This is a genomic window from Janthinobacterium sp. RA13 (assembly GCF_000745325.1).
GTDB lineage: Bacteria > Pseudomonadota > Gammaproteobacteria > Burkholderiales > Burkholderiaceae_D > Janthinobacterium > Janthinobacterium rivuli.
Genome location: NZ_JQNP01000001.1, coordinates 1548181 through 1604852, shown reverse-complemented (window position 1 = coordinate 1604852; position 56672 = coordinate 1548181). Strand labels below are relative to the sequence as shown.

At 64.1% G+C, this 56672-nt stretch carries 54 protein-coding genes and 1 riboswitch (2 of these 55 only partly in view); of the genes, 34 read left to right on the top strand and 20 right to left on the bottom strand.

What is annotated here, in order from left to right; genetic code table 11:
• From FG13_RS06925 to FG13_RS06880, 10 genes are all read left to right on the top strand, one after another.
• A protein-coding gene (locus FG13_RS06925) for a LacI family DNA-binding transcriptional regulator (RefSeq protein ID WP_051958680.1) crosses the window boundary here: on the top strand, positions 1–753 show its 3' portion. The gene continues 297 nt to the left of window position 1, outside the view; 753 of the gene's 1050 nt are visible here — the last part of the coding sequence; the start codon falls outside the window, past its left edge; its stop codon occupies positions 751–753.
• 197 nt (positions 754–950) lie between these two features.
• Entirely contained in the window at positions 951–1757 is an 807-nt protein-coding gene (locus tag FG13_RS06920) for a transporter substrate-binding domain-containing protein (protein ID WP_035819610.1), read from the top strand.
• Between the two features lie 90 nt (positions 1758–1847).
• Complete coding sequence (locus FG13_RS06915; RefSeq protein WP_035819608.1) at positions 1848–2540, top strand: amino acid ABC transporter permease; 693 nt, start codon at positions 1848–1850, stop codon at positions 2538–2540.
• 1 nt (position 2541) lies between these two features.
• Complete coding sequence (locus tag FG13_RS06910; protein WP_035819606.1) at positions 2542–3192, top strand: amino acid ABC transporter permease; 651 nt, start codon at positions 2542–2544, stop codon at positions 3190–3192.
• Positions 3179–3913, top strand: coding sequence for an amino acid ABC transporter ATP-binding protein (locus tag FG13_RS06905; protein ID WP_035819604.1), 735 nt, complete (start codon positions 3179–3181; stop codon positions 3911–3913). The genes FG13_RS06910 and FG13_RS06905 overlap by 14 nt, the downstream gene beginning before the upstream one ends.
• Positions 3910–4656, top strand: coding sequence for a sugar phosphate isomerase/epimerase family protein (locus FG13_RS06900; RefSeq protein ID WP_035819602.1), 747 nt, complete (start codon positions 3910–3912; stop codon positions 4654–4656). Before FG13_RS06905 ends, FG13_RS06900 begins: the two co-directional genes overlap by 4 nt.
• On the top strand, positions 4653–5594 hold the full coding sequence (locus FG13_RS06895) for a sugar kinase (RefSeq protein ID WP_035819600.1): 942 nt from the start codon (positions 4653–4655) through the stop codon (positions 5592–5594). Before FG13_RS06900 ends, FG13_RS06895 begins: the two co-directional genes overlap by 4 nt.
• 25 nt (positions 5595–5619) lie before the next feature.
• Positions 5620–6579, top strand: a complete 960-nt coding sequence (locus FG13_RS06890) for a 2-hydroxyacid dehydrogenase (protein WP_035819598.1) — start codon at positions 5620–5622, stop codon at positions 6577–6579.
• Positions 6580–6614: 35 nt separating this feature from the next.
• A complete protein-coding gene (locus tag FG13_RS06885; RefSeq protein ID WP_035819596.1) occupies positions 6615–7637 on the top strand; it encodes a porin in 1023 nt (340 codons plus the stop codon).
• Between the two features lie 12 nt (positions 7638–7649).
• Positions 7650–8651 (top strand): Gfo/Idh/MocA family protein, encoded by a 1002-nt coding sequence (locus FG13_RS06880; protein WP_035819594.1) that lies wholly within the window; start codon positions 7650–7652, stop codon positions 8649–8651.
• Positions 8652–8721: 70 nt separating this feature from the next.
• Here the strand turns inward: FG13_RS06880 and lysS are convergent, their stop codons facing one another.
• From lysS to FG13_RS30625, 4 genes are all read right to left on the bottom strand, one after another.
• The gene (lysS, locus tag FG13_RS06875; RefSeq protein ID WP_035819592.1) at positions 8722–10251 is read right to left on the bottom strand and encodes a lysine--tRNA ligase; all 1530 of its coding nucleotides are present in this window, start codon (positions 10249–10251) and stop codon (positions 8722–8724) included.
• Between the two features lie 18 nt (positions 10252–10269).
• Positions 10270–10971 carry an HAD family hydrolase gene (locus FG13_RS06870; protein WP_035819590.1) on the bottom strand — a complete coding sequence of 234 codons (702 nt, stop codon included), beginning with the start codon at positions 10969–10971 and terminating at the stop codon, positions 10270–10272.
• A 2-nt stretch (positions 10972–10973) separates the two neighbouring features.
• Positions 10974–12078, bottom strand: a protein-coding gene (prfB, locus tag FG13_RS06865) for a peptide chain release factor 2 (RefSeq protein ID WP_138829122.1) whose coding sequence is annotated in 2 segments (ribosomal slippage) — positions 10974–11996 and positions 11998–12078 — 1104 coding nt in all. Because the reading frame shifts where the segments join, the coding sequence is not laid out codon by codon here.
• Positions 11995–12282, bottom strand: a complete 288-nt coding sequence (locus FG13_RS30625; RefSeq protein WP_200880419.1) for a hypothetical protein — start codon at positions 12280–12282, stop codon at positions 11995–11997. The genes prfB and FG13_RS30625 overlap by 84 nt, the downstream gene beginning before the upstream one ends.
• On the opposite strand from FG13_RS30625, the gene FG13_RS06850 reads away from it, so the two are divergent.
• Positions 12281–14314 (top strand): bifunctional 2',3'-cyclic-nucleotide 2'-phosphodiesterase/3'-nucleotidase, encoded by a 2034-nt coding sequence (locus tag FG13_RS06850; protein WP_035827527.1) that lies wholly within the window; start codon positions 12281–12283, stop codon positions 14312–14314. The genes FG13_RS30625 and FG13_RS06850 overlap by 2 nt on opposite strands.
• Positions 14311–14802, top strand: coding sequence for a tetratricopeptide repeat protein (locus tag FG13_RS06845; protein ID WP_051958675.1), 492 nt, complete (start codon positions 14311–14313; stop codon positions 14800–14802). The genes FG13_RS06850 and FG13_RS06845 overlap by 4 nt, the downstream gene beginning before the upstream one ends.
• Here FG13_RS06845 and FG13_RS06840 read toward each other — a convergent pair.
• On the bottom strand, positions 14756–15226 hold the full coding sequence (locus tag FG13_RS06840; RefSeq protein WP_035819586.1) for a hypothetical protein: 471 nt from the start codon (positions 15224–15226) through the stop codon (positions 14756–14758). The two genes, FG13_RS06845 and FG13_RS06840, sit on opposite strands and share 47 nt — an antisense overlap.
• 9 nt (positions 15227–15235) lie before the next feature.
• Positions 15236–16120 (bottom strand): hypothetical protein, encoded by an 885-nt coding sequence (locus FG13_RS06835; RefSeq protein ID WP_152598704.1) that lies wholly within the window; start codon positions 16118–16120, stop codon positions 15236–15238.
• 380 nt (positions 16121–16500) lie between these two features.
• Between FG13_RS06835 and FG13_RS06830 the strand changes: the two genes are divergently transcribed.
• The 6 genes from FG13_RS06830 to FG13_RS06805 all read left to right on the top strand — a co-directional run bounded on the left by FG13_RS06830 (position 16501) and on the right by FG13_RS06805 (position 25635).
• On the top strand, positions 16501–17658 hold the full coding sequence (locus FG13_RS06830; protein WP_035819582.1) for an ABC transporter substrate-binding protein: 1158 nt from the start codon (positions 16501–16503) through the stop codon (positions 17656–17658).
• Between the two features lie 85 nt (positions 17659–17743).
• Positions 17744–18634 carry a branched-chain amino acid ABC transporter permease gene (locus FG13_RS06825; RefSeq protein ID WP_035819581.1) on the top strand — a complete coding sequence of 297 codons (891 nt, stop codon included), beginning with the start codon at positions 17744–17746 and terminating at the stop codon, positions 18632–18634.
• A gap of 7 nt (positions 18635–18641) precedes the next feature.
• Positions 18642–20585 carry a branched-chain amino acid ABC transporter ATP-binding protein/permease gene (locus tag FG13_RS06820; RefSeq protein ID WP_035819579.1) on the top strand — a complete coding sequence of 648 codons (1944 nt, stop codon included), beginning with the start codon at positions 18642–18644 and terminating at the stop codon, positions 20583–20585.
• Between the two features lie 10 nt (positions 20586–20595).
• Positions 20596–21318, top strand: a complete 723-nt coding sequence (locus tag FG13_RS06815) for an ABC transporter ATP-binding protein (RefSeq protein ID WP_035819577.1) — start codon at positions 20596–20598, stop codon at positions 21316–21318.
• 97 nt (positions 21319–21415) lie between these two features.
• Entirely contained in the window at positions 21416–23434 is a 2019-nt protein-coding gene (locus FG13_RS06810; RefSeq protein WP_035819575.1) for a DKNYY domain-containing protein, read from the top strand.
• 71 nt (positions 23435–23505) lie between these two features.
• A complete protein-coding gene (locus FG13_RS06805) occupies positions 23506–25635 on the top strand; it encodes a TonB-dependent receptor plug domain-containing protein (RefSeq protein WP_152598703.1) in 2130 nt (709 codons plus the stop codon).
• A 3-nt stretch (positions 25636–25638) separates the two neighbouring features.
• On the opposite strand, the gene FG13_RS06800 is transcribed toward FG13_RS06805, so the two are convergent.
• The 7 genes from FG13_RS06800 to FG13_RS06770 form a co-directional block, all read right to left on the bottom strand.
• Entirely contained in the window at positions 25639–25959 is a 321-nt protein-coding gene (locus tag FG13_RS06800) for a DUF2288 domain-containing protein (RefSeq protein WP_035819573.1), read from the bottom strand.
• 41 nt (positions 25960–26000) lie between these two features.
• Positions 26001–26708: an RES family NAD+ phosphorylase gene (locus FG13_RS06795; protein WP_035819571.1), complete on the bottom strand. Its 708-nt coding sequence runs from the start codon at positions 26706–26708 to the stop codon at positions 26001–26003.
• 2 nt (positions 26709–26710) lie between these two features.
• Positions 26711–27148 (bottom strand): MbcA/ParS/Xre antitoxin family protein, encoded by a 438-nt coding sequence (locus FG13_RS06790; RefSeq protein ID WP_035819569.1) that lies wholly within the window; start codon positions 27146–27148, stop codon positions 26711–26713.
• 141 nt (positions 27149–27289) lie between these two features.
• The gene (locus tag FG13_RS06785) at positions 27290–29917 is read right to left on the bottom strand and encodes a S53 family peptidase (RefSeq protein ID WP_035827521.1); all 2628 of its coding nucleotides are present in this window, start codon (positions 29915–29917) and stop codon (positions 27290–27292) included.
• An 85-nt stretch (positions 29918–30002) separates the two neighbouring features.
• Positions 30003–30089, bottom strand: a riboswitch (cyclic di-GMP riboswitch).
• A 275-nt stretch (positions 30090–30364) separates the two neighbouring features.
• Positions 30365–30778: a fosfomycin resistance glutathione transferase gene (fos, locus tag FG13_RS06780; RefSeq protein WP_035827519.1), complete on the bottom strand. Its 414-nt coding sequence runs from the start codon at positions 30776–30778 to the stop codon at positions 30365–30367.
• A gap of 20 nt (positions 30779–30798) precedes the next feature.
• Complete coding sequence (gene recJ, locus FG13_RS06775) at positions 30799–32499, bottom strand: single-stranded-DNA-specific exonuclease RecJ (RefSeq protein ID WP_035819567.1); 1701 nt, start codon at positions 32497–32499, stop codon at positions 30799–30801.
• Positions 32496–33548 carry a hypothetical protein gene (locus FG13_RS06770; protein WP_035819565.1) on the bottom strand — a complete coding sequence of 351 codons (1053 nt, stop codon included), beginning with the start codon at positions 33546–33548 and terminating at the stop codon, positions 32496–32498. Before FG13_RS06770 ends, recJ begins: the two co-directional genes overlap by 4 nt.
• Positions 33549–33708: 160 nt before the next feature.
• Between FG13_RS06770 and FG13_RS06765 the strand changes: the two genes are divergently transcribed.
• From FG13_RS06765 to FG13_RS06735, 7 genes are all read left to right on the top strand, one after another.
• Positions 33709–34986 carry a lipoprotein-releasing ABC transporter permease subunit gene (locus tag FG13_RS06765; RefSeq protein WP_035827518.1) on the top strand — a complete coding sequence of 426 codons (1278 nt, stop codon included), beginning with the start codon at positions 33709–33711 and terminating at the stop codon, positions 34984–34986.
• A gap of 65 nt (positions 34987–35051) precedes the next feature.
• Entirely contained in the window at positions 35052–36317 is a 1266-nt protein-coding gene (locus FG13_RS06760) for a lipoprotein-releasing ABC transporter permease subunit (protein WP_035819563.1), read from the top strand.
• A 16-nt stretch (positions 36318–36333) separates the two neighbouring features.
• The gene (gene lolD / locus FG13_RS06755) at positions 36334–37059 is read left to right on the top strand and encodes a lipoprotein-releasing ABC transporter ATP-binding protein LolD (RefSeq protein ID WP_035819561.1); all 726 of its coding nucleotides are present in this window, start codon (positions 36334–36336) and stop codon (positions 37057–37059) included.
• 9 nt (positions 37060–37068) lie between these two features.
• Positions 37069–37866 (top strand): TatD family hydrolase, encoded by a 798-nt coding sequence (locus FG13_RS06750; protein WP_035819559.1) that lies wholly within the window; start codon positions 37069–37071, stop codon positions 37864–37866.
• A gap of 7 nt (positions 37867–37873) precedes the next feature.
• Positions 37874–39106, top strand: a complete 1233-nt coding sequence (locus FG13_RS06745; RefSeq protein WP_035819557.1) for a PQQ-dependent sugar dehydrogenase — start codon at positions 37874–37876, stop codon at positions 39104–39106.
• Positions 39107–39303: 197 nt separating this feature from the next.
• On the top strand, positions 39304–39690 hold the full coding sequence (locus FG13_RS28800; protein WP_152598702.1) for a Rap1a/Tai family immunity protein: 387 nt from the start codon (positions 39304–39306) through the stop codon (positions 39688–39690).
• Between the two features lies 1 nt (position 39691).
• Entirely contained in the window at positions 39692–40165 is a 474-nt protein-coding gene (locus FG13_RS06735; protein ID WP_035819555.1) for a T6SS effector amidase Tae4 family protein, read from the top strand.
• A gap of 3 nt (positions 40166–40168) precedes the next feature.
• On the opposite strand, the gene FG13_RS06730 is transcribed toward FG13_RS06735, so the two are convergent.
• Both FG13_RS06730 and FG13_RS06725 read right to left on the bottom strand, forming a co-directional pair.
• A complete protein-coding gene (locus tag FG13_RS06730; protein WP_035819553.1) occupies positions 40169–42157 on the bottom strand; it encodes a helicase-related protein in 1989 nt (662 codons plus the stop codon).
• 85 nt (positions 42158–42242) lie between these two features.
• Positions 42243–43076, bottom strand: a complete 834-nt coding sequence (locus tag FG13_RS06725) for a class I SAM-dependent methyltransferase (RefSeq protein ID WP_035819551.1) — start codon at positions 43074–43076, stop codon at positions 42243–42245.
• A gap of 204 nt (positions 43077–43280) precedes the next feature.
• Here FG13_RS06725 and FG13_RS06720 point away from each other — a divergent pair, with 204 nt between their 5' ends.
• Both FG13_RS06720 and FG13_RS06715 read left to right on the top strand, forming a co-directional pair.
• Positions 43281–45716: a DNA internalization-related competence protein ComEC/Rec2 gene (locus FG13_RS06720; protein WP_035819549.1), complete on the top strand. Its 2436-nt coding sequence runs from the start codon at positions 43281–43283 to the stop codon at positions 45714–45716.
• A gap of 45 nt (positions 45717–45761) precedes the next feature.
• On the top strand, positions 45762–46283 hold the full coding sequence (locus FG13_RS06715) for an N-acetyltransferase (protein WP_035819548.1): 522 nt from the start codon (positions 45762–45764) through the stop codon (positions 46281–46283).
• 3 nt (positions 46284–46286) lie between these two features.
• Here the strand turns inward: FG13_RS06715 and FG13_RS06710 are convergent, their stop codons facing one another.
• The gene (locus FG13_RS06710; RefSeq protein ID WP_035819547.1) at positions 46287–47210 is read right to left on the bottom strand and encodes a LysR family transcriptional regulator; all 924 of its coding nucleotides are present in this window, start codon (positions 47208–47210) and stop codon (positions 46287–46289) included.
• A 150-nt stretch (positions 47211–47360) separates the two neighbouring features.
• Here FG13_RS06710 and FG13_RS06705 point away from each other — a divergent pair, with 150 nt between their 5' ends.
• The 5 genes from FG13_RS06705 to FG13_RS06685 all read left to right on the top strand — a co-directional run bounded on the left by FG13_RS06705 (position 47361) and on the right by FG13_RS06685 (position 50878).
• Positions 47361–48122, top strand: coding sequence for a sulfite exporter TauE/SafE family protein (locus tag FG13_RS06705; protein ID WP_035819546.1), 762 nt, complete (start codon positions 47361–47363; stop codon positions 48120–48122).
• Positions 48123–48154: 32 nt separating this feature from the next.
• A complete protein-coding gene (locus FG13_RS06700; protein WP_051958671.1) occupies positions 48155–48850 on the top strand; it encodes an HAD family hydrolase in 696 nt (231 codons plus the stop codon).
• Between the two features lie 58 nt (positions 48851–48908).
• The gene (locus FG13_RS06695) at positions 48909–49709 is read left to right on the top strand and encodes an alpha/beta fold hydrolase (protein WP_035819545.1); all 801 of its coding nucleotides are present in this window, start codon (positions 48909–48911) and stop codon (positions 49707–49709) included.
• A 133-nt stretch (positions 49710–49842) separates the two neighbouring features.
• The gene (gene dcd, locus FG13_RS06690; protein ID WP_035819543.1) at positions 49843–50412 is read left to right on the top strand and encodes a dCTP deaminase; all 570 of its coding nucleotides are present in this window, start codon (positions 49843–49845) and stop codon (positions 50410–50412) included.
• 121 nt (positions 50413–50533) lie between these two features.
• Positions 50534–50878: a FlxA-like family protein gene (locus FG13_RS06685; RefSeq protein ID WP_051958669.1), complete on the top strand. Its 345-nt coding sequence runs from the start codon at positions 50534–50536 to the stop codon at positions 50876–50878.
• 41 nt (positions 50879–50919) lie between these two features.
• Here the strand turns inward: FG13_RS06685 and FG13_RS06680 are convergent, their stop codons facing one another.
• Both FG13_RS06680 and FG13_RS06675 read right to left on the bottom strand, forming a co-directional pair.
• Entirely contained in the window at positions 50920–52419 is a 1500-nt protein-coding gene (locus tag FG13_RS06680) for a sensor histidine kinase (RefSeq protein ID WP_035819541.1), read from the bottom strand.
• Between the two features lie 2 nt (positions 52420–52421).
• Positions 52422–53111, bottom strand: a complete 690-nt coding sequence (locus tag FG13_RS06675) for a response regulator transcription factor (protein WP_035819539.1) — start codon at positions 53109–53111, stop codon at positions 52422–52424.
• A 193-nt stretch (positions 53112–53304) separates the two neighbouring features.
• Here FG13_RS06675 and FG13_RS06670 point away from each other — a divergent pair, with 193 nt between their 5' ends.
• A complete protein-coding gene (locus tag FG13_RS06670; protein WP_051958667.1) occupies positions 53305–53733 on the top strand; it encodes a Spy/CpxP family protein refolding chaperone in 429 nt (142 codons plus the stop codon).
• A 131-nt stretch (positions 53734–53864) separates the two neighbouring features.
• Complete coding sequence (locus tag FG13_RS06665) at positions 53865–54701, top strand: dioxygenase family protein (protein WP_035819537.1); 837 nt, start codon at positions 53865–53867, stop codon at positions 54699–54701.
• Here FG13_RS06665 and FG13_RS06660 read toward each other — a convergent pair.
• Together FG13_RS06660 and FG13_RS06655 are read right to left on the bottom strand one after the other, a co-directional pair.
• Complete coding sequence (locus FG13_RS06660; RefSeq protein ID WP_035819536.1) at positions 54698–56143, bottom strand: DUF1501 domain-containing protein; 1446 nt, start codon at positions 56141–56143, stop codon at positions 54698–54700. The genes FG13_RS06665 and FG13_RS06660 overlap by 4 nt on opposite strands.
• Before the next feature lie 9 nt (positions 56144–56152).
• Positions 56153–56672, bottom strand: the 3' end of a protein-coding gene (locus tag FG13_RS06655) for a DUF1800 domain-containing protein (RefSeq protein ID WP_035819533.1). The gene runs 1283 nt beyond the window's last position; the window shows 520 of its 1803 coding nt (coding positions 1284–1803); its start codon lies beyond the right edge, outside the window; its stop codon occupies positions 56153–56155.

Below are 56672 nucleotides of genomic sequence, written 5' to 3'. Positions count from 1 at the left end.
GAGGCGGCTTGCCAGCAGCATGGCTATACCTTGATTCTGTGTAATACCGGCAATGACGAACAGCGCGAACGCCAGTCGCTGGCCGCGCTGCGCTCGTACAGCGTGGAAGGGCTGATCGTCAACACGCAGGGGCGCAATATCGAGTCGTCCGACTTGCAGCAGGCGGGCATGCCCATCGTGCTGGTCGACCGCCGCATCGAGGGCGCCGATTTCGACCTGGTGGGGCTGGACAATGTGCAGGCGGGCCGCCTGGCTACCGCGCATCTGATCGAACAGGGTTTCGACGCCATCGCCTTCGTCGCGCCGCCATTGACGGGCGTCAGCTCGCGCCTGATGCGCGCCGACGGTTTCCAGTCCGTGATGGCCGAGCATCCGGGCTGCGTGGGCGAAGTGCTGGCGGTGGACCTGGACGACCGCCCCTCCATCGACGCGCAGGTGCGGCAATGCCTGGCGCAGTGGCGCGGCCGCCGCGTGGCGCTGCTGGCCTCGAACGGCATGGTGGCGCTGGAACTGGCGCTGATGCTGCAACGCCTGGCGTTACGCATGCCGCAGGACGTGGGCTTGCTGGGTTTTGACGAATTGCCGTGGTCGCCGCTGGCAGGCCTGAGCACGATCGAGCAGCAGACCTATGAAATCGGCTTTTCGGCGATGACGTGCATGCTGTCGCGCCTGCAGGGCGAGCAATGCCCGCCGCGCGAAGTGCTGTTGCCAGGCAAGCTGATCGTGCGCAACTCCACCCGGGGCGGAGACTGACGGGGAAGAGGGCCTTGCCCTTTTTTTTGGAAAGGTTATGGAACCGGTTTCATAGATTGTATTCACACTGGAAAGGGGCGTGGGTAGTCAAGCGTAGTAAAGGTGGAAAACGGCAAGAGACGAAATAAATCGTCCATTTGACAATATTCCCGGAAGTGCCTCGACGAGGCCGGTACCGGGATCACAGGAGACTGAGCATGAAGATGACGACACTGTTTTACGCGAAATTCGTGGCCTGCGCGCTGGCAGCAACATGCGCCCTGGGCGCGGCGGCCGACGCCGGCGCCCAGACGCTTGGCGACCTGATCAAGAAAGGCAAGCTGACCATCGGCGTCGTCAGCGGCACGCCGCCGTTTGGCAGCATCGACGCCAAGGGCGCGCCCGTCGGCTATGACGTCGACGTCGCCAACCTGATCGGCAAATACCTGAACCTGCCCGTCGACATCGTGCCTCTGACGGCGCCGTCGCGCGTGCCGTCGCTGGAATCGGGCAAGGTCGACTTCCTCGTGGCCACCCTGGCGCCCACGCCGGAACGGGCCAAGACCCTGATGTTCACCATGCCTTACAGCGCGTTCGAGCTGGCCATCGTCGCGCCGGTCGGCGGCAAATTCAAGGCCCTGGCCGACCTGAAGGGCAAGAAGGTGGGCGTGACGCGCGGCACCACGAACGACACGGCGCTGAGCCGCATGGCGCCGGCCGGCACGGCCATCGTGCGTTTCGAGGATGACGCCACCGTCACCCAGGCCTTGCTCAGCAAGCAGGTCGATGCCGTCTCGATTCCCAGCACGATGGCGCTCGACATCATCAAGACGCGCGGCGCGGGCAAGATCGAGGTCCGCTTCGCCTACTCGCTGCAACCGAACTCGATGGCCGTGCGCCGCGGCGACTTCGAGCTGCACCAGTGGCTCAACAACTTCATCTACTACGTCAAGCTGAACGGCGAACTCGACGCCATCGCGCGCAAGTGGAGCGGCGCGCCGCTGCCGGCGCTGCCGACCTTCTGATGCCGCCACCCGCACAGCGATAGTGCTTGTCCGCACGGCGCGTCGCCACGGTGGCGCGGCCGGGGACGCGCACGTAGAAAGGAGTTGAGTATGCCGTATGAATTTCATTTTGAACTCGTCATGCAATCGCTGGACCGCCTGCTGTGGGGCGCGGCGCTGACGATACGCCTGAGCGCCTTATCGATGGTGCTGGGGCTGGCGGTGGGCGTCTGCGCCGCCGTCATCCTGAAGAATGGTCCCGCCTATGCCCGCGCGGCGGTGCGCGCCTATGTCGAGGTGATCCGCAGCACGCCATTCCTGGTGCAGCTGTTCATCATCTACTTCGGATTGCCGTCGCTGGGCCTGCAGCTTGACGCCAACGGCGCCGCGCTCGTCGCCATGACGGTCAACCTCGGTGCTTATGCTGCCGAGATCGTGCGGGCCGGCATCGGCGCCGTGCATCCGTCGCAGCTGGAAGCGGCGCAGGCCCTGGGCATGACGCGCTGGCAGGTGATGCGCCACGTGGTGCTGCTGCCGGCGCTGGAAAAAGTCTATCCGGCGCTGGCCAGCCAGTTCACCTTGATGATGCTGGCATCGAGCGTCGTGTCGGCCATTTCCGCCGAAGAGCTGACGGCCGCGGCCCACCTGCTCGACTCGGAAACCTTCCGCAGCTTCGAGATCTACATCGTCGTGATGGTGCTGTACATCCTGCTGGCCCTGCTGTTCCGCTTCAGCTTCTGGGTGCTGGGCCAGATCGTCTTCAAACGCCGCCGCCGTCTGGGCGCGGTGCGCATGGGAGCATGACATGATCAGTGACTTTTCCTGGGATAACCTGCAATTTCTGCTCGAGGCCACGCGCTGGACCATCGGCCTGTCGCTGATCGTCTTCGTCACGGGCGGCATCGCCGGCTTCGCGGTGGCGCTGCTGCGCACGGCGCGCAGCCCGGTACTGCGTAGCATCAGCGCCCTGTACATCCAGCTGGTCCAGGGCACGCCCGTGCTGATCGTGCTGTTTCTGACCTATTACGGCCTGGCGCTGTTCGGCTACAAGCTGTCGCCGCTCATCGCGGCCGGCGCGGCGATGACGATCTTTGCCAGCGCCTACCTGGGCGAGATCTGGCGCGGCTGCATCGAAGGCGTGCAGCGGCAGCAGTGGGAGGCGTCGGCCGCGCTGGCGCTGAACCGCTATCAGCAGCTGCGCTACGTCATCCTGCCGCAGGCGCTGCGCCATTCGCTGCCGCCGACGGTGGGTTTCATGGTGCAGATCATCAAGAACACTTCGATTACCTCGATCATCGGCGTGGTGGAACTGACGCGGGCAGGGCAACTGGTCAGCAATGCGACCTTCCTGCCTTTCATCGTCTTCCCCATCGTCGCCCTGATCTACTTCGCGATGTGCTATCCGCTGTCGCGCTACAGCCATTCACTGGAAAGGAAATTCCATGCCCATCGTTGACATCGACAATATCAGCAAGAGCTTCGGCGCCAATCACGTGCTCAAGGGCGTGTCGTTCGCCGTCGAGCGGGGCCAGGTGATCGCCGTGATCGGCCGCAGCGGCTCGGGAAAAAGCACCATGCTGCGCTGTATCAATGGCCTGGAAACCATCGACAGCGGCAGCATCGTCGTGGCCGGCCACACGCTGACGGCGCGCCAGGAACACCTGCTCGACTTGCGCAAGGACGTCGGCATGGTCTTCCAGAGCTACAACCTGTTCCCCCACCTGACCGTGGAAGAAAACGTCATGCTGGCGCCGCGCATCGTCAAGAAGGTGCCCGACGCCCAGGGGCGCGCCACGGCGCTGCGCGTGCTCAAGCAGGTGGGCCTGGACCACAAGCGCGAAGCCTATCCCGAGCAGCTGTCGGGCGGCCAGCAGCAGCGCGTGGCCATTGCCCGTTCGCTGGCGATGGAGCCGCAAGTGATGCTGTTCGACGAAGTGACGTCGGCGCTCGATCCGGAACTGACGCAGGAAGTGCTGAAGGTGATGGAAGAGCTGGCGCAGGCGGGCATGACGATGCTCCTGGTGACGCACGAGATGGAGTTCGCGCGGCGCATGGCCGACGTCACCGTCTTCATGCACCAGGGATTGGTGTGGGAGAGCGGGCCGTCGGAAGCCTTCTTCAGCAACCCGCAAACGCCCGAAGCGCGCCAGTTTGTCGGCGCGGGAGCGATCAAGTGAGCCCCGTCCTGGTGGCGGCGTCGGCCTACGGCGCAAGCAGGGTAAGGCAGCTGGGGCAAAGCCATTTCATCGACGTGGTGGCCGATGCGGGCGGCGCCGGCATCGAGATCCGCCGCGAACTGTTCACCTCCGACTTGCCGGACCTGGCGCGCATGGGCGCGGCGGTGGCCGCGCGCGGCCTGTACTGCGTGTATTCCACGCCCATCGAATTGTGGGATGCGGACGGACGGTTGCAACACGAACTGCTGCGGCAGATGCTGGACGAGGCGGCGCGCCTCGGCGCGCGCTACCTGAAGGTGTCGCTGGGCCATTACCCGGCCGCGCCGGACTTGCCGGCCTTGAAGGCCCAGCTGGAGGCAGCATCCGTGGCGCTGCTGGTGGAAAACGACCAGACGGCCCACGGCGGCAAGCTCGCGACGATGGCGCGCTTCCTGGCGGCGGCGCGCGACATCGGGCTGCCCGTGGGGCTGACCTTCGATATCGGCAACTGGCGCTGGGTGGGCGAGGATGCGCAGCAGGCGGCGCGCCTGCTGGCGCCGTACGTGCGCTACGTGCACTGCAAGGCGGTTCTTGACGACGGGGGGCGCTTGTCCGCGTGTGCCGTTTCCGACACCGATCCATCCTGGCGCGCCGTCTTCGCGCACTTTGCGCCGGGCGTGCAGCGGGCCATCGAGTTCCCGCTCGAGGGCGCCGACCTGGTGGCCGAAACGGGCCGCTACATTCAAATTCTGGAGGCCGCATGATGAAGCTTGATGTCGTCACCTACGGCGAGGCGATGGCGATGTTCGTTGCCGAGCAAACGGGAGACCTGGCGGCCGTGGCGCACTTTACGCGCCGCCTGGCCGGCGCCGAGACGAATGTCGCCATCGGCCTGGCGCGCCTGGGCTTGAAAGTCGGCTGGCTGAGCCGGGTCGGCGACGACTCGTTCGGCCGCTTCATCCGCGCCAGCGTGCAGGCCGAAGGTGTCGATTGCAGCCGGGTCGTCGCCGTCGCCAGCCAGTCCAGCGGCTTCCTGCTCAAGGAGAAGGCCGAGAACGGCGCCGATCCGCTGGTCGAATACTTCCGCAAGGGTTCCGCCGCCAGCCGGCTGGCGCCCGAGCACTTCGACCCCGCCTATTTCCTGTCCGCGCGCCATTTGCACGCCACGGGCGTGGCCGCGGCGCTGTCCGCCACCAGCCTGGCGTTCGCCGGCCAGGCGCTCGACTTCATGCGCGCCAACGGCCGCAGCGTGTCGTTCGATCCGAACCTGCGGCCCTCGCTGTGGCCGTCCCAGGCCGTCATGGTCGAGCAGATCAACCGCCTGGCCGCCAAGGCGGACTGGGTGCTGCCCGGCCTGGGGGAAGGAAAAATTCTCACTGGCCACGATCTGCCGCACGACGTCGCCGGCTTTTATTTGCAGCAGGGCGCGCGCCTGGTGGTCGTCAAGCTGGGCGCCGAGGGCGCCTATTACCGCACGGCCGATGGCGACAGCGGCATGGTGGCGGGCGAGCGCGTGGCCAAGGTGGTCGACACGGTCGGCGCCGGAGACGGCTTCGCGGTCGGCCTGGTCAGCGCCTTGCTGGAAGGCTTGCCGCTGGCGCAGGCGGTAGGACGCGGCAACCGGGTCGGCGCCTTCGCCATCCAGGTGGCCGGCGACATGGAAGGCTTGCCGACCCGCGCCCAGCTCGACGCGCTGGGCTAATCTCGAACCGAACAGGGGAAAACTCGTGAAAAAACATGTGCTTGTCTATAAAAAACTGGCCGAGCCGCTGCTGGCGCGCCTGCGCGCCGAATGCGAGGTGACGTACTTCGAGTCTATCGATGCGGGCAACCGCGCCGCGTTCGCGGCCGCCATCCGCAGCGCGCACGGTTTACTGGGCGCCAGCGTGCGCCTGGACCGCGAACTGCTGGACCCGGCCGCCAACCTGCACATCATTTCCACCATTTCGGTGGGCGTCGACCAGTTCGACGTCGATTACCTGCGCGAACGGGGCATCCTGCTGGCCAATACGCCGGACGTGCTGACGGAAACGACGGCCGACACGATCTTCGCGCTGATCCTCGCCAGCGCGCGGCGCGTCGTCGAACTGGCCGAATTCGTCAAGGCCGGACGCTGGACGCGCAGCGTGGGCGAAAGCCAGTACGGCGTCAACGTGCATGGCAAGACCATCGGCATGCTGGGCATGGGCCGCATCGGCCGCGCCGTCGCCCGCCGTGCCGCGCTGGGTTTCGGCATGCAGGTGCTGTACGTGAACGGCGAGGCGGTGCCCGAGGTGGAGGCGGCGCTGGGCGCGCGCCAGGTGGCGCTCGACGATTTGCTGGCCGGCTCCGATTTCGTCTGCGTGGTGCTGCCGCTGACGGCGCAGACGGAACGCATGATGGGCCGGCGCGAATTCGCGCTGATGCGCCCCGGCGCCATCTTCATCAACGGCTCGCGCGGGCGCATCGTCGACGAGGCGGCGCTGATCGAGGCGCTGCAGCAGGGCGCCATCCACGGTGCCGGTCTCGACGTGTTCGAGCGCGAACCGCTGGCGCCGGACAATCCGCTGCCGCACATGGCCAACGTGGTGGCGTTGCCGCACATCGGCTCGGCCACGCATGAAACGCGCTATGCCATGGCGCAGCAGGCCGTGGACAACCTGCTGGCCGGCTTGCGCGGCGAGCGTCCGCGCCACCTGGTCAGCTAGAAACAGTATCCATAAAAAGACAGACAGGGAAAGAAATGAAGAACAAGGTAGCAAGGGCAATGATCATCGGCGCGGGTGCTTGCGGCGGCCTGTGTAGCGCGCAGTCGAACGTGACCATGTATGGCATCGCGGACCTGGGCGTGGTATCCGAGAACGGTGGCCCAGGGGGCAGGGTGCTCAAGGTGACGAGCGGCATCGCCAACGGTTCGCGGCTCGGTTTCAAGGGCAGTGAAGACCTGGGCGGCGGCATGACGGCGATCTTTACGATGGATGCTGGCATCCTGGCCGACACGGGCGCTTCGGCCCAGGGCGGCTTGCTGTTCGGACGCCAGGCCTTCGTCGGCCTGGCCGGCGCGGCGGGCACCTTGCGTCTGGGGCGCCAGTACACCTTCATCGACAGCAGCCTGGGGGCGCTGGACCCGTTTTACCTGGGTTTTGCGGGCAGGATGAGCAATGTCTTCACGGCCGGTTACATCAGCCGGGTCGATAACAGCATCACCTACAGCTCGCCCGTGCGCGGGGGACTCTCCGGCGAACTGGCGTACGGCTTCGGCGAAGTGCCGGGCGACGCGTCGGCCAAACGCTACGCGGGCGCGGCGGCCACCTATGCCAGCGGGCCGCTGTATGTGCGCATGGCGCACCAGGATGCGAATACGTTGTCGGCCGCGCAGGTGGCGGGCAGGGCGCGCAACACGGTGCTGGGCGCCACCTGGGACTTTGGCGTCGTCAAGGCGCATGGCGCCATCGCCGTCAGCAAGAGCACGGCTGGCGCCGCCACCACGGTCGACAGCGCGGACCTGATGCTGGGCGCCACCGTGCCGGTGGGCCCACACAGAGTCCTGTTCTCGTACGTGCGGCGCGACGACCGGCGCGCCGCCAACGGCGACGCTTCCCAGATCGGCATCGGCTACACCTACGCGCTGTCGAAACGCAGCACCTTGTATGCGGCCTATGCGCATATCGATAACCGCAACGGCGCCGCCTATGTGGTGGGTAACGCCACCGACAACGGTACCGGCAACCAGGCCTGGAACCTCGGCCTGCGCCACACTTTTTAAGGGGAGAATCGAATGAAGAAAATCGGATGGATTTTGGTCGGCGCCAGCACCGTGGCGCGCGAATGGATGGTCGACGCAATCGGCCAGCAGGGCGACGCCGAAGTGCTGGCCGTGGTCAGCCGGGACGCCGCGCGCGGCGCCGCCTTTGCCGAACAATTCGGCATCGCCGCCAGCTACACGGACCTCGATGCGGCGCTCGCGCACCCGGGCGCGGACGCCGTGTACATCAGCACCACCAACGAGTGGCACATGGCGCAGACCTTGCAGGCGGCGCGCGCGGGCAAGCACGTGCTGTGCGAAAAGCCGCTGGCGCTGAACCTGGGCGACGCCCGCCGCATGGTCGACGGCTGCGCCGAAGCGGGCGTGGTGCTGGGGATTAACCACCACCTGCGCAACGCGGCCAGCCACGGCAAGGTGCGCGAGCTGATACGCGCCGGCGAGATCGGCCAGCCCCTGTATGGCCGCGTGCTGCACGCGAACAACCTGCCGCAGCACCTGCGCGGCTGGCGCCTGGACGCGCCGGAATCGGGTGGCGTCACGCTCGACATGTTCGTGCACGACGTCGATACCTTGCGCTTCCTGCTCGACGCGGAACCGCGCCACGTCACGGCCTGCGCCACCAGCGGCGGCATGACGGTGGCCGGGCTGGAAGAGGGTCTGATGGCCGTCATCGAGTTCGACAACGGCACGCTGGTGCAGGTGCATGACGCGTTCAACGCGCCGCATTCGCTGTCCGGCGTGGAAATCATCGGCACGAAGGGCACCATCTTCGCCACCGGCGTGATGACGCAGCGCCCCGTCGGCACCATCAGCCTGACGCGCGACGGCGGCAGCATCGACGTCCCCGTCGAGCATGAAAACCTGTACGTGCGCTCGGTGCACGCCTTCCAGCGCGCCATGCGCGGCGAAGGGCAGCCGGCCGCCACTGGCGACGACGGCATGCGCGCGCTGGCCACGGCATTGGCGGCGCAGCAGGCCAGCCGCAGCCACCAGCGCGTGACCCTGGCCGGCTGATACGGCCGCAGATGTAAAAAAGCCGCCTGATCGCAAAATCAGGCGGCTTTTTATCGGCTTGCGTCCGTGATTAGTCTTCGCGGCGGAGGTGAGGGAACAGCAGGACGTCGCGGATGTTCGGCGAATCCGTGATGATCATCATCAGGCGGTCGATGCCGATGCCGCAGCCACCGGCTGGCGGCATGCCGTATTCCAGCGCGCGGATGTAGTCGGCGTCGTAGAACATCGCCTCTTCATCGCCGGCGTCCTTGGCGGCCACTTGCGCCAGGAAGCGGGCCGACTGGTCTTCCGCATCGTTCAACTCGGAGAAGCCGTTGGCGATTTCGCGGCCCACCATGAACAATTCAAAACGTTCGGTGATGCCGGCCACCGTGTCGGAAGCGCGCGCCAGTGGCGACACTTCGACCGGGTAGTCGATGATGTAGGTCGGTTCCCACAGCTGCGCTTCAGCCGTCTCTTCGAACAGCGCCAGTTGCAGCGCGCCCAGGCCGGCCGTGGCGAACGGCTTGACGCCGAACTTCTTCAGCTCTTCCTTGATGAAGTCCGCATCGTTCAACTGCTCCGGCGTGTAGCCCGGCGCGTACTTGTTGATCGCTTCGACGATGGTCAGGCGGTGGAACGGTTTTGCCAGGTCCAGTTCGCGGCCGCCGTAGGTCAGGGTGGCGGTGCCGTGCGCGTCGATGGCGGCCTGGCGGATGACGGCTTCCGTGAAATCCATCAGCCATTTGTAGTCGGTGTAGGCCGCGTAGAATTCCATCATCGTGAATTCCGGATTGTGACGGATCGACACGCCTTCATTGCGGAAGTTGCGGTTGATCTCGAACACGCGATCGAAGCCGCCCACCACCAGGCGCTTCAGGTACAGCTCGGGCGCGATACGCAGATACATTTCCATGTCTAGCGCATTGTGGTGCGTGACGAATGGCTTGGCCGCCGCGCCACCGGGGATCGTGTGCAGCATCGGCGTTTCCACTTCCATGAATTCGTTCTTTTCCATGAAGCGGCGGATCGACGAGATGGCGGCGGTACGCGCCTTGAAGGTGCGGCGCGTCTCTTCGTTCATGATCAGGTCGACGTAGCGCTGGCGGTACTTCGTTTCCTGGTCGGCCAGGCCGTGGAATTTGTCCGGCAGCGGGCGCAGCGACTTGGTGATCAAACGCAGTTCGGTGACCTTGATGGTCAGTTCGTCCGTCTTGGTCTTGAACAAGGTGCCTTGCACGCCCAGGATATCGCCCAGGTCATAGTGGTGCAGCGCGGCCATGGCCGCTTCGCCGGTGAGATCAAGCGTGGCGTAGATCTGGATGCGGCCATCGGCTTTCGGGCCGGAAGCGTCTTGCAGGGTGGCGAAAGCGGCTTTCTTGCCGGCTTCGCGCTTGAGCATCATGCGGCCGGCCAGCACCACGGTGACAGGTTCGGCTTCCAGCTCTTCGCGCGTCTTGCTGCCGTATTGCGCGTGCAGATCGGCCGCCTTGTGCTCGGGGCGGAAATCGTTCGGGAAGGCGATGCCTTGTTCGCGCAGTGCTGCCAGCTTGACGCGGCGCTCGGCGATGATCTTGTTTTCATCGGGGGCGGCGGCTTGTTCTTGGATATCCGTAGTCATGGTGTTCTTCGTTGGTGATTATTGATGATGTGGCGCCAGCGCTGGCGCCACGCTGGCAAACAGTGCGTCGACGTCGAGTGCGGAGAAATCCGGCGCGATGGCAATGACGTTGTCGAAGGCGGCAAACGCTTCGGCAGGCAGGGTGGTGGTGAGCACCACGACGCGCATGCCGGCACGGCGCGCCGCTTCCACGCCCAGGGGCGCGTCTTCAAAGACGATGCAGTTGTGCGGCAGCGCGCCGGCCAGCAGCGCGCCTTTCAGGAAAACGTCCGGGTGCGGCTTGCCCCGTTCCACGTCGGCGGCGCCGACGATGGCATCGAAGCGGTGGCGCAGATCCAGGCCATCGAGCGTGAACGCGATGTTCTCGGCCGGCGCGGCCGTGCCCACCACCAGCCCCACGCCAGCCTGGCGCGCGCTGGCGATCAGCTGGTCGAAGCCAAGCACTGTCGCCAGGTGCGGGCCATACAGTTCGCGGTAGACGACTTCCTTTTCAGCCAGCAGGGTGACGTGGTCGGCATCCTCGCCCAGGTACTTGGCGATGATTTCGTGTCCCTGCCGTCCCGCCGTGTCGCGGAAAAAGGCGTCCGCATCCAGCGCATGGCCGTGACGTTCAAAGAACGCCAGCCACGATGTCGTGTGGAAGGCCATGTTGTCGACGATCGTGCCATCCATGTCGAACAGGAAGGCGCGCTTTGCCAATGCCGGAGCGGATGCGTTCATCCTTATACGCCTTGCTTGAGCGAGGCGGAAATGAACTCGTCGATGTCGCCATCGAGCACGCCCTTGGTATTGCCCGTCTCGAAACCGGTGCGCAAGTCCTTGATGCGGGACTGGTCCAGCACGTAGGAGCGGATCTGGTGACCCCAGCCCACGTCCGTCTTCGAGTCTTCCAGCTTTTGCTGTTCGCTCATGCGCTTGCGCAGTTCATGTTCGTACAGTTTCGCTTTCAGCATTTCCATCGCTTCGGCGCGGTTGCGGTGCTGCGAACGGTCGTTCTGGCACTGCACCACGATGCCGGTCGGCGCGTGGGTCATGCGGACGGCGGAGTCGGTTTTGTTGATGTGCTGACCACCGGCGCCCGATGCGCGGTAGGTGTCGACGCGGATATCGGCCGGGTTGACGTCGATCTCGATCGAATCGTCGACTTCCGGATACACGAACAGCGACGTAAACGAGGTGTGGCGGCCGTTGGCCGAGTCGAACGGCGACTTGCGCACCAGGCGGTGCACGCCCGTTTCCGTGCGCAGAAAGCCGTAGGCGTGATCGCCCTCGACCTTCAGGGTGGCCGTCTTGATGCCGGCGACTTCGCCGTCGGACTGTTCGAGGATTTCGACCTTGAAGCCCTTGCGTTCGCAATAGCGCAGGTACTGGCGCAGCAGCATCGAAGCCCAGTCCTGGGCTTCCGTACCGCCGGCGCCGGCCTGGATGTCGATGAAGCAGTTGTTCGGGTCCATCGGATTGTTGAACATCCTGCGGAATTCCATGCTTTCGATGACCTTGCGGATTTCCTGCACGTCCTGCTCGATCGCTTCGAGCGTATCGTCGTCGCCTTCTTCGCGGGCCATGTCGAACAGGTCGCGGGTGTCGCGCAGGTCGGCATCGGCCTTGGCCAGGGTGAAGACGATGGCTTCCAGCGCCTTCTTCTCTTTACCAAGGTCCTGGGCGCGCTTGGGATCGTTCCAGACGGTGGGGTCTTCCAGCTCTTCGTTGACTTGCTCTAGTTTCTCCGACTTGACAGTGAAGTCAAAGATACCTCCGAAGTTCGGCTTCGCGGACCGTCAGGTCGTTCAGCAGGGCGGAGATGATATTGATGCGTTCGGCTTCCATAATGTTCTGGTCTTCTATGGTGAAATCAAACCCTGAATTATACGCGAGCGCGGCGCGTTTCTGATGCCGGCGGCGCCGAATCGATGCCGCACGGGGCAATAAAATGACGATTTCGCTGTATTTGCGACAATATTTTTGCCTTGAAGATGGCTGGCGTGCTGCGTATGATGCTGGCGATATTGTCTTTCCACAGGAATACATCATGCTTCAATCTCCCCGTCTTGCCCTGTTACCGCTGCTGCTGGCCGGCTGCGGCGCCTTGCCTCCCGCCGCCACCGGACCGGTCCACCCGCTGGCCTCCGCGCCGGCCGGCAGCAGCGCCACCCTGGCCCTGCTCGAGACGACGGACTTGCACGCGAATGTGCTCAGTTATGATTACTACAAGCTGCAGGCGGAGCCGTCGATCGGCCTGGAACGTACGGCGGCCCTGATCGCCCAGGCACGCGCGCAGTATCCGAACAACCTTTTGCTCGACAATGGCGACACCATCCAGGGCACGGCGCTGGCCGACTACCAGGCATTGGTAAAACCGCTGGCCTGCGACCAGACCCTGGCCATCTACAAGGCGATGAATTTGCTGAAAGTCGATGGCGGCGGCATCGGCAACCATGAATTCAACTACGGCCTGGCGTTTCTGAGCCAGGTGACGGGCAACCGTTTTGACGTCGACAGCGTCGACGCCAGCAAGCCGCGCTGCGCCGGCCCCGCGTTCCCGCAAGTGCTGGCCAACGTCTACAGCGTGAAGAGCGGCAAGCCGCTGTTCGCGCCATACCACATCATAGCCAAGCAGATCACGGCCACCGGCCCCGATGGCAAGGCAATCACCTCCACCGTGAAGGTCGGCATCATCAGCTTTGCGCCGCCGACCATCATGGCCTGGGACAAGCGCTGGCTGGAAGGGCGCATCTACACGCAGGGCGTGCGCGAGACGGCGGAAAAATTCATCCCCGAGATGCGCGCCAAGGGCGCCGAACTGGTGGTGGCGATCTCGCACGGCGGCTTAGATGACAGCCCGTATTCGCCGAGCATGGAAAACGGTAATTACTACCTGTCGCAAGTGCCTGGTGTGGACGCCATGCTGATCGGCCACTCGCACCAGTTGTTCCCGAACGCGGCCAGCACGGTGCCGCAGTTTAATTTGCCCGGCGTCGACAAGGCCAAGGGCTTGGTCAATGGCGTGCCCACCGTGATGGCCAATTTGTGGGGCAAGCACCTGGGCGTGATCGGTTTGCGCCTGCGCCACGACGGCAAGCAGTGGGTGGTCGACAACAGCGCCACGACGGTGGAAGCGCGCGGCATCCAGAATGCGGACAAGAGTTACGTCCAGCCCGATCCTGCCATCGCCAGACTGGTGGCCGAGGAGCACGCGGCGACGATTGCCTACGTGCAGACGCCCGTGGGCGCGACGGACTTCCGCATGTCGACGTATTTCGCCGACGTGGGCGACGTGAGCGCCATCGAGGTGGTGAACCAGGCGCAGGCGGGCTACCTGGCCGCCTACGTGAAGGCAAACCTGCCGCAGTTTGCGCACTTGCCCGTGCTGTCGATGTCGTCGCCGTTCAAGAGCGGTTCGGCCGGCGTGTCCGACTACACGGATGTCAAGGCGGGCAATGTGGCGCTCAATAACGCGGCCGATCTGTATTTGTATCCGAACGCGCTGTACGGCGTGAAGATGAATGGCGCGGACCTGAAAGCCTGGCTGGAGCAGTCGGCGCAGCGCTTCAACACCATCGACCCGAACAAGGCCGAAGCGCAGGAACTGGTCAACACGGCCCACCCGAGCTACAACTTCGACGCGATCACGAGCGCCGACGTGCGCTACCAGATCGACGTCACGCAAAAGCCCGGCCAGCGCATCAAGGGCTTGACGTACAAGGGGAAACCGGTAGACGCCAGCCAGGAATTTTTGATCGCGACGAATAACTACCGCGCCAGCGGCGGCGGCAACTTCCCTGGCCTCGACGGCAGCAAGACGGTGGTGGCCTCGCCCGACAACAACCGCGAACTCCTGATCACCTACGTGACCAAGGAAAAGAACCTGACGCGCGCGAAAAACGGCTCGGCGCGCAGCTGGCGCTTTGCCAGAGTGGCCACGAAAGGGCCCGTGGTCTTCCATTCGGCGCCGAACGTGATCGACCTGGCCAAAGCGGCCGGCATCGACAACGTCACGCAGCTGAAGCTTGACGATGGCGCGGGCAAGGGCTTTGCGCTGTACCAGCTCGATCTGTCGAAATGATGCTGGCCAACTTGCTGCTGGCCGCCGCGCTGGCTTCGCCCGTGGCAGCGGCGGCGCCCGATGTCACGTCCCGGGCCAAGGTCCTGATGCGCGCGGGAGAAGCGTCCCAGCCGCAGGCGCGCGCCCTGTTCGAACAGGCTGCGGGGCAGGGCAGCGGTCCGGCCGCGTATTACCTGGGCTTGATGTTCAAGAATGGCATGGGCGGCCCGCAGGATGGCGCCGCCGCGCTGCGCTGGCTGGAACTGGCCGCGCAACGGGGCGTGGCGCCGGCCATGTTCATCGTGGCGAACATGCTGCTGGAGAGCGACGAAGCCAGGGCGCGTTACTGGCTTGACGCTGCCTGCGAGCGGGAGCACCCTGAGGCCTTGATGCAAAAAGCCATCGCCACGAAAGAAGGGGCAATGGGCTATGCGCGCAGCGATGCGCAGTCAACGCTGCTGATCAGGATGGCTGAGCATGCGATGGGGCACCGGGGACAGGAGCCTTGATGCCGTCGTTTTTCGATTCCTCCCTGGCCTTGAGCAATGCCTGAAGGTCTTTCGTTGCATCCACCACACCCAGCACGTCTTTTGACAGCAAGGTCGCTGCAACACTGACGACAGCGGCAGCGACGTCAATCGCATGCTTGACGTCTTTTATTTTTTCCAGCGCCGCATTGGCGATATCGATTGCCTGGTCGGCCTGCCTGGCGGCCTCTTGTGCGCCATCTGCGATCATGTCGATGCCGTGCGCCTGGAAACTGGCCACCAGTTCATTGAGGTGGTCTTCGAGCTCTTTCAGTTCCTCTTTTTGCTGAGGGCTCAGTGTCCTGCGCCCCTTGATCCTCCACGCCAGCAGCAAGGTGGAAATCTCGGACAGGTTATTGGCGATTTCGAATGCTTTCAAGGTGGCCTGTTTGTTGATCGTTGCCATAATGTCCTCCTACCAAGTTGCAGGTGCAAGGAAGGCCACCTGGAGTTTCAGTTCATCGACGCGCAGGGAGAAATCCTTCAATTGCTGTTGCAGTTGCGCGCTGTCGTCGCGCGATTTGCGAAGGCTGTCGAGGCTTTCCTGGAAGGCCTTGACGGCCCTGGCATAGCTATCAGGAATTTTCGCGCGTTCGCCCAGTTGCTTCTCGTCACGATACAGCCGGACCCTGACGTAATTCGTTGCCAGCGGCTCGGCACGTGCCGTTTCATGCAGGGCCATGTGCAAGACGCTGCTGTCGCGCCGTTCGATCGCGATCCTGTCGCGGTACGCCGCCTGCACATAGGTATTGAGCGCATTGGTGATGATGCCGATTGCCTCTTGCTGGGCGAGTAGTTCATTGATGGCTGATTTCTGTATGTTCTGCGTCAGCAAACGGCTCAGTTGTTCGCTCAGTTTCATGACGATGCTTACCTGCCCCGGGTCGAGCAGCGGCGTACCGCTGCCGGGAACAGGAATGCTGCCCAGAGCGTCGCCGAGGCCGGAAAACTGATCGTGGTAGTCGGCCACCTTGCTGTCGCTCAGATCTTGCAGGGCTTGCGCGTAGCGCGCCAGGACACTGTTCAGCAGCAGTATTTTCTGATTCGAATTGGCGATTTTGTCACAGCCGCGCCTGGCCTGCTGCTCGGCGGCTGCAGGGTCGAAGCCATCGGTGGAAATCAGGTTCCTGCGCAGCTCATTGTTCATGCAGCTATCCACGGTGGCGTTGGCGATGGGTGGGAAGGCGGCGGTCATTTGCTGGCCCGTCTGCGCAAAGCTGTCGACGGATTTGAAGCTGGCGCAACCGCTGAGCATACTGAGCAGTAGTGCAGCGAGGGAAACGGTGAACGATCTTGTCATTGGTAGCGCCATAATGCCTCCGGGCAGGTGGTGGTGCAGGAGAGGCCCATGCGGATGCCGGGGCACATCTCACCTTAGCAGTCGACGAGGGTTCGGCTTTGCGGTAGATCAAGCAGGCGAGGTGGTGCGTGCTTCAGCGGAAATTGGCACCCGCCTTTCTCCTCGGCGGTCAAGTCATTTCGGTTTTGCTGCATAATTTCCTTACAAAATACTGACAAGATTTCGGCGGAAATGTTGTTTTTTCTATGTTGCGACGCGTCATATGTAGTTGTTGCTGGTGCATGTTTACTCACCTACAATGATTTATCGATGGGGCGGTTATCCAGCGTACGACTATAAAAATAAGTGGCATTAAAAACGTTGTATCAGAGGAGATGACAATGAATTTGAAACAGAAATTGCTCGTGGCAAGTTTGGTTTTGGGTTTCTCGCAGGCGGCGGTCGCAGCCGACCCCATCAAGATCGGCGTGTCCGGACCGTTCACGGGCGGTTCCGCGCCGATGGGCGTGTCGATGCGCGACGGCGTCAAGCTGGCCGTCGCGGAAATCAATGCCAAGGGTGGCGTGCTGGGCCGCTCCCTGCTGCTGATCGAGCGCGACGACGAAGCGAAGAATGAACGCGGCGTGCAGATCGCCCAGGAGCTGATCAACAAGGAAAAGGTCGCCGCCACCGTCGGCTACATCAACACGGGCGTGGCCCTCGCGTCGCAGCGCTTCTACCAGGAAGCGAAAATTCCTGTCATGAACAATGTGGCGACGGGTTCCATCGTCACCAAGCAATTCGCCGACCAGCCGGAAAACTACGTCTTCCGCAATGCGGCCAATGACACCATCCAGTCCGGCATGATCGTGCATGAGGCGATCGAGAACCGCAAGTTCAAGAAAGTGGCGATCCTGGCCGACTCCACCAACTATGGCCAGCTGGGCCGCGAAGACCTGGAAAAGGCGCTCGACAAGAAGGGCATCAAGCCCGTCGTCGTGGAAAAATACAACATCAAGGACGTCGACATGACGGCCCAGCTGCTGAAAGCCAAGCAGGCGGGCGCGGAAGTCGTGCTGACCTACGGCATCGGCCCGGAACTGGCGCAGATCGCCAACGGCATGGAAAAACTGGGCTGGAAAGTGCCGCTGATCGGCAGCTGGACCCTGGCCATGGGTAACTTCATCGACAACGCGGGCAAGAACGGCAATGGCACGCGCATGCCGCAAACATTCATCCAGGATGCCAGCACGCCGAAGCGCAAGGCCTTCATCGACGCCTACGTGGCCGCCTACAAGCCATCGGGCGGACGCATGCCATCGGCCGTCTCGGCCGCGCAAGGCTACGATTCCATCTACCTGCTGGCCGCGGCCATCACGCAGGCGGGCGGCACGGATGGCCCGAAAGTGCGCGCCGCGCTGGAAAACCTGAACGAGAAGGTGGAAGGCGCCGTCACCACGTATAACAAGCCATTCAGCAAAACCAACCATGAGGCGATCACGGCCGACCTGACGGTCTTCGGTGAGGTCAAGGACGGCAAAGTCGTCCTCGCGAAATAAGCCTGGCAGACAGTCGCCGCGCAGTGGCCAGCCTTGAGGAATCAGGACTGGCCATTTTTTCATCGTTCGTCTTCCGGGGAATACCATGGAAATCTTCCTGCAGCTCGTCTTCAGCGGCGTCGCGCTGGGCATGATCTATGCCGTCATCGCTTTCGGCTACCAGCTGACCTTTGCCACTTCCGGCACCCTCAATTTCGGCCAGGGCGAATCCCTGATGCTGGGCGCGCTCGTGGGCCTTTCCCTGGTGGGCACCATTCACGGCGGTCCGTACATGAGCTATCTGCTGATGATCCCCATCGTCATCGTCTTCGGCGCCCTGCAGGGCGTGTTCGTCGAATGGATAGGCGTGCGGCCCGCCATCAAGATCAAGTCCGAATTCGGCTGGATCATGTCGACCATCGCGCTGGCCATCATTTTTAAAAATGTGGCGGAAAATATCTGGGGCAAGGACGACCTGATGTTCCCGTCGCCGCTGTCTGCCGCGCCGTTTCAGGTGTTTGGCGCCAATGTGCAGCAGATGCAGGTGGCCGTCATCGTCGGTGCGCTGGCCATCATGCTGGCCGTCGAAGTGTTCAACCGCAAATCGATCTACGGCAAGGCCGTCGTGGCGACAGCCAACGACCGCGACGCGGCCGGTCTGATGGGCATCAATACGGGCATGGTCATCACGTTTTCCTACGCGCTGTCGTCGGCCACGGCCGCCTTTGCGGGTGTGTTGGTGGCGCCGCTGACACTGACGGGGGCCACTATGGGTGCCTCGCTGGGCTTGAAAGCCTTTGCGGTGGCCATCATCGGCGGCCTGACGTCGGGCGTGGGCGCCATCGTCGGCGGGCTGATACTCGGCATCGCGGAAACGACCACCGGCTATTACATCTCCACCGGCTACAAGGAAGTGCCAGGTCTGCTGCTGTTGCTGCTGGTGCTGGCCATCAAGCCGTCCGGCCTGTTCGGCAAAGCCGCGATCAAGAAAGTCTGAGGACGACATGAACAAGAAAATCACCATGCTGGCGCTGAGCGCGGCGGGACTGGCCGCGCTTGCGCTGTTCCCCATCGTCATTCCGAACCCGTATTACATCCACCTGGCCGAGACCATCCTGATCTACGCCATCCTGCTGTTCGGCCTCGATATCGTCGTCGGCTACACGGGGCAGGTGTCGCTGGGCCACGCGGGCCTGTTCGGCATCGGCTCCTACGTCACGGGCGTGCTGGTGTTCAAGCTGGGCCTGTCGTTCTGGCTGGCCATCCCCGCCAGCATCCTGGGCGCGGCCGTGTTTGGCGCCATCCTGGCCTTGCCGGCCCTGCGCGTGACGGGCCCCTACCTGGCCATGGTGACCCTGGCCTTCGGCACCATCGTGCAAATCCTGATCAATGAAATGAGCTTCCTGACGGAAGGGCCGATGGGCATCAAGATCCACAAGCCCGTCCTGTTCGGCCACAAACTGACGGAAGTGGAGTACTACTACATGGTCGCCGCGCTGCTGGTGATCTCGCTGGTGGTGGTGCACCGCATCCTGAAGTCGAACTTGGGCCGCGCGTTCGAAGCCTTGCGCGACAGCCCCATCGCCTCGGACTGCATGGGCGTGTCCGTGTACCGCTATAAAGTCTATGCCTTCGTCATCAGCGCCGGTTTCGCGGGCCTGGCCGGCAGCCTGTACGCGTATTCGGAAGAGTATATTTCGCCCAATACCTACAACTTCGAGCTGACGATCCTGTTCCTGCTGGCCGTCATCATGGGCGGGCGCAAGACGCGTTCCGGCGCGCTGATCGGCGCCATGATCGTCGTCATGCTGCCCAGCCTCTTGTCGGACATCGAATTGTTCCGCAAGATCGCCGTGGCCGCCGCCGTGCTGGGTGTGATCGGCTCCGCCTTCATGCTGGCGAAGAAACGCTCCACCGTGCGCGGCGTGCTCGTGCCCCTGGTGGCCACCATCGGCCTGGCCGCGTATTCGTACAAGCTGGAAAACATGGTCGACTGGCGTCTGACCATCTTCGGTTTGATGACCCTGTTCGTCGTGTACTACCTGCAGGACGGCATCGTCGGCTTTTTGATGAGCTTTATCGGCAAGGGCCGGCGCCATGTGCAAGCCGTCGCTTCGCACGGCGTGGCGCCGTTCGACCACGCCCAGGGTGGGCAGCAGGGCGCGACCCTGCTGCGCGTGGAGCAGGCCCTGATGCAGTTCGGCGGCCTGAAGGCGCTGAACCAGGTGGACTTGAACGTCACGCAAGGCTCCGTGCACGGCTTGATCGGGCCGAATGGCTCGGGCAAGAGCACGATGATGAACGTGCTCACGGGGATCTACAAGCCGACGGCGGGCAAGGTGGAATTTGCCGGCGCCGTGATCTCCGGCCGCACGCCGTCCGAGATCGCGCTGGGCGGCGTGGCGCGCACCTTCCAGAACGTGCAGCTGTTCGGCGAGATGACGGCGACGGAAAACGTGCTGGTGGGCTTGCACAATACCTTCAAGTCGAATGTGCTGGACGTGATGCTGCACACCCCGCGTTACAAGCGCGAAGAGGCGGCCGCGCGCGAGCGGGCCGCCAGCATCCTCGAATTCGTCGGCCTGGCGGACCTGGCCAACGAAGAGGCGCGCAATCTGCCGTATGGCAAGCAGCGGCTGCTGGAAATCGGCCGCGCGCTGGGCCTCAACCCGCGTTTGCTGCTGCTCGACGAGCCGGCGGCGGGCCTGACGGCGCCCGACATCAAGGAACTGATGGCCATCATCCGCAAGATCCGCGAGCATGGCATCACCATCATCCTGATCGAGCACCACATGGACGTGGTGATGGCCTTGTCGGACGTGGTGACGGTGCTGGACTTCGGCCAGAAGATCGCCGAGGGCGCACCCGCGCTGATCCAGAGCGACCCGAAAGTGATCGAAGCCTACCTGGGCGGCAGCGCCGAAACCCTGGCGCCAGCGGCGCACTGAGAGGAAGACCATGCTGACCATTAGCAATCTGCACGCCGCCTACGGCAAAGTCGAAGTCCTGCACGGCATTTCGCTCGACGTCCCGAAAGGCAAGCTGGTGACCCTGATCGGCTCGAACGGCGCCGGCAAGACCACCACCATGCGCGCCATTTCCGGCATGCTGAAACCGAAATCCGGCACCGTCACCCTGGGAGGCAAGGACGTCACGGGCCTCGATTCGCACCGCATCGCCCGCGCCGGCCTGGCCCATTCGCCGGAAGGCAGGAGGGTGTTTGCCTCGATGTCGGTGACGGACAACCTGCTGCTGGGCGCCTTCCCCCGCTTTACGCGGGCGCGCCCGAAAGGCGACATCAAGGGCGACCTGGACAAGGCCCTGGAGCTGTTCCCCCGCCTGAAGGAGCGGCGCGACCAGCTGGCCGGAACGCTCTCGGGCGGCGAGCAGCAAATGCTGGCCATGGCCCGCGCCGTGATGCTGAACCCGGAAGTGATCCTGCTGGACGAACCGTCGATGGGTCTGGCGCCGATATTGGTGGAGGAGGTCTTCCGCATCATCACGCGCTTGAAGGCCGAAGGCGTGACCATGCTGCTGGTCGAGCAGTTCGCCGCCGCCGCCCTGAACGTGGCCGATTACGGCTACGTGCTGGAAAACGGCAGCATTTCCGTGCATGGGCCGGCGGAAAGCCTGAAAAATGATCCGAAGGTGATCGCGGCGTATCTGGGCGGCGGGCATTAATGCGGCAATGATGCGGCAATGGGATCCCTGCGCCTGCAGGGCGCGATTTTTCTTGCAAAAGGCTTATGCTGCCGAATTATTATCTTGAAATGCAACGATGACGACGCCAGAGGTGGATGCTGCGCAGTGGGAGTCCCTTGACCTTGAATGGCACGGGGACTTCGCGTTTATGGACGGGGCGTTACTCGGGGACGATAGTGCACGCGAGGCATACATCATGCTCGCGCTTGCAGGAAAGCTGCCCTCCGAGATCGCTCAAGAGGCAAGTTCCTGGCGTTTTCCGTCGTCGCCATTGCATGCTCGGCAAGTGGTCTGGCGACATCGAACCCATCCGGGTTTGTTGCGCGATAGTCAGCGTGATTACTACCTGCTGCCGCATTACCTTGCGCGATATGGCTACCATGCGGTGCAGGCTTTGCCGTTTCGTTTCAATGGCACCCTGGAAGACCTCGGCTACCACTACTGGCGTGACCAGTCCTGCGCCTATTGGTTTGGCGATTATTCGGTCACTGTCATGGTTGATGTAAAGCACCAGGCGCTTGCTTTGCTCGGGCCGGCGCCAGCTTTTGTATCCGCCGATTGCGCGCTGTTCAGCGATGGCGTGAATGTCTTTCTGTCTGGAAAGGTGACCGCGAGCGCGCACGACCGTATCCGTTACACCAATCACCCGGATTACCGGGTGATCAACGGGCAGGTCTACAGAGGATACAAGCGACTGCACCAGAAGGATGGCACACCTTTGCCCATCGCCCATCCTGACGGCTTTCGCATGCTTGCGCAGCGATGGGGGACGGATGGCGAGTCGATCATCGTGCAGGCACAGCAGGGATCGAGCATTGCATATGAATATTTTTACCGCATTGATCATGCCGATCTGGCCACCTTCACCGTACTGAACGAACGTTACGCCAAGGATGGGCAACGTGCGTATTATTTGACGGGAAAGTCCATGCGCTATGTGGGCGATTTCCAATTGCTCAAATGCCGGCAACCGGAATTTGATGAGGCCGGCCGGGTGGTGTCTGCGCGTGAGTTTCAGCACGAGTATATTGCCGTGGATGATCAGTTTGTCTACGCAGCAGGGACGCGTGTGCGCGGCGCTCACGGCCCCAGTTTCCAACACCTGGGATTCGACTATTACCGCGATCATCAGCGCGCTTATTACCGCAACAAACCGCTGCATGTGGATGTGGACAGTTTCCTCGTGGCGCTGGTACATCATGCAGGCGCCGATTACTCGTCGAGACTGGTGGGCGACCGAAACGGGCCGCTGGGCAGCGACGGGGTACTCGACAAGACCATGCAGCAGCGGTGGGCGCCATTTTTCGAGGCGCATCCGCAACTGACGGATTACTGGTGGCACCGCTTGCAGGCGCAGGACGAGGCGCAGGCGGCGCAGCAGGAAGAAATCCCGGCGCGGCGTGTCATCGGATCTGGCTTCGAACTGGGCCGACAGGTGTACTTTCATGGGCGGCCCATCACCGGATTGGATGTAGCCAGTTTCAAATTATTGGGTGAACATCTGTGCGGCGATGTCAATGGCTTGTATCTGATCCCGTATCATGCGGTTGACCGCGCCGTGCCCGAACGGTTTTCTACCGAGTCGGTGGAGCATTTCAGCGCATTCGATTCGATTTACCTGAGTGACGGTAAAAAAGTCTATTGCCACCGGATTTTCTATCACTGTCCTGAGCCCATTTCCAAGGCTGACCTTGCCACCTTCGTGAGCTGCGGTTATGACTGGGCCAAGGATAGCCGTGCCGTTTACTACAGGGGGCAGGCAAAAAAAAGCCTCGCTCCTGAAAATACACGGATACTTGGCATTTATGCGTTCAATTCCACGTTGATGATGTCCGATGGCAAGCCATTGGCTGTCGAATTCAGCCCGGAAGAAGTCTCGGTGCCGCATCCTCATTTTCTGCAGCTAGGCACGCGTAAATTGTTTTGTGGCCGAAGCCCGCTGAGCGCCAAGCGCATAGACCTGGCCACGTTGGCGTTTCTCGATGATCGCCATGCGCGCGACAAGCATCGCTTCTACCGCTACGACGGCCATGCCGGATTGACTGAGGTCAGCGAAGAGGACTACCGGGGACTTGCAAAGCAGAGCGTATCGTGACGTTTGTGCTGGTCCCGGCTTGACAAATCCTCTACACTGCGCACTTCCTCATATGGCGTAGAACAGCTCTCATGCGCAGCAGCCTCAGGTACCGCCCCCTCGTTCTCATCTTGCTCTCAGGCATGGCCTGCGCCGACGATGCACCACTGCAGAAAGTTGAAATTTCAGCCGCCAGCGGCGTGCAGCAGCGGCGCGACGACACGGCCGCGAAGATCGTCGTCAGCCGCGACGACCTGGCCCAATATGGCGACAGCAGCCTGGCCGCGACGCTGAAACGCCAGCCCGGCGTCTCCGTCGTCGGCGGCGAGGTGCGCATGCGGGGTCTGGGGGCGGGCTACACGCAGATGCTGATCAACGGCGAGCCCGCGCCACCGGGATTTTCCATCGAATCGATCGGGCCCGACATGATCGAGCGCATCGAGATTTTGCGCAGCGCGACGGCTGAATACAGCATGCAAGCCGTCGCCGGCAGCATCAACGTGATCTTGCGCAAGGGCGCCAGCGGCGCCGAGCGCGAATGGAAGCTGGGCGCGGGCCGGCAGGACGGCCGCTGGCAACCTGCCGCGTCCCTGCGCGTGGCGGACAAATTGCCGGGTTTCGCCTATGCGCTGACGGGTGCGCTCGAGCGCACGGCCGACGATGTGGCCGGCAGGACGACTGACGCCATGTCCGATGCCGCCGGCATGCCGCTGGCGCTGCGCGACACGCGCACGCGCAATGCCTCGTCCGTCAACAAGGCCAGCCTGACGCCGCGCCTGCACTGGACCCTGGACAAGGGCGACACCATCACCTGGCAAAGCCTGCTGGACTGGTATCGCACGGGGTTTGACGGCGTGGCGCGCGAAACGACCTTGCTGGGGCAGGCATCGAGCTATCCGCGCAATGGCGCCACCTCGCAAGCGAGCGTGTTTTCAGCGCGCAGCGATGTGAGCTGGTCGCACTCGCTGGGGGCCGCGGGCAAGCTGACGGCCAAGCTGGGCGTCAACCACAACCGGCGCGACACGGATTACGCCTTCCATGGCGAGGCGGCCGGTGGCGCGTCCCTGCTGCTGCGCGGCGTGGTCTCCGACGCCATCGACGACAGCGTCAACAGCAGCGGCAAATACCTGGGCCGGCTGGGCGGCGGCCACGCCCTGAGCGTGGGCTGGGATGGCAGCCTGATACGCCGCAGCGAGTCGCGCCGCCAGCGCGACACGTATTTTGCCGGTGGCGCGCCGTATGCGCTCGATGAAGACTACACGGCCGACGTGCGGCGCCTGGCCCTGTTTGCGCAGGATGAATGGGATGTGACGCCGCGCCTGCAAATGTATGCGGGCGTGCGCTGGGAAGGCTTGCAGACGGCAACCGAAGGCCGCACCCTGAGCGAAGTGCGCACGCGTGCCAGCGTCTGGAGTCCCGTGGCGCAGCTGCTGTGGAAGCCGCCGCGGCAGGAGCGCGGCCAGCTGCGGCTGGCGCTGGCGCGCACCTACAAGGCGCCCACCACGCGCAACCTGGTGCCGCGCCGCTACACCGTCAACAATGGCAACAGCGCCAATAATCCCGATTTCCAGGGCAATCCCGACCTGCGCCCGGAACTGGCGTGGGGGCTGGACGCGGCCTGGGAAAGCTATTTCGGCAAGAGCGGCGTGGCCAGTTTGTCGGCATTCACGCGGCGCATCAGCGATGTCACCGTGCAGCGCCTGTTCCAGCACGATGGCATCTGGACGGCCAGCCCGTTCAACAATGGCACGGCCACGGTGCGCGGCATTGAAATGGATGTGAAGTTCCCCGTGCAGACCTGGTGGGCGCAGGCGCCCGATGTCGACGTGCGCGCCAATGCGGGGCGCAACTGGTCGCGCGTCGCCGCCGTACCGGGTCCTGGCAACCGCCTGGCCAGCCAGGTGCCGGCCACGTTCAACCTGGGGCTCGATTACCGGCGCTCGCCGATGCTGAGCATGGGCGGCAATCTGCACGTGCAGACGGGCGGACTGGCGCGGCTCGATGCGCACGCCAGCAGCCATGCGGGCGTGCGGCGCACGCTCGACGCGTATGCGCTGTGGCAGCCGGACGCGAAAACGCGCGTACGCCTGTCGGCGGCCAACCTGCTGCACCGGCAGCAGGTGCAAGGACAATCCTATGTGGATGGAGAGGGCCGCAGCGACAGCGTGACGACCCTCGACAGCAGCGCTGCGCTGCGGCTGATGCTCGAGCGCAGCCTGTAAGCATCAGTGCCTGGTGGGCTTTTCCTGCTGCACCAGAATGAACGGGCTGACGACGGCGGCCCACAGGGATGCGTCGGCGGCCTGCCAGTCCAGCGCCTGCTGGTCGGAGACTTTGGCCACTTTGCCATCGGCCATCCATTGCGTGATCGTGGCCTTGTCGTCGTGCGAGATGCGCACGGCCACTTCGACCAGGTCCAGTTCATTGGCGACCCAGACGACGTTGCCTTGGGCGAAGTGCTTTTCCAGTTCGCTCCAGGCCAGGCGGGCCGTTTCGCTGTTCACTTTGAGGCGCAGTTCGGTGTCTTTTTCAGGATTGGTTTGCATGTGAGATCAGGTTGCGGTGAGTCGGTGCCGATGCGCGCGGTTTATTTGCCTGGGACGGCTTCCACCTGCGGTATTGGCGTACCCCGCCATGTTAACCGATAGGCGGCGCCTTTGCGAACATTGCCCACGAGGGCGGGGCGGAAGCAGGCCAGGTTGGTGCCGCCCGCCAGCCGGGTGCTGGGGAAGATGACGCCCATGGAGCCGGCTTCGAGCAGGATGGCGGCCAGGTCTTGCGAGGCGATGTAGCTGGCCGGGTCGAGGCAAGCCTGGTAGCGTTCCTGGCCGCGCAAGTCGTGGAAGCTGGCGGAAAAATCGGCCAGCAGCGACTGGTAGCTGACGCTGTCGTCGAAATAATCGATTTCCTGGTATTCCACGGTCTTGTGGAAAATGATTTCGGCCAGTGCCGTTTTCATGTCGAAGGCACAATACCAGGCGCCCCGTTCGCCATCGTTGAAACGCGCCCCTTCCGGCCGGGCATAGGTGTAGGCGGCGTTGATGATGCGAAAGTGCGGCACGCCAAAAACCAGCTCGTCCACGCCAATTCCTGGCGCGCCGCCGTACTCGGCCACCAGGCGCGCATTCGTCGCGTTATCGAGCTCGAACAGTTCGCGCAGGTGCACGTCGTCCTCGGCCAGCGGCGCCAGCACGGAGTCTTCCATGTCGGCGAAGCGCGACGGAATCAGGCGGCACGTGTCGATCTGGCGCAAGGCGGCCAGCGGCGGCAGGTGGGTAGACGGGACTGCAGGCACGATTACAGTCCTCCGCGGCGCGCGTCGAGCAGCTTGCGCACCGTTTGCATGGCTAGCAAGCCGCCGGCCAGCATTTGCGACAGGGGCGTGCGGCCGCCGAAGATGGGGTTTTTGTTGGGCAAACTGACCCATTCGTCGGCCAGCTTGTCGCCATACAGGATGTGCAAGGCTTTATAAATGCCCAGCAGGTAGGAAATGCGCGTGATGCGGTCCACTTCCAGCACGCGGTCCGGGTGCTTCTTCCACTCGTACCAGGCGCTGCTGGACAGGCCGCCCAGCAATTCGCGCGCATCGTCGTCGCGCAGTTTCCAGGCGGAGGCAAGCTTGAAAAAGCCTTTCAAGGCCGCCTGCGACAATCGCTCGCGCTCGGCTTTGGCGTTCAGGTCGACGAGCACGGCCGGCTCGAAGCGGCTTTTGGGGTAGGCGTAAGCGAGATTCATGATATGTCCTTCGATAAAACTCTGTTTAAGGACTATATATACTCCTTTTCAGGATTCGTTGCAACGGCCGCGCGCATGCAAAACGGGGCGCGCCAGGACGGGAGTCCCGGTGCGCCCCGTTCGCGGGCGAGCTGCGCGAGCTTATCTGGCCGTGACCGTAACCGGCACGTTCAGCTGCGCCGTCAAGCCATGATTGTCCAGGGCCACGACCTTCAGCGTGTAGCTGCCCGCCACCGGCAGGGGCCAGCGGGCCGTGATGGTCATGCCGCTCATGGAAAACTGCATGCCCAGCGGCGCGCCGATGATGGAGATCCACAGCGCGTTCGCGCCCGGCGCCGTCAGCACGATGCTGCCGCTCATGGCCTTGCCGGCCACGCCCGTCATGGCGGCGGCGCTGATCGTGGGACCGGTGGCGGCGATTTTTACCGTCGCCACGGCCTGGCCCGTCAAGCCCGTCTTGCTGTCTTTGGCGATGACCGTCACGCTGTAGCTGCCCAGCACGGGACTGGCCCAGCTGACGACGCCGGCGGCGTTGATGCTCATGCCGGACGGCGCGCCCGACAGGCTGTAGCTGACGGGGTTGGGCGCCACCGTCGTGGCCGTAAACGACAGGGCCACGCCCGGCTTGCCGCTGACGCTGGACACTGTCACCACGGGTGGCAGCGGGGCGGCGATGGCCACCGTGTAGATGCCTTTGCCGCTGAGGCCAGTCTTGCTGTCCTTGGCCGTGACGGTGACGGCATAGGTGCCGGCCACGGGCGCGGCCCAGCTCACCAGCCCGACGCTGCTGATGCTCATGCCGGCCGGTGCGCCGGCGAGCGTGTAGCTGACGGGATTGGGCGCGGAGACGCTGACATTGAACGCCAGTGCCGTGCCTACCTTGCCCGTGATGGCGCCGGTGCCGACGACGGGCGGCGCGACGGGGGTAATGACGATGGCGTACACGCCCTGGCCACTGAGGCCGCTGACGCTATCCCTGGCGACCATGGTTACGGCATACGTGCCGGCGATGGGATTGGCCCAGCTGACCACGCCCGTGGCGGCGATGCTCATGCCGGCCGGCGCGCCCAGCATGCTGTAGCTGAGAGGGTTGCTTGCGCTGGCCGAGACGGTGAACGACAGCGGCTTGCCGGCCGCGCCGCTGATGCTGGCCGGCGCCACCACGGGGGCTGTTGGCGCGATCTGCGTGCCCGACAGGCTGGCCAGCAGGCTTTTCACGTTGGGCGTGCCCAGGCCGCCCAGCGGGTCGTAGCCGACCCTGGCCGTGCACACGCCGCAAGTGCCGTTGCTGCCGCGCGTGATGTCGGCAAAGCTGCTGGCAAAGGTGCCGGGCACGCTGGCGATCTGGCCGTACAGCATGCTGTGCGCCAGGCCGAGCGCCGTCTTCGCCTGCAGCGCGCGGCTGGCGTTGGCGATGGCGATCAGGCCGGCCCATTGCGGCGTGGACAGGCTGGTGCCGCCGATGCTGAGCCAGCTGGCGGTGCTGCTACCCGGTGTCATCACGGCCGTGTACTGGCCCGTGGCGGGGTCGGCATTGAAGGCCACGTCGGCGACGTTACGCCGCAGCAGGTTGGTCAGGCCGGGCACGCTGGCTGTCTGGTAAGCGGGCAGTGCCGTGTAGGCGCTGATGCCGCCGCCCGTGCCGGACCAGGCCGTTTCGCTGCGCACGCCGCTGCCGCTGTAGTTGAGCGTGGTGCCGCCCACGGCCAGCACGTTGGACGACACGGAAGGCCAGGACACGCCGCTGCCCGAGTCGCCCGTGGCGGCCAGGTAGCTCATGTTCTTGCCCGTGAAGGCGCTGTCGACGGAAGTCGTCCAGTTGCCCTCGGCGGCGCCAAAGCTCATCGACACGACGCCAGGCCCCATCAGGTTGGCCAGGCGCACGGCGCCCAGCAGGCTGTTGATGGACGCGTCGGGCGCCTCGATCAGCACGATGCGCGCCAGCGGCGCCGTGGCATGCGCCCACTGCACGTCGAGCGCGATTTCCATGGCCCAGCCCGAGTTATAGGCGGGCGCGGTGGCCGTCATGCTGCTCGACGGCGTGTTGTAGACAACGGAAAATTCGCAGCCGCTGAGCGGGGCGGGCGGCAAGGGCAGGGTGGCATTCGTGGCGATGGCCTTGGTGGTGCAGCCGGGCAAACCGAATTTCTGGTTGAAGATGGCTAGTTCGGCCGCCGCGTTCGGGTTGTGCATGGCATCGACGATGTAGATCGTCTGCCCCGCGCCCAGCTGGGCCGCCTGGGCCGGCGTCAGCGCCGTGCCCGCCGCCGGCAGGGCGGGCAGGTCGTAGGCGGCGCGGATTTGCGCGGGAGAATAGGTCGCCACCACGCTGCTGCCGGCCATGGGCGCGGCGATGTCGCTCGCGCCGCCGCTATCCAGCAATGGCGCGATGTTTTGCGCCGCCTGTTCCGCGACGGCGATTCTTTGCGCCGTCAGGCGGCGCGTGGTCATTTCCCCCATGGCGCCGGGCACGCGCTGCAAATGCGGCCGCCAGTGCGCCGAGCCGCTGCTGTTGGCGCTGTCGCGCCCGTCAGGCGTATCGAGCAGGGCGGGGGCCGCATGGAACATCGGCTGCACCACCAGCGCGCCGACGGCGTCCGGAATGACGGGCACCTCGACGGTGAACTGTGTCGCGGCCGTGGCGATGGCGGCAGGCGGCGTTGATGCCGGCGTCTCCTGGCCGGAGCCGCACGCGGCCAGTAGCAGGGCGGCCGTGGCGCCCAGCAGCAGGCGCCGGTGACGGTGGTGCGGGGGAATGCATTTTTTCATGGCGAAACTCTCCGAGTTGGGCGAGGGCCACATCTCGACAATGCATCAGGCATGGCGCCGCGCGCTGGCGGCCCCGGTCCTGCACATTGGCAGCCCCGCTGCCATGGCGCTTGCGCGCGGTAGGCCGGTGGCTTTGCGTCCCCGCCTTTCGACGGGTTTGCCCTCAAAACTGATCATGCATCATTGGGAATTTCCTGATGCGTCATCAATTTTAGTGAATTTGCCAAATAAGTGTTAACTATTTTCAATCAATATTTTTATTTTTGCAATGAAATGTGGCTTATTTGCCTGTTGTCGAGTGGAATCTTGTCGACTTTGTTAAGTCTTAAAAACAAGGTTATCAGGGGGTGTATCGATGCGTGACAGTGTTTTTTCACAACCACGGTGCTTGTTTTTCTGAGGAGTAATGAATTTAACAAATTTATTGAATATGCGATGTGGACAGCTTCAATCCCCGAACACCATGCCCTGGTACGGCGCTGCGCGGCAGGCCGCCAGCCGCTGCGCCAGACTGCCCGTATGGGCTTCCAGCTGGTGGCCGTCCGGATCGAGAAAATACAGGGAATCGCCGGCGCTGCGGTTTTCCTGCCATTCGGGCACGCCCGCGGCGCGCAGGCGGGCGGCGAAGGCGGGGAAGTCGTGCTGGGAAATGGAAAACGCGTAATGCGTGTAGGCGGGGCTGGCCAGCGCAGCCGTGCCTTGCCCGTCCAGCGACAGGCACAGCCACAAATCCCCGGCCGACAGATACGCGCCCCTGTCCCAGCGGGCATGCAGGCGCAGGCCCAGCATGTCGCGGTAAAAGGCGACGCTGCGCGCCAGGTCGCGCACGGACAGGGTGAGGTGGTTCAGGCCGGTCAACATGGTGCTGCTTTCAGGTGCCATCAGACAGGCTCCGCATGCTCCACCATCAGCTGAACTTTCGTGGTGCCATTGTATTCATTCGCATCAAGCCGGAACGCCACCCGCGTGCGTTCGCCCAAGGCGTCCGTATGCCCGAACCAGATGGCATCGAAGCGCACGCCGTTCTTCTCCAGCAGCAGTTTCAAGTGGCGTTCTTTTAAGATGCGCTGGCTGACGACGCGGAATTCATCGCAGAAGACGGGCGGGGCGAAGCCCTGGCCCCACACCTGGCCATCCATCAGCTCGATGAAGGCCGTCGTGTAATACGCGTCTTCCAGCGGGCCGTCCGTTTCCACGACTCTTTCCAGCTGCTGCTGGCTGAGCCAGGCCTGGCCCACGGCTTCGAAAGCCTTGGAAAAGGCGTCGAAAGCGTCGGCGCGAATGGTCAAGCCGGCCGCCATGGCGTGGCCGCCGAACTTGTCGATCAGGCTAGGCGCCCGTTTCGACACGAGGTCGAGCGCGTCGCGCAAGTGGAAGCCGGGGATCGAGCGTCCAGAACCCTTGATCCAGCCGTCCGCGCCGGGCGCGAACGTGATGGTCGGGCGGTAGAATTTTTCCTTCAGGCGCGAGGCGACGATGCCGATCACCCCCTGGTGCCAGGACTCGTCAAACACGCTGATGGTGCTGCTGTTGGCCGGCTCGAATGCGTCCAGGTGCAGCAACGCCGTATCCTGCATTTCCGCCTCGATCTCGCGGCGCTTCAGGTTGATGTCGTTCAGTTGCTGGGCCAGCGCCCAGGCGCGGCCTTCGTCGTCCGTGATCAGGCACTCGATGCCGAGGGACATGTCTTGCAGGCGGCCGGCTGCGTTCAGGCGCGGACCCAGCGCGAAGCCCAGGTCGAACGGCGTGGCGCTGCGCGCTTCGCGGCCCGCCACGCGAAAGAGCGCCGCCACGCCCGCGTGCATATTGCCCTTGCGCATGCGCTTGAGGCCTTGCGCGACGAGGATGCGGTTGTTGGTATCGAGGCGCACCACGTCGGCCACCGTGCCCAGCGCCACCAGGTCGAGCAGGTTTTGCAGGGGCGGCTGGGTTTTCTGGTCGTAAATCCCCCTTTGGCGCATTTCCGCGCGCAGGGCCAGCAAGACGTAGAACACGACGCCCACGCCCGCCAGATGCTTCGACGGAAAACCGCAGGCGGGCTGGTTCGGGTTGACGATGACGGCCGCGTCGGGCAGGGTGTCGGCCGGCAAATGGTGGTCGGTGACGACCACCTGGATGCCGCGCCGGTTCGCTTCGGCCACGCCATCGATGCTGGCGATGCCGTTGTCGACGGTGATGATGATGTCGGGCGACTTTTCGCGGGCCGTCAGTTCGACGATTTCCGGCGTCAGGCCGTAGCCGTACTCAAAACGGTTGGGCACGATGAAATCGACGTCGGCGCCCATGGCGCGCAAGCCGCGGATGGCCACGGCGCAGGCGGTGGCGCCGTCGCAATCGTAGTCGGCCACGATGACCATGCGTTTCTTGGCGGCAATCGCGTCGGCCAGGAAGACGCCGGCCGCACCGATGTGCAGCAGGCCGGACGGCGGCATCAGGGCCGCCAGTTCGCTCGACAGTTCTGCCGCGTCGGACAGGCCGCGCGACGCGTACAGGCGGGCCAGCACGGGGTGGATGCCGCCCTGGCGCAGCAATTCGGATTCGCGGTAGGGGCAGGGGCGCGTGGCGATGCGGGTACGGGTCATGATGCTTTCAACTTGTTCAGGGTAATCGCGCGCCAGAATTTGCGCTGCGCATGCTTGCTGGTGGTGCAGGCTAGCCAGGCGTCGCGGTGGCTCAGCACCAGGCGCAGCTGTCCCAGGCGGCCATCCTTGACGGCCGCCAGCAGGGGCGCGAACCAGTCCGCTTCCAGCGCTTGCAACTGCTGCAGCCACATGCCCCATTCCTGGGCTTGCGCCGCTTCGATCAAGCCGCCCAGCACGACGATCGCGTCCTGTTGGCTTGCCAGCACACTGTTTGGACTGGCATCGCGTTGCGCCGGTTCCGCCAGCGCGGCCAGCCAGCCCGGTACGTCTTTGGTATGCAGGCTGGACGCGCAGCGCGCCGCTTCGGCGTTGGCCAGGCTCGCGCCCCAGATCCAGAAGGAATTGATGGCTTTCAAGCTCCGCTCTTCGCGCGCCGCATTGACGGAATGTTCATGCCACAGCATCTGCACTTCATTTTGCAGGCGGCGCGCGGCGCGCGCATGTTCGCCTTCCGGCATCCAGACGGACAGGTCTTGCGTGGTGGCGGCGTCCGGCGTGGCGCACTGCAAGTCGCTCCAGCCATCGGCGCGCATGAACCAGGTGCCCGCGTCGCCATACGACAGGGGCTGGCCAATTTCGTCGAAATACGGGCGCGCCGTGTCGAACAAGGTGCGGCCATCGGCCTCGCTCAGCTTGAGCTGGCGCAAGTCTTCCAGGCTGATATGGCTGCGGGCGATGGCCAGGTGGGCCGGATGCAGCAGGAAGTAGCGCGCGCCCGGTTCCGGCGCCAGGCCGTAGCCGCGCATGGCCTGGGCCGCAAAGGCCGATTGCGCCGCCTCGCCGTTGGGCGCGGGCGACAGGGTCAAGGCATGCGCCAGCCACGCTTCGTGCGGCAGCAGCCGGTTGGCGTTGTCAAAAGTTTCTAAATTGCAATCAGAGGTGCGCGACAGCAGGGCCGCCAGGGCGGGCGCCTGCAAGACCTTGAGCAGGTCGGCAGCCAGCTCGGCATTGGGCAAGGCGAAGGGCAGGACGAGGGTAAGTTGATTCATCCCGAGATTGTAGGCGATTGTGGCGCTGGAGGAGTAGTTCCCGCGGTTTTTCCCTAGCCGCCGGGTGCGGAAAAATGGCGCCACGGTGATGTGTTTCGCGCATGAAATACCATTTGTGTGGCACACTGCGCGCTCGCATATCACGTTGTCGCGGGAGCGCATGAGCATCATCAAACAATTTCCTTTCGAGTGGCAGGTCGGCGTGCGCTATACGCGCGCCGGGAAACGCAGTGGCCGCAACAGCTTCATTTCCTTCATTTCCCTCATTTCCGTGGCCGGCATCGGCCTGGGCGTGGCCGCCCTGATCGTCGTCCTCTCCGTCATGAACGGCTTCCAGAAGGAAGTCACCGACCGTTTGATGTCGGTGCTGGCCCACGTCGAGGTGTTCGACACGAGCGGCTCCATGCCGAACTGGCAGGCGCAGGAGCGCGCCGCCTACGCCAACCCGCAAGTGAAAGCCGTGTCGCCGTTCGTGGAAACCCAGGGCATGCTGCTCAACGACGAAACCATGCGCCCATCCATCGTGCGCGGCGTGCTGCCGCAGCAGGAAGCCACCGTCTCCAGCGTGGCGAGCCAGATGAAGCAGGGCAGTTTCAAGGAATTGACGCCAGGCTCGTACAACATCGTGCTGGGCATTGACCTGGCCAAGGCGCTCGACGTAAAGGTGGGGCAGAACGTCACATTGATGCTGGAACGCGAACCGAGGGCGGGCGATCCGGCCACCGGCATCGTCATGCCGCGCATGCGCGCGCTCAAGGTATCTGGCATCTTCGAGGCGGGCCACAATGAACTCGATGGCAGCCTGGCTTTCGTCAACATGCAGGATGCGGAGCAGCTGCTGCAGCTCGACGGCCCGTCCGGCCTGCGGCTGCGCCTGCACGACATGAACCAGGCGCCGCAGGTGGCGCGCGAACTCAAGGCGTCGATGCCGGGCCAGCTGTGGATGCGCGACTGGTCGCGCGCCAGTGCTAGCTGGTATGCGCTGGTGCAAAGCCAGAAGAACATGATGTTTATCATCCTCAGCATGATCATCGCCGTGGCCGCGTTCAACCTGGTCTCGACCCTGGTGATGTCGGTCACCGACAAGCAGGCCGACATCGCGATTTTGCGCACCCTGGGCGCCTCGCCGTTCTCCATCATGAAGATTTTCATGATCCAGGGCGCGCTGGTCGGCTTGCTGGGGAGTGCCCTGGGCGTCATCGGCGGCGTCGTGCTGGCGCTGAACGTGGGCGTCATCGTGCCCTTCATCGAAGGCATCTTCGGCCTGCACTTCATCTCCAAGGAAATTTACCAGATCAGCGCCGTGCCGTCCGACGTGCACTGGCTGGACGTGGCGCAGATCGGCCTGATCGCCTTTGGCCTGGCGCTGGTGGCGACGATCTACCCGAGCTGGCGCGCCGCGCGTGTCAAGCCGGCCGAGGCGCTGCGGTATGAATAGTTGGCTGATCAACAAACTGCCGGGGTCAGACCCGGCGGGTCAGACCCCTGAGAATTAACGAATCAATGAGCATGTTAAAAAATCTTCCTTTCGAATGGCTGGTCGGCTTGCGCTACACGCGGGCCGGCAAGCGCAGTGGCCGCAACAGTTTTATCTCTTTTATTTCGCTCATTTCCATGGCCGGCATCGGCCTGGGCGTGGCGGCGCTGATCGTCGTGCTGTCCGTGATGAACGGCTTCCAGAAGGAAGTGACGGACCGCATGCTGTCCGTGCTGGCCCACGTGGAAGTGTTCGACAACAGCGGCAGCATGCCGGACTGGCGCGCGGAAGCGGCGCAAGCGTTCAAGAATCCTGCCGTGAAAGGCGCCGCGCCGTTTGTGGAAACGCAGGGCATGCTGCTGCGCGACGATGCGCTGCGTCCCGCCATCGTGCGTGGCGTGCTGCCCGAGGAAGAGCCGAACGTCTCCGACGTGGCCGGCCAGACGCGCATGGGCAGCTTCAAGGCGCTGCAGCCGGGCACCTTCAATATCGTGCTGGGCATCGAACTGGCGCGCGCCCTGCGCGTCAACCTCGGCGAAAAAGTCACCCTGATGCTGGCGCAAGGGCAGGTCACGCCGGCCGGCGTGCTGCCGCGCATGCGCAGCTTCACCGTCAGCGGCATCTTCCAGGCGGGCCACAATGAATTCGACGCGGGCCTGGCCTTCATCAACATCGAAGACGGCCAGCGTTTGCTGCGCCTCGACGGTCCCTCCGGCCTGCGTTTGCGCCTGGCCGACATGAACCGGGCGCCGCAAGTGGCGGCGGAACTGAAAAAGACCATGCCGGGCGACCTGTGGCTGCGCGACTGGTCGAAATTGAACGCCAACTGGTTCGCCGCCGTGCAGACGGAAAAACGCATGATGTTCATCATCCTGACCCTGATCATCGCCGTGGCCGCCTTCAACCTCGTGTCGACCCTGGTGATGACGGTGACGGACAAGCAGGCCGATATCGCGATTTTGCGCACCCTGGGCGCTTCGCCCCGTTCCATCATGAAGATCTTCATGATCCAGGGCGCGCTGGTGGGTATCCTGGGCACGATTTTGGGCGTCGGCGGCGGCGTGCTGGTGGCCATGAATATCGACGTCATCGTGCCTTTCATCGAGCATTTGCTGGGCGTGCAGTTCCTCTCCAAGGACATCTATTTCATCAGCACCGTACCGTCCGACCTGCGCTGGCCCGACGTCACCAAGATCGGCGTGCTGGCCGTGATCCTCGCCTTTCTGGCGACCCTGTACCCAAGCTGGTGGGCTGCCCGCGTCAAACCTGCGGAAGCCCTGCGCTATGAATAAACCACTGACGACTACCATGACCGATCTGAACAAACCTGCCTCCAACGGCGCTTCCGCCGATTCCGCCGTCCTTTCCTGCCGCGGCCTGGGCAAGACTTTCACACAGGGCAGCTACAAGGTGCAGGTGCTGGCCGGCATCGACATCGACGTCCACCGCGGCGAGCGCGTCGCCATCGTCGGCGCCTCCGGCTCGGGCAAATCGACCCTGCTGCACCTGCTGGGCGGCCTCGATACGCCCACCAGCGGCAAGGTGACCTTGCTGGGCAAGGACTTCGCCACCCTCAGTGAAAAGGCGCGCGGCGACTTGCGCAACGCTTCGCTGGGCTTCGTCTACCAGTTCCACCACCTGCTGCCCGAGTTTTCTGCGCTGGACAACGTCGCCATGCCCTTGATGATACGGCGCATGAAGCGCGCACCGGCCACCGAACTGGCGCAGCAAATCCTCACGCGCGTGAACCTGGCCAAGCGGGTCACGCACACGCCCGGTGAATTGTCAGGCGGCGAGCGCCAGCGCGTGGCCCTGGCCCGCGCCCTCGTCACGCAGCCGGCCTGCGTGCTGGCCGATGAACCGACGGGCAACCTCGATCACGCCACGGCCGAACAGATTTTCGACCTGATGCTGGAACTGTCGCGCACCCTGGGCACGGCGTTCGTCATCGTCACGCACGATATCGAGCTGGCCAAGCGCTGCGACCGCGTGCTGCGCCTGACGGACGAAGGGCTGCAGCCGTACCAATATTAAGGAATCGCCATGTGGATCGACACGCACTGCCACCTCGACGCGCATGAATTCGGCGATGAATCGCCGCAGGTGGCGGCGCGCGCGGGTGCGCAAGGCGTGGCGATGATCGTCATTCCCGCCGTCGAACGGGCCAATTTCGCCATCGTGCGCGACCTGGCGGCAGCGGCGCCCAATGCCTGCTATGCGCTCGGTATCCACCCGATCTACGTGCCGCACGCCACGGACGATGATTTGATCGCCCTGCGCGAAGCCGTGGCGCTGGCGATGAACGACCCGCGCTTTGTCGCCATCGGCGAGATCGGCCTCGATTTCTTCATTCCGATGCTGTGCGAACCGGCCATGCGCATCAAGCAAGAACACTTCCTGCGCGAGCAACTGAAGATCGCCCGCGACTTCGACCTGCCCGTGCTGACCCACGTGCGCCGCTCGCAGGACATCGTCCTCAAGCACGCGCGCCAGATCCGCCCAAACGGCGGCATCGCGCATGCGTTCAACGGCAGCTTCCAGCAGGCGCAAGGCTATATCGACCTCGGTTTCAAGCTGGGCTTCGGCGGCGCCATGACGTTTACGCGCGCCTTGCAGATACGCCGCATGGCCACGGAGTTGCCCCTGGATGCCATCGTGCTGGAGACGGATGCGCCCGATATTTCCCCCAGCTGGATCCACCCGGGCCGCAACAGTCCCGAAGAATTGCCGCGCATCGGCGCCGTGCTGGCCGAGCTGCGCGGCCTGGCATTGGCCGACGTGGCCGTTGCCACCAGCGCCAATGCGCGCGCCGTACTGCCCCGATTACCCTTGATGGAATGAGACCACAATGAATAACAAGATCATCCTGGCCGCTTGCCTGTCCGGTGCCTTCGCTCCCGTTATGGCTGCGACCAGCGCCCAGTGCGACGGCTTGCCGCGCCTCGACGTCACCACGCCGGCCGGCTTTTGCGTGGCCGTACTGGCCGACGGCCTGAAATTCCCCCGTGGCGTGCTGCCGCTGACGAATGGCGACATCCTCGTCACCGACATGACGGGATGGGCGCCGAAGCAGGGTAAATTGTGGCTGTTGCAGCCCAAGGCGGCCGGTGGGGGCTACGAGCGCAAGCTGCTGCTCGACAAGCTCGATCGCCCGAACGGCATCGTGCAGGGACCGGACGGCATGGTCTACGTGGGCGAGGTGGGGCGCATCTTCCGCTTCGACCTGCGCGACACCACGCGCACCGTCACCGACGTGATCGGCGGCAAGGCCAAGACGCCGCGCCTGCCGGGCCTCGGTTTGCACCTGCTGACGAATATGCGCTTCAGCCCCAAGGGCGACCTGTACGTGAACGTGGGTTCCAGCACCGACCATTGCGAGAACGATGGCAAGGCGCCCGATCCAACCAAAGCCTGTCCTTCGGCGGAGGGACTGGAAGCGCTGGGCGCCATCCGCGAATACACGATGGCCTGGCCGGCCGGCACGGTGACGAGCTGGCGCACGCATGCGCGCGGCTTGCGCAACTCGATGGCGCTGGCTTTTCACCCTGCGACGGGCGAGCTGTGGCAGGCGGAAAACTCGCGCGACGCCATCCAGGCGGCCATGCCGCAACTGAAAAGCGACGAGAACCTGCCGCATGAAGAACTCAATCTGATCAAGGCCGACCGGCACTACGGCTGGCCGTACTGCTACGACGACAACGTCGCCAGTCCTGAATATCCGAAGACGGCGTGCGACGCACAATACGCGGCGCCGGAGCGCCTGCTGCCCGGCCACGCCGCGCCGCTGGGCATGACCTTTTACACGGCCAGCCGCTTCCCGGCGCTGTACAAGAATAGCCTGATCATCGGCTACCACGGCTACCGCAGCAACGGCCACCGCCTGGTGGCCCTGCTGCCCGACAAGGCCGGCGCGCCGCTGGGCAAGTCCGTTGACTTGATCAGCAACTGGGAACGCAAGGGCAAGCAGGGCAGGGGCGCGCCCGTCGACGTGAAGCAGGGGCAGGATGGCGATATCTATATGGCCGATGATCATAATGGGCTGGTGCTAAAGCTGCATTATGCGGCGCCGGGCAAACCGTAACTTTCACCGGTGTCGTACGTGTAGGTCGGACAGTGGGGCAACGCCGCGCGTAATCCGACATCATTGTTGGCTGGTGTTGTCGGGTTACGGCCTTTGGCCTAACCCGACCTACCCGACCTACGCTTGACCTCGCTCAGTGCGGGGCTGGCGCATCCTTCTACAATCAGCCAGACCTCCCTCACTGACCATGGCTGGCCATGCATGTCCCTTTCCTTTTCATTGCATTGAGCCTGTGGCTGCCCAGCGCACACGGGCAGGGCGCAGCCTATGCTCCGGCGCCGCGCCTGAGCGCCGACCAGCTGATCGCGTATTACCAGCAAGGGCTGGCCAAGGGAGCGATGGCCGATGCTGTCTTCCTGCTCGATCAGCGCTACGCCCAAGGCTACCTGGCCGGCGTGGCCGATGCGGCGCAGGGGCGGCTGTGGTGCGATACGGGCCGGCTGAAAACGGTGGAAATCGACGCGCACATCGTCGCCGAACTGAAAAAGCTGCCCGCGCGCGCCCGTCTGGGCGAAGCGTCCACCCTGATCGTCGCCATTCTGGCGCGGCGTTTTCCCTGTTCCACTCCACCACCAGGAGGCTGACGTGAAACCTGCATTCATCAAGCTGCGCGAGAATTATCCGAGCGTGGCCGCCGTCGACCAGGCGGCCCTGTTCGGCGAAATCGGCTGGGAAGACTTGATCGGCAAGGACAGCTTTGCCAATACCTGCGCCATCCGCGTCAGCCTGGCCCTGATCAAGGCCGGCGTCAAGGTCAAGGGCCGCATGGCGATCCGCAAGGGGCCGTTCAAGGGGGCGCTGATCGAACCGGGACAGGCCAAGCTGGCGCATATGCTGGCCAGCCCCTCGATGTTTGGCCCGCCCGAGAAATTCGCACGCGACGCCGCCATCGCCGGCATCGGCCAGCGCAAGGGCCTCGTCGCCTTTTTCCGCATTCCCGGTTACCTGGGTGGCGCGGGCGGGCATATCGACATCCTCTTGCCATCCATCGGCGTGAAGGTGTGCGGTTCCGAGTGCTACTGGGATTGCGCCGAAGTGTGGTTCTGGGAAATCCGTTGACGCTTATTTGAACTTCTTGCTAGAGCGTCCGCGCGAAGCCGCGTTATGCGCGCGCAGGATGGAGTCGACCCGCTCCGACGCGTCGCGCGACAGGTTTTGCGCCACGGCGATATCGGGGAAGAATTCGGGCAGGCGGTAGCTGAGCCACGCATACGCGGAATAGTAGCGGCAAGTGTCTTCCACCTGCTGCAAATTCTGCGTACCGCCGCCATACGCGTGCTGGCGCAAGGTGCTGGTTTTTCCCTGCGACAGATTCTTCGCCCAGTGTTCCCATGCCGTCTGCAAGGACGGCACTTTGCTCGATATCGGCACCAGCGACAGGGTGAACTTGTCGGCCACGGACAGCGGCAGGGTGTCGAGCCAGACGGCGCGCTCCTTCTGGTCTTCCGTGATGCGGGGGAAGAAAAAGCCGTCCGGCACGTCGATATTGTGAATGAAGCGGCGCAGCAGTTTAGACAGCGACAGTTCGCCCGTCACCGACGAAATGCGGTGCAGGTGTTCAAGCGACGGCGCCACGGCAAAGCCGCTGGTGTTGAGCGGATGCAGTTTTTCCTTCAGCAGGGCGCGCATCACTTCATGCGTCTCGTTGTCGTAGCCGGCCACCAGGCCCTCTTCATGCACGCCGTAGCGGCCCGCGCGCCCGGCGATCTGGCGCGCCAGCGCGGCGGAAATCTCTTCCTCTTCGCGGCCATTGTATTTGACGCAGGTGGTCATGACGATGCGCGCGATCGGCATGTTCAGGCCCATCGCCAGCGCATCCGTGCCGACGACGATATCGGCCGTGCCATCGCGGAAGCGCTGCGCCTGCGCGCGCCGCACTTCGGGCGACAGGTTGCCGTAGACGGTGGCCACCGACAGCCCCGTTTCCGTGATCATGTCGCGCCACATCAGCACTTCGCGGCGCGAAAAGGCGATGACGGCGTCGCCGCGGCGCAGGTTGCGCACCTTGCGCACGGCGGTCGGCTCCATCGACAAGGGCGCCATGCGTTTTAATACGTGCACTTCCAGCGGACAGTCGAGGCGTTCGGCCAGCGCCTCGATGGCGCGCCGCGCTTCGGGCGCTCCCACCAGATACACGGTGTGGGCGGGCGCGCCGCAGACGGCCGCCGTCCACGCGGCGCCCCGGTCCGGGTCGGCCAGCATCTGGATTTCATCAATGACGGCCACTTCGACGACGGTTTTCGTGTCCAGCATTTCCACCGTGCTGGCCACGTGCGTGGCGCCATCAACGACCCTGCGCTCCTCGCCCGTGATCAGGCTCACGGCCAGCGGTTTGCCATGCGGCGCGGCTTCCTGCAGGCGCTCGTAGTTTTCCAGGGCCAGCAGGCGCAAGGGCGCAAGATAGATGCCGCTTTTTGCCTTGACCAGCGCTTCCATGGCGCGGTGCGTCTTGCCGGAATTGGTGGGACCCAAAAGGGCGATGAAGCGGCGCGGCAGGCGGCGCGCCATCTCGAACGAGGCCGGATACTCGGCCAGGTTGATGCTCTGGCGCGTGCGCGCCGCATGCTGTTCTTCCTGCTGGCGCTCGATGGCGTGATGGAAGCGCTGGCGGATGCGGTCGAACACCATGCCGGCCGGTTCCGACGTCTGCATGTCGGCCAGCGTGTGCAGGAAAACCATCGGGTCCGTATCCACATCCTCGCTCAGGCCCGCGATATCGGCGACGAAATCGATCACGTGCTGGCGCAGTTCCTCGAACACGGCCGCGCTGGCCCGTTCGCGCACGAGGGCCAGCTTGGTCTCGCGGTCCATCTTGCGCCACTTGGCCGGCCGCGCCAGCACGCCTTGGCTTGGTACCAGCGCATACGGCACCACCAGGTGGCCAGCCTTGACCACGCCGGAAAAGCGCACGAAGACGCGGCCTTCCATTTTCACCAGGCGGATATGCTCGGCCAGTTCCCCCAGTTCCGCGACCAGGGTGGCGTCGTTATTGTCTTCGCTGCTGTCGGAAATGTCGGTGGAAATGTCGGGAGGAAGTGCGGAGGAAGTCATGTCGTGCCTGGGTGTTGAAGTAAGCGAGGCCGATTATACCGTCGATGGCGGTGGGCGGTGGTGGCCAGGCCTGGTGCTTGCATGTTCAGGCGGCACGCGCGTGCACCAGGCGCAGGCCCCAGCCCGTGGCGATCTTGCCGTCGCTTCCTTGCAGATATGCCACGACATCCAGGAACGCGCCGCGCAGGCGCTGCCTGCCGCCGTCGTCCAGGCGGTCGATATCGTAGGTGTCCAGCAGGGCGGCCCACAGTTCGCCCGGCGTGGGCGTCCATGGGACGTCGATGTCGTCAAATTCAACGTCTGCAAAACTGCCATCGAGCAGTTCCCTCCAGCCGGCTTCCGACCCCGTGCGGCGGTCGCCCAAGCGCAGAGGCGGCAGCTCGGTGCTGGCGATCGGTTTGAACACGCGCATGAAAACGTCGTTCACTTCGCCCAGCAAGAACGTCCTGCCGACAATGGCGGCGAACTGGCCAGCGGGGCGCAGCACGCGGCGGATTTCACGCACGACTTGTTCGATGTCGTTCATCAGCATCAGCGCCATGTGCGAAACGAGATAGTCGACGCTGGCCGATGGCAGGTCGAGCGCCTGGCCGCGCCCTGGCAGCAGATGCACGGACGGGGGCAGGGCGGCGCGCGCGACGGCCAGTTCAGCCTGGCTCATGTCGATGCCGAGCAGTTGCAGCCGGGCTTGCCGCCTGGCTGCCAGCAAACCCAGCAGATGGCCGTCGCCGCAGGCCAGGTCGAGCACGGTCAATGGCGTGTCCACTTCCGGGACCAGGCTGGTCAGCACATGGTAGGACGAGATCCAGCTACCAGCGGGGGAACTGGCCGGCAGATGAGCAAACGCGGCGCTGGTCGCGCCGACTTGCCTTTGATGAAAGTCCTGCAAATAAGTTTCGGCCGCTGTCAGTAGGGTCATGCAAGGTCCGCAAAGTCGTCGCGCCTGGCGCCGGATGGCCATCTTAGCATGGAGAAAATTTCACCAGCGGTGGTACCGGATGGCGTGCTGAGCTTTCTTATTCAGGGCGCCATTGCGCCAGATCAGAGGGCAAACAGTAGAAAACGCTCACAGTACCTGAACCCTTTTCGCCGCGAGCTGATTCTGCCTTGATTCTGCCTTCTTATGCGCACCCTGATACTCGGCTTTGCCGCTGGCGCTGCCTGGTTGCAGACGCAGGCAAGTTTGCCGCCGTACGCGGGCGTGCTGTTGTGGGTGATCGCTGGCATAGGGTTGACGGCTAGTCTGCTGCTGCGCAGTCACGTGCGCTGGCGCTTCGGCTGGCGTTCCATTGTTGCGCTTGCCGCTGGCGTGGGACTGGGTTTTTACTGGGCGGCCTGGCTGGCCCAGGCCGCCATGGCGCCGCAACTGGCGCTGGCCGATGAAGGACAGGATATTGTTGTCACGGGCACTGTGGTCAGTCTGCCGTACCGCTTCGAGCAGGGCGTGCGCTTCAATTTTGCTGTGGAGAAGGCAGTTGGGGCGAAGGTGCCGCCTTTGATCGCGCTGTCCTGGTACGCGGGGTTTCGTGACGAAGTGACGAACGTCGTGGGCGACGTGCAGCCGGGCGAGCGCTGGCGCCTGACGGTGCGGCTGCAGCGTCCGCACGGCAATGCGAACCCGATGGGTTTTGACTACGAAGCGTGGCTGCTGGAGCAGGGCGTGCGCGCCACGGGCTATGTACGGCCGCAGCCGCGCGCAGACACTCCGAACGTGCGCCTGGCTGCCTTCGTGCCCGGCTTTGGCAATATGGTGGAGGCCAGCCGCGCGGCCTTGCGCGCGCGGATTTTGCGCAGCCTGGAAGGCAAGCAGTATGCGGGCGTGATCGTGGCGCTGGTGGTGGGCGACCAGCGCGCCATACCCCAGTCGGACTGGCAAGTGTTCAACCGCACGGGCGTGAGCCATTTGATTTCGATTTCAGGCTTGCACATCACCATGATCGCGGGACTCTTCGCCCTGGGCGCGGGCGCCCTGTGGCGGCGCTCGTTTTTTACCGATTGGCAACTGCCCTTGCGCTTGCCGGCGCAAAAGGTGGCGGCGCTGGCCGGCGCGCTGGCGGCATTTGTGTATGTGCTGCTGGCCGGCTTTGGCGTGCCCGCGCAGCGCACCTTGTATATGTTGCTGGTGGTCGCGCTGGCCTTGTGGCTGGGACGCATCACCAGCATAGGCCATATCCTGTGTCTGGCGCTGGGCGTGGTCGTGCTGCTCGACCCGTGGGCCGTGCTGTGGCCCGGTTTCTGGCTGTCGTTCGGCGCCGTCGCCACCATGCTGTACGCGACGGCAGGGCGCACCACGGCGCCGATGCCGCTGCAGGCCGGACGCTGGCGCCGTCTGCGCGCGGCCGTGGCGCTGGGCGCGCATACGCAGTATGTGGTGACGGTGGGACTGGTGCCGTTGACGATGCTGCTGTTCTCGCAAGTCTCGCTGGTCAGCCCCGTGGCCAATGCGCTGGCCATCCCCATCATCAGCCTGGTCGTCACGCCCTTGTCCCTGGCTGGCAGCCTGCTGCCGACGCCCCTGTCCGATGGATTGCTGCTGCTGGCGCATGCCATCGTGCAGATGCTGGCGCAGGTGCTCGAGTGGCTGGGCGCGCGCCGCTTTGCCGTGTGGACGGCGCCCGCGCCGCCAATGTGGAGTTTTTGCTGGGCATTGCTTGGCACGGCATGGCTGCTGGCGCCACGGGGATGGCCGCATCGCTGGGCGGGCATGCTGGGCTGGCTGCCGCTGCTGACGGCCTTACCGTCCAGCCCGCCGCCGGGCCACATGTGGATCACGGCTTTTGACGTGGGACAAGGCATGGCCGTGCTGGTGGAAACGCATGATCACCGCCTGCTGTACGACACGGGACCCGCCTACAGTCTCGACTCCGATGGCGCCAGCCGGGTCATCGTGCCTTACTTGCGCGCACGCGGCATAGGCAAGCTCGACGGCGTGATCATTTCCCACAGCGACCTCGATCACGCGGGCGGCGCCATGTCCCTGCTGGAAAACGTGCAGGTGGGCTGGCTGGCCTCGTCGCTGTTCGAAGGCCACCCGGCCGTCGAGGCGCGGCGGGAGTCGCACCGCCCCTATCTGCATTGCGTGGCCGGTCAAAGCTGGACCTGGGAAGGCGTGCACTTCGCCATGTTGCACCCTTTGCCGGCCAGCCACATGGACATTGCCCTGAAGCCGAACGCCCGCAGCTGCACCGTGAAAATCACGGCTGGCAAGCACGCGATCTTGCTGGCCGGCGATATCGAAGCGGCGCAGGAGGCGCAATTGCTGGCTCGTTCTGCGGAGGACGAACTGGCCGCCGACGTGCTGCTGGCGCCGCATCACGGCAGTGGGACGTCTTCCACGCAGGCATTTTTGAACGCCGTCCATCCGACCCTGGCTATTTTTCAGGTCGGGCACAGGAATCGCTATAAACATCCGAAGGCGCAAGTGTATGCGCGCTATGGCGACATGGGCATTGCCCGGCTGCGCACGGATGTGGAAGGCGCGGTGGTGCTGGAGTTTGGGGAGGGGATAGCTGTGACGCGGTATCGGGACAGCCGGCCGCGTTATTGGCATGGGCGCTAGTGCATGCATGTTACGCTTGAAAAACCATCTTCACAGGAGTCCGGCTTGAACTCTTCCAGCACGTCCTATTTTGTCAACTTGGCCCAAGCCACAGACATCGACGCCATCACGGTCTTGCTGCAAGCCAACTCCCCCTCGCAAGGCGGCAGCCTGACGGGCGAGTTTTCGCGCGACGAGGTGGCCGGCATGGCGGATGGCGCGTCGCCCGTCATCGTTGCGCGGCGCATGGCGGACGGGCCTGTCGTTGGCGTGCTGTTCAGCGCGGCGCCAGCCACTGCGCAGGCGTCCGTGATATTGGCCATGCTGGCCGCGTATGCGGCAAGTGACAACGCCTATGTGTACGGCCCTGTCTGCATTGCGGAGTCGGAGCGGGGGCAGGGCTTGCTGGCGCTGCTGTACGCTGCCATGCGTGAGCAGCATGGGGGCGCGGAGGCGGTGCTGTTCATCCGGCGCGATAATCCCGGCTCGCTGCGCGCGCATGAACGGCTGGGCATGCGCGAGGTGGCCGCCTTTGTCTTCGACGGCGCGCAGTTCGCCGTGTACAGCGATGCTATCGTCGCGACATAGTTGCTAAATGACCCGTTCATCGGGTATCTCCAACCCCCGCTGCCGCACATATTCCAGAAACAACCTTGCTCCCTTGGCCATCCTCGAGGTGCCATACACGGCATGGATGCTGGGATCGAGCTCTTTTGACGACGTCAGCCGGTACGCCGTGCAGACCCGGCGCAGGGTGCCGGCGGCCACGGCGGGCTCGGCCAGCCAGCTGGCCAGGCGCACGATGCCGGCGCCTTCGAGGGCCGCCTGGAAGGTGGCGATACCGGAAGTGAAGCGGAAGCGCGGCTGTACCTGGTAGCGCACGTTGCGTTCGCTGGAAACGAAATGCCAGTCGCGCAGGATGCGCGGGGCCGAGTGCATGATGATGTCGTGGCCGGCCAGCTCTTCCGGTTCCTCGGGCGCGCCCATGCGTTCGATATAGGCGGGCGAGGCGTACATGTAGCGGCGGTAATTCCACAGAGGGTAGCCGATCAGCTCGCTCGACTGGGGGAAGGCGCCGCGGATGGCAAAGTCCAGCTTTTCCTGGATAGGGTCGATCGATTTATCCGAGAAATGGATGTCCACTGACACGTTCGGGTAGTCGCGCGAAAACTGTGCCACCACTTTCGGCAGAAAACCCAGCGACAGGATTTCCGGCGCGGAAAGGCGCACCCAGCCTTGCGGCGAGTTGCTCAATTCCGCCAATTGGTCTTCCGCCTCGGCCTGCGTTTCCAGCAAGTGTTTGGCCGACGCGTAATACGTTTCGCCGGCCGTCGTCAGGGTGAACTGCTTTTGCGTGCGCAGGATCAGCTCGGCGCCGATGGCGTCTTCGAGGAACTGGATGGCGCGCGTGACGGCCGACGGCGAGCGTCCCAGCATGCGCGCCGCGTGGATAAAGCTGCGCTTTTCGACTACGGTACAGAAGGCGCGGATCTCCCACATCAGTTTCATCGACATCGGTGACTCCCGGCAAAAGAGGCCAGTAGACCGCATGGAGCGCATTCCGTCAAGCGTTACGCCTGATTGCGTTTTCCGCAATATGAAGTTGCATCCGGAAAAATCCACGGCGCCTATACTGCCGCTGTCGCCCATTCCTCCTTGCCTATCATGCTGACCATCTCGCTGCTGTGTTTATTTGCCTTCTTTGCCGGCCTGATCGATGCCGCCGTAGGCGGGGGTGGGCTGATACAGCTGCCGGCCCTGTTCAACCTGATGCCGAACATGGCCTCGACCTCGTTGCTGGGCACGAATAAACTGGCGTCCGCCTGCGGCACCACGTTTGCCGCCCGTTCCTTCGTTGGCAAGGTGCACATTCCGTGGTTGCTGGTGCTGCCGGCCGTGGCCAGCGCCTTCATCATGTCGTTTATTGGTGCGGCCGCCGTGTCCTACGTGCCGCAGCAGGTGGTGCGCCCGATGGTGCTGGTGTTGATCATCATCATGGCCATCTACACCTTCATCAAGAAGGATTTCGGCACGACGCGCGAAGCGCGCCCCATCGGTCCGCGCGAACGCATCCTCGCCATCGTCATCGGCGGCGCCATCGGCTTTTATGACGGCCTGTTCGGTCCAGGCACGGGCAGTTTCCTGATTTTCCTGTTCATCCGCGTCTTCGGCTTCGATTTCATCCTCGCCTCGGCCTGCTCGAAGCTGGTGAATATCGCCACCAACGTTGCCGCGCTGGCCTTCTTCATTCCCGCCGGCCACGTGGTCTACGCCGTGGCCGCACCGATGGCTGTGTGCAATATCCTGGGCGCCTTGACGGGCACCTGGATCGCCGTGCGCCGCGGCGCCGCCTTCGTGCGCATCCTCTTCCTCGTGCTGCTGGTGCTGCTCATCGTCAAGTTGTCCTACGACATCTTCTTCAAGTAAGTTTTGATAGATAACAAGAGCGACAACAAGCCATGAAAACCATCCAGGGCGTGCTGTGGGACAACGATGGCGTGCTGGTCAACACCGAGCAGCTGTTTTACGAAAGCAACCGCGACTTGCTCTTGCCCTACGGCATAGACCTGACGCCGAAGCAATTTTTTGACTGGTTCCTGGACAATAACTATGGCGCCTGGCATGTGCTGCTGGGGCAGGGCCACGACATCGAGCTGGTCGAGCGCCTGCGGGCCGAGCGCACCGTGCTGTTTGCGCAGCGCCTGCGCCTGGCGCGGCAGCTGGCCATGCCCGGCGTCAAGCAAGTGCTGGCGGCGCTGCGCCCGCACGTGGCCATGGGCGTGGTCACCAGTGCTTATGAACAGCATTTCCGGATCAGCCATGCGGCCACGGACTTGTTGCAACATTTCGACTTCGTGCTGACGCGTGAAATGTATGGCGACAGCAAGCCGGCGCCCGACGGCTACCAGCTGGGCTTGCAGCGCCTGGGCCTGGCCGCCGCCGACTGCGTGGCCGTGGAAGATTCGCCGCGCGGCTTGCGCGCCGCCAATGCGGCGGGGCTGGAATGCATCGTCGTGCGCAATCAGATGAACCGTCATCACGCGTTTGACGACGCTTTTTGCGTGGTGGATTCAAACGCGGAGCTGGGCGAGGTACTGGCTTCGTTCGTGCCCGGCATGACGCGGTCGCAGGGACAATTAGAGGCCTTCCTCTGATCCGTCTTGCCGGCATGCCATTACAATTGTTTATCGCATTCACCGGCACCGTCCCACGATGACCCTCCCGCAACTGCACTTTGCCCACGCCAACAGTTATCCTGCTGGCACCTACCGCAAGCTGTTTGGCTTGCTGGGCCAGCACTACACCGTGCAGGCGCTCGACATGCACGCGCACGACCCGAATTATCCCGTCAGCACGGGCTGGCCCGAGCTGGTGCGCGAATATATCGACGAGCTCGAACGGCGCTACAGCGCGCCCGTCATCCTCGTCGGCCATTCGCTGGGCGGCATGCTCAGCGTGATGGTGGCCAAGCAGCGGCCCGACCTCGTGCGCTGCGTGGTCTTGCTCGATTCGCCTGTGGTGGCGGGCTGGCGCGCCTTGCTGGTGCGCCTGGCGCGCAACACGGCGCTGGGCGAGCGGTTCTCGCCGTCACGTTTTTCCGCCCGGCGGCGCAAGCTGTGGCCCGATGCGCAAGCGGCGTATGAGCATTTTGCCGCCAAGGACATGTTCGCCATCTGGGCGCCGCAGGTCTTGCGCGACTACATCGACAGCGGCCTGGTGCCCCATCCGGAAGGGGTGCAGCTGCGCTTTACGCGCGAAGTGGAAACGGACGTCTACCGCAGCTTGCCGCACCATATTGGCGGCCTCGTCAAGGACGGTTTTCCCGTGCCCATCGGTTTTATCGGCGGCACGGAATCGGTGGAATGCCGGCAAGCGGGCTTGACGGCCACGCGCAAGCTGGTCGGCAAGTTTTTCCGCCAGGTGCCGGGCGGCCATCTGTTTCCCATGGAAAACCCGGAACTGACGGCGCAAGTGGTGCGCGAGATGATCACGGCATTGCTGGCGAAGCAATAGAATATCGCCGAGGATTTTCAGGCGATGGGGGCCAACGGCGGCGGATTTTCGCGTAAAATCCTGCCATCCGGGCCGCGCCTGCAGCAGGCGTGCGGCCCCAGCCATTCCGATATTCTAGAAAGATACCCCTGCGATGACGATTAAAAGCGATAAATGGATACGCCGCATGGCGGAAACAACGGGCATGATCGAGCCGTTCGAACCGGGCCAGGTCAAGGAGCGCGACGGCAACCGTATCGTGTCCTATGGCACGTCCAGCTATGGTTATGACATCCGTTGCGCCGACGAGTTCAAGTTGTTCACCAATATCAACACCACCATCGTCGACCCGAAGGATTTTGACGCGAATAATTTCGTCGACGTATCGGGCAAGGGCTATTGCATCATCCCGCCGAACTCGTTCGCGCTGGCCCGTACGGTCGAGTATTTCCGCATTCCACGCAATGTGCTGACGATTTGCCTGGGTAAGAGCACCTATGCCCGTTGCGGCATCATCGTCAACGTCACCCCGTTCGAACCGGAATGGGAAGGTTTTGTGACCCTGGAGTTTTCCAACACGACACCGTTGCCGGCGAAAATCTACGCCAACGAAGGCGTGGCGCAAGTGCTGTTCTTCGAGTCCGATGAAGTGTGCGAAACGTCGTACAAGGACCGCGGCGGCAAATACCAGGGCCAGGTCGGCGTGACCTTGCCGAAGACCTGATCGCAGCGAAGGGCGGGGCGCCCGCCGGCTTAGCCGTCTTTACCTGCCTTTACACCCGCCGACCTACATCCGCGCGCCATGCCTGCCGTTAACCTTGGTATTGAAACACTGAGGAGGCAGTATGGTAGCGGCAATCGGTTCAGGCGGTGCAGTCGGCGCAGTCGGCGCGGCCAGTAGCGCCAGTGCGGGCAGCGGTTCGCAGATCGCGGCGCTGCAAAAGCAGATCACGGCGGCGCAAAAGCAGTTGACGGAGTCGCAGAAGGGCGAGCAGACGGAGGCGTCGCAAAAGCTGCAGCAGCAGCTGGCGCAGCAAATCCAGGCCTTGCAGGCGCAAATTGCCCAGTTGCAAGCTGCCGCCGCGCAGGCGCAGCAAGACGCTCAGCCGGCCAGCAGCGCCGATACGGCGACGAGTCCGGCCCAATCGACCTCGTCGACCTTGGGCAGCATCATCGATACGCAGGCCTAACAGCAGATACGCACGGATAAAACGCCAGGCTCGCCGACAGGTCAGCCTGGCGTTTTGACGGGCAACAACATTTCCACGCACAGTCCGCCACCGCTGCGCAAGCTGGCACTGATGCGGCCGCCATGGGCGCTGATGACGTGCCGGGCGATGGCCAGGCCCAGGCCGTGGCCATCCGTGCTGTGCTGGGTATTGCTGGCACGGAAGAACGGTTCAAAAATGCGGGTCAGGTCGGCGCTGGCCACGCCGGGGCCACGGTCCAGTACGGCGATGCGCAGCCAATCCTGCTTGCCATCATGCTGGCGCGACAGCTCCACGTTTACCGTGCCGCCATCGGGGCTGTGCTTGACGGCATTGCGCACGACGTTTTCCACGGCGCGGGCCAGCAGTTCCGGCTGACCCGTGACGCTGGCGTCCGCCGTGGCGGCGTCACCCGTCAGGTTGATGCCCAGCAGGCGCGCCCTGGCTTCATAGCGGGCGTCGTCCACGATGTCGTGCACGAGATCGGCGATGCTGACGTCTTCGCTGTGCGTGTGCCCGGCACCGGCTTGCGCGGCGCCGGCCTCCAGCCGTGACAGGGTCAGCAGTTCACCGATCAGTTTATCCATGCGCTCGCTTTCGCGTTCGATGCGCTGCATCGAGGCGGCCATTTTTTCCGGCTGCTGGTGCGCCAGACCGATGGCGGCCTGCAAGCGCGCCAGCGGGGAGCGCAGCTCGTGCGACACATCATGCAGCAAGCGCGTCTGGCTATCCATCAGGCTGCGCAAGCGGCCCGTCATGCGGTCGAAATCGCGGCCCAGGTCCGTCAATTCATCGCCGCGCTTGCCGCTGGCGTGAAAGCGCGGCGCCAGGTTGCCGTGCGAGGCGGCCTCGAACGCCTGCCGCAAGTCGCGGATGGGGCGGGCAAAATACCAGGCCAGCAAAAAGGCAAACAGCAAACTGGCGGCGATGGCGGCGGCCAGGGGGATGAAGTTGCGGTAGGGCGTGTCCATGCGCGGCGGCATGCCGCGGCCGAATTCGCCGCGTGGCGGCGGCGCGCCTGCTTCGTGGGGCCTTGGGCCGGCTCCCATGGCGCGCGGGCCGCTCATGGCGACGGCGATGAGCGTGTCGCGCGCGGCACCCGCCTCGGCATTGCGGAAGCGTTCGGACGAGGGCAGGAACAGCAGGTAGCGCTTGCCGTCGCTGCCGGCCGCTTCGCGCACGACGGGATGGGCCTGGCCCTGCTCCAGCATGGCGCGCGCCTTGGCCAGCATGGCGGGATGCACCGTGCGGCCCATCAGTTCTTGTCCTTTGGCATCGACGGCAAACACGCGCATGCGTTCGAGCTTGCCCAGGAATTGCCGCAAGGCCTGGCTGCCGCCCGCTTCCACGGTGGCGCTGGCGGCCTCGATGATCATTTGCGCGGGCGGACTGGTGTCGATGTCGAGGGCCCGTTCCTGCTGCGCTGCCCGGTTTTTCAGCCAGAAGGTGCCGCCGATGCCGATGGTGGCCGTCACTTGCGCCAGCATGATGCACAGAAAAAACTTCCAGAACAGACGGCCCACGCTTACTCCTTGATCAGCTGGTAGCCGAGACGGTACACGGTTTGCAGGCAGGAACGGCCATCGGCCAGGCTGCCGAGCTTGCGGCGCAGGCTGCTCAAGTGCACGTCGATATTGCGGTCGAAGCGGGCCATGGGCCGCCCCAGGCCCAGTTCCGACAATTGATTCTTGCTCACGGGCTTGCCCGCATGGCGTACCAGCACTTCCAGCAGGTTGAATTCCGTGCTCGTCAGTTCCAGGTGCCCGCCGGCCCAGGCAACGCGGCGCTGTTCGGGCCACATCGTCAGTTGCCCCACGGTCAGCGGCGCCAGGCCGGACGCATCGTGCGGCACGGCTTGCGCGCGACGCAGGATGGCGCGGATGCGCGCCGTCAGCTCGCGCGGCGTGCACGGTTTGGTGACGTAATCGTCGGCGCCCAGCTCCAGGCCCACGATGCGGTCCGTATCGTCGCCGCGCGCCGTCAGCATCAGGATGGGCAGGTTGCTGCCGGCACGGATGCGGCGCAGGGTTTCCAGGCCATTCATGCGCGGCATCATGACGTCGAGGATGGCGATGGCATACAGGCCCGTCAGCGCTTCGGCCGCGCCGCTTTCGCCGTCATGCACGGCGCGCGCATCAAAACCTTCCTGCGTCAGGTATTCCTGGAACATGCCGACCAGTTCCACGTCGTCATCGATTAACAAAACCTTGCTCATGCCTGTGCTTTTTTCGGGTGAATATCGCCCGATGATAGCAGTCAAAGGGGGCCGTTCACGGTGGTTTTACCCGCTTTTACATACGTCCGCTTACATTTGCGCACCTTCCTTTACCCGCTTTTACGCCGCCTTGACGTTGCTTTACACGCCAGACGGCGACAATCAGGGCTGATCGCCACGAAAGGAAATCCCGATGAAATATCTGAGTATCGTCGTCTCTTTGTTGCTGCTGTCCGCTTGCAGCATGCCGCTGCTGGCTCTGGCCCAGTCTGGGCCGCCGCCAGTCTTGCCGCCGTTTCTGCATGGCATCGAGCTGAACGAAGCGCAGCAGGACAAGATTTTCGCCGCCACCTACGCTCAGGCGCCCTTGCTGCGGGAACAGGAAAAGATCGCCTTCAAGGCCCATGAACAGTTGCGTGCGCTGGCCGGGTCCAGCGCCTACGACGATGCGAAGGCCAGTGCGCTGGCCAGCACGGCGGCGCAAGCCATGGCGCAGATCAGCTTGCAGCAGGCGCGCCTCGAGCAGCAATTGCTGGCCGTGCTGACGCCGGAACAGCGCCAGCAGGCGCAGCAGCGGAGCGACGGCCGCCAGGGCCCGCGTCGGCTAGAGCGCCCCGAGTAAGCGGCCGGCGCGACCACAGGGAGAGCCAGCATGCGCATCGAGGCGCTCTCGCGACGGGCCACGCAGGCTTTGTACCTGTGCGCCAGCCTGAACCCCGCCCAGGCGGGCTTGCCCCACTTGATGGAATATATATGGAATTACATGATCACGGTCTGGCATTCGACCTCGAAATGATGCGGCGACAGGCGGCTGAGCGGCGGCAAGTGCTGCGCTGGCTGCTGGCCGGCGCCGCCACCTTGCCTTTGATCGGCTGTGGCGGCGGTTCGGACGCCGGCGCCACGGCGGCCAGCAGCGGCACCGTCACAGTAGCGGCCACGGGCGCCTGCACGGTGATACCCGAGGAGACGGGCGGGCCGTATCCTGCCGATGGCACGAACACGCATGGCGGCAGCATCATCAATGTGCTGAACCAGACGGGCGTCGTACGCAGCGATATCCGCGCCAGTTTCAATGGCGCCACCGGCGTGGCGGCGGGCGTGCCCTTGACCATCCATTTGCAGTTGCTTAACGCCAGCGGCGGCTGCGCCAGCCTGGCTGGCTACGCCGTTTATCTGTGGCATTGCGACCGCGACGGCCTGTATTCGCTGTATTCGAGCGGCGTGACGGCGCAAAATTACTTGCGCGGCGTGCAGGAAACGGACAGCACCGGCAACGTCAGCTTTACGACCATCTTTCCCGGCTGCTACGCCGGGCGCATGCCGCACGTGCACTTTGAGGTCTATCCCAGCCTGGCCAAGGCGGCCTCTGCCTCGAACCGCATCAAGACCTCGCAGTTCACCTTGCCGATGGCAACCTTGAACGAAGCCTACGCAACTAGCGGCTACACGGCCAGCGTGCGCAACCTGGCGCAGATCAGCTATGCCAGCGACAATGTCTTTGGCGACGGCACCAGCTTGCAGATGGCCACGGTGACGGGCAACGCCACGGATGGCTATGTGGCCACCCTGACCATCGCCGTGAACGGCTAGCCTGCCGTCATGAATCCCAGGTCGCGCCGGCTGAAGTTGCCGATGTTCGGGAACACTTCGGCCAGCTGGCTGTCGGCCACGCCGAACCATTTGGCCAGGGTGGCGCCGTACTGGTCGACGGACGTGGTCGGCAGCAGGGCGCCGGAGCCGACGTCCAGCGCATGGCCCAGGCCCGTGGTGGGGAAGGCGCCGTAGATGTCGCGGCCCTTCACGGCGCCGCCCACGACAAAGTGGTGCGCGCCCCAGCCGTGATCCGTGCCGTCGCCATTGCTGCTGAAGGTGCGGCCGAAGTCCGAGGCCGTAAACGTCGTCACCTGGCGCCGCACGTCGGCACCTTGCAGGGCCGCCAGGGTCGCGTCGAAATACGCGAGCGCGTGCGCCAGGCGCGCCATCAGGTCGCCATGCAGCTCCTTCTGGCGGTCATGCGTGTCGAAACTGCCCAGTGTCACATAAAACACTTGCCGTTTCGCTCCCAGAGGGCCGCGCCCGCCGATGATGCGCGCCACCGTCTGCAATTGCACGGCCAGCTGGTTGACGCTGGACGCGCCCGTGTTCGGGTTGATATAGGGCGGCGGATTGGGCACGCCGCCCGCGCCGGCCGCCAGCATGGCGCCGCTCAGCACGCTCTGGCTGGAAATGGCGCGCTGCACCGTGGCCACGTGTTCCTGCTCCATCATGTCGTCGCCCGCCGTGCTGATGATGTCGCGCAAGGCGGTTTCACCCTCGGTGGTGTCGAACAGGTAGCCGCCGCCGATATTGCGGATCGGCACGGCGCCCGCCCGGCCCACCTGGAACTGGCGCACCTGGCGCCCGCTGAGGAAGAGCGCGTTTGACGCGGCCGAGATGGCGGTAAACGTCGCATTCGCGTTGCCGGCGCCGAGCAGGTCGCCCAGGCGTCCGCCCCAGCCGATGCTGGCGCCTTCCGGCAAGCCCGATTGCCACGTCGATTGCTGGTCGTTATGCGAAAACAGTTTCGGCGGCAGCGCCACATTGCCCGCCTTGTATTGGGCCAGGGTCAGGGGCTGGATCAGGGTGCCGACATTGGCAACGATGGCGGCGCGGCCGCCGTCGAACAGGTCTTTCACGGGAGCGAGCGCGGGATGCAGGGCAAAGCTGCGGCCCGCCTGCGCCGTGGCGGGCGTGATCGGCAGCACGCCGCCCGTTTCGCCGACGCCGGGCAGGTGGATCGAATCGTTGCTGCCCGTGTTGCGCAGGCGCACATATTCACTCCATGAAGGCGTGTCGGTGGCCAGCACCGTGTTGAAGGTATCGTTGCCGCCGTTCATGAACAGGCAGACGAGGGCCTTGTAGTCGTCGGCGGACTGGGCCGCAGCCTGACCCATGGCGGCCAGGTTGAGGGCGAAGGGCGCGGCCGTGCTGCCTGCCAGGCCCAGCATGGAACCGAGGAAGCGGCGGCGCGAGAAGTGAGTAGGGGTAGTCATGCAGCTTCCTTATTTTTGAACCAGGTATTCAGGCGAGGCCATGGCCAGGAAAATGGCCAGGTACACGCGGTTGGATTTCGCCTTCGTCACTTGCGCGGCATTGCTGCCGTTGGCGGCGGGAATCGCGATGCTCGTGACGGCCGACAGGATCCTGGTGCGCAGCCGGGATGACATATTGCCGGACATTAATAGCAAGTTGACCCGGTCCAGCAAGGCGGCCGGCTGCTCGGCCAGCGCCAGTTCGGCCGAGTAGTCGCCCTTAACGGCGCTGTTTTCCGCCACGCCGCCGCTGATGGCGTCCTGCATGAAGTTCAGGTAGCCGGTGACCGACGGCTCCGACGTGATCTGCATTTCCGGCGCCACCAGGCCCGCCGTCGCCAGCGCCGAATTGGGCGGTACGTAAGAGGGACGGAAATAATTGAAGACGGAGGGCGCGTTCATGGGATTCTGGCCCAGTCCCGACAGCGGATCGCTGAGATAATAGATGCGGTATTGCAAGGCGGCATCCCTGGCGTGGAACGCGCGCATC

Bases quoted from the DNA above. Each gene is read 5' to 3' on its own strand.
- FG13_RS06920 (WP_035819610.1), top strand. From the start codon at position 951: ATGAAGATGACGACACTGTTTTACGCGAAATTCGTGGCCTGCGCGCTG.
- FG13_RS06915 (WP_035819608.1), top strand. From the start codon at position 1,848: ATGCCGTATGAATTTCATTTTGAACTCGTCATGCAATCGCTGGACCGC.
- FG13_RS06910 (WP_035819606.1), top strand. From the start codon at position 2,542: ATGATCAGTGACTTTTCCTGGGATAACCTGCAATTTCTGCTCGAGGCC.
- FG13_RS06905 (WP_035819604.1), top strand. From the start codon at position 3,179: ATGCCCATCGTTGACATCGACAATATCAGCAAGAGCTTCGGCGCCAAT.
- FG13_RS06895 (WP_035819600.1), top strand. From the start codon at position 4,653: ATGATGAAGCTTGATGTCGTCACCTACGGCGAGGCGATGGCGATGTTC.
- FG13_RS06885 (WP_035819596.1), top strand. From the start codon at position 6,615: ATGAAGAACAAGGTAGCAAGGGCAATGATCATCGGCGCGGGTGCTTGC.
- FG13_RS06880 (WP_035819594.1), top strand. From the start codon at position 7,650: ATGAAGAAAATCGGATGGATTTTGGTCGGCGCCAGCACCGTGGCGCGC.
- lysS (WP_035819592.1), bottom strand. From the start codon at position 10,251: ATGACTACGGATATCCAAGAACAAGCCGCCGCCCCCGATGAAAACAAG.
- FG13_RS06870 (WP_035819590.1), bottom strand. From the start codon at position 10,971: ATGAACGCATCCGCTCCGGCATTGGCAAAGCGCGCCTTCCTGTTCGAC.
- FG13_RS06850 (WP_035827527.1), top strand. From the start codon at position 12,281: ATGCTTCAATCTCCCCGTCTTGCCCTGTTACCGCTGCTGCTGGCCGGC.
- FG13_RS30625 (WP_200880419.1), bottom strand. From the start codon at position 12,282: ATGATGTATTCCTGTGGAAAGACAATATCGCCAGCATCATACGCAGCA.
- FG13_RS06845 (WP_051958675.1), top strand. From the start codon at position 14,311: ATGATGCTGGCCAACTTGCTGCTGGCCGCCGCGCTGGCTTCGCCCGTG.
- FG13_RS06840 (WP_035819586.1), bottom strand. From the start codon at position 15,226: ATGGCAACGATCAACAAACAGGCCACCTTGAAAGCATTCGAAATCGCC.
- FG13_RS06835 (WP_152598704.1), bottom strand. From the start codon at position 16,120: ATGACAAGATCGTTCACCGTTTCCCTCGCTGCACTACTGCTCAGTATG.
- FG13_RS06830 (WP_035819582.1), top strand. From the start codon at position 16,501: ATGAATTTGAAACAGAAATTGCTCGTGGCAAGTTTGGTTTTGGGTTTC.
- FG13_RS06825 (WP_035819581.1), top strand. From the start codon at position 17,744: ATGGAAATCTTCCTGCAGCTCGTCTTCAGCGGCGTCGCGCTGGGCATG.
- FG13_RS06820 (WP_035819579.1), top strand. From the start codon at position 18,642: ATGAACAAGAAAATCACCATGCTGGCGCTGAGCGCGGCGGGACTGGCC.
- FG13_RS06815 (WP_035819577.1), top strand. From the start codon at position 20,596: ATGCTGACCATTAGCAATCTGCACGCCGCCTACGGCAAAGTCGAAGTC.
- FG13_RS06810 (WP_035819575.1), top strand. From the start codon at position 21,416: ATGACGACGCCAGAGGTGGATGCTGCGCAGTGGGAGTCCCTTGACCTT.
- FG13_RS06805 (WP_152598703.1), top strand. From the start codon at position 23,506: ATGCGCAGCAGCCTCAGGTACCGCCCCCTCGTTCTCATCTTGCTCTCA.
- FG13_RS06800 (WP_035819573.1), bottom strand. From the start codon at position 25,959: ATGCAAACCAATCCTGAAAAAGACACCGAACTGCGCCTCAAAGTGAAC.
- FG13_RS06790 (WP_035819569.1), bottom strand. From the start codon at position 27,148: ATGAATCTCGCTTACGCCTACCCCAAAAGCCGCTTCGAGCCGGCCGTG.
- FG13_RS06785 (WP_035827521.1), bottom strand. From the start codon at position 29,917: ATGAAAAAATGCATTCCCCCGCACCACCGTCACCGGCGCCTGCTGCTG.
- fos (WP_035827519.1), bottom strand. From the start codon at position 30,778: ATGTTGACCGGCCTGAACCACCTCACCCTGTCCGTGCGCGACCTGGCG.
- recJ (WP_035819567.1), bottom strand. From the start codon at position 32,499: ATGACCCGTACCCGCATCGCCACGCGCCCCTGCCCCTACCGCGAATCC.
- FG13_RS06770 (WP_035819565.1), bottom strand. From the start codon at position 33,548: ATGAATCAACTTACCCTCGTCCTGCCCTTCGCCTTGCCCAATGCCGAG.
- FG13_RS06765 (WP_035827518.1), top strand. From the start codon at position 33,709: ATGAGCATCATCAAACAATTTCCTTTCGAGTGGCAGGTCGGCGTGCGC.
- FG13_RS06760 (WP_035819563.1), top strand. From the start codon at position 35,052: ATGAGCATGTTAAAAAATCTTCCTTTCGAATGGCTGGTCGGCTTGCGC.
- lolD (WP_035819561.1), top strand. From the start codon at position 36,334: ATGACCGATCTGAACAAACCTGCCTCCAACGGCGCTTCCGCCGATTCC.
- FG13_RS06750 (WP_035819559.1), top strand. From the start codon at position 37,069: ATGTGGATCGACACGCACTGCCACCTCGACGCGCATGAATTCGGCGAT.
- FG13_RS06745 (WP_035819557.1), top strand. From the start codon at position 37,874: ATGAATAACAAGATCATCCTGGCCGCTTGCCTGTCCGGTGCCTTCGCT.
- FG13_RS28800 (WP_152598702.1), top strand. From the start codon at position 39,304: ATGCATGTCCCTTTCCTTTTCATTGCATTGAGCCTGTGGCTGCCCAGC.
- FG13_RS06730 (WP_035819553.1), bottom strand. From the start codon at position 42,157: ATGACTTCCTCCGCACTTCCTCCCGACATTTCCACCGACATTTCCGAC.
- FG13_RS06725 (WP_035819551.1), bottom strand. From the start codon at position 43,076: ATGACCCTACTGACAGCGGCCGAAACTTATTTGCAGGACTTTCATCAA.
- FG13_RS06720 (WP_035819549.1), top strand. From the start codon at position 43,281: ATGCGCACCCTGATACTCGGCTTTGCCGCTGGCGCTGCCTGGTTGCAG.
- FG13_RS06710 (WP_035819547.1), bottom strand. From the start codon at position 47,210: ATGTCGATGAAACTGATGTGGGAGATCCGCGCCTTCTGTACCGTAGTC.
- FG13_RS06705 (WP_035819546.1), top strand. From the start codon at position 47,361: ATGCTGACCATCTCGCTGCTGTGTTTATTTGCCTTCTTTGCCGGCCTG.
- FG13_RS06700 (WP_051958671.1), top strand. From the start codon at position 48,155: ATGAAAACCATCCAGGGCGTGCTGTGGGACAACGATGGCGTGCTGGTC.
- FG13_RS06695 (WP_035819545.1), top strand. From the start codon at position 48,909: ATGACCCTCCCGCAACTGCACTTTGCCCACGCCAACAGTTATCCTGCT.
- dcd (WP_035819543.1), top strand. From the start codon at position 49,843: ATGACGATTAAAAGCGATAAATGGATACGCCGCATGGCGGAAACAACG.
- FG13_RS06685 (WP_051958669.1), top strand. From the start codon at position 50,534: ATGGTAGCGGCAATCGGTTCAGGCGGTGCAGTCGGCGCAGTCGGCGCG.
- FG13_RS06675 (WP_035819539.1), bottom strand. From the start codon at position 53,111: ATGAGCAAGGTTTTGTTAATCGATGACGACGTGGAACTGGTCGGCATG.
- FG13_RS06670 (WP_051958667.1), top strand. From the start codon at position 53,305: ATGAAATATCTGAGTATCGTCGTCTCTTTGTTGCTGCTGTCCGCTTGC.
- FG13_RS06665 (WP_035819537.1), top strand. From the start codon at position 53,865: ATGGAATTACATGATCACGGTCTGGCATTCGACCTCGAAATGATGCGG.
- FG13_RS06660 (WP_035819536.1), bottom strand. From the start codon at position 56,143: ATGACTACCCCTACTCACTTCTCGCGCCGCCGCTTCCTCGGTTCCATG.